Source organism: Armatimonadota bacterium (genome assembly GCA_036504095.1).
Classification (GTDB): Bacteria; Armatimonadota; DTGP01; order JAKQQT01; family JAKQQT01; genus DASXUL01.
Genome location: DASXVS010000068.1, coordinates 1 through 57,627, shown reverse-complemented (window position 1 = coordinate 57,627; position 57,627 = coordinate 1). Strand labels below are relative to the sequence as shown.

Annotated in this window: 43 protein-coding genes and 1 tRNA gene; 19 read left to right on the top strand and 25 right to left on the bottom strand. The window is 62.1% G+C overall.

Annotated features, from left to right (window positions below; genetic code table 11):
* The coding region (locus VGM51_15165; GenBank protein HEY3414376.1) for a tail fiber domain-containing protein at positions 1-373 on the top strand (373 nt) is incomplete at its 5' end.
* Between the two features lie 342 nt (positions 374-715).
* Here the strand turns inward: VGM51_15165 and VGM51_15160 are convergent.
* Entirely contained in the window at positions 716-2,596 is a 1,881-nt protein-coding gene (locus VGM51_15160; protein HEY3414375.1) for a hypothetical protein, read from the bottom strand.
* Positions 2,597-2,983: 387 nt separating this feature from the next.
* On the opposite strand from VGM51_15160, the gene VGM51_15155 reads away from it, so the two are divergent.
* The 4 genes from VGM51_15155 (at position 2,984) to VGM51_15140 (ending at position 11,996) form a co-directional block, all read left to right on the top strand.
* Positions 2,984-4,087, top strand: coding sequence for a glycoside hydrolase family 76 protein (locus VGM51_15155; protein HEY3414374.1), 1,104 nt, complete (start codon positions 2,984-2,986; stop codon positions 4,085-4,087).
* Between the two features lie 14 nt (positions 4,088-4,101).
* Positions 4,102-7,407, top strand: a complete 3,306-nt coding sequence (locus VGM51_15150) for a glycoside hydrolase family 2 TIM barrel-domain containing protein (protein HEY3414373.1) — start codon at positions 4,102-4,104, stop codon at positions 7,405-7,407.
* 116 nt (positions 7,408-7,523) lie between these two features.
* The gene (locus VGM51_15145) at positions 7,524-9,731 is read left to right on the top strand and encodes a GH92 family glycosyl hydrolase (GenBank protein ID HEY3414372.1); all 2,208 of its coding nucleotides are present in this window, start codon (positions 7,524-7,526) and stop codon (positions 9,729-9,731) included.
* A 120-nt stretch (positions 9,732-9,851) separates the two neighbouring features.
* Positions 9,852-11,996 (top strand): GH92 family glycosyl hydrolase, encoded by a 2,145-nt coding sequence (locus tag VGM51_15140; GenBank protein HEY3414371.1) that lies wholly within the window; start codon positions 9,852-9,854, stop codon positions 11,994-11,996.
* Positions 11,997-12,035: 39 nt separating this feature from the next.
* On the opposite strand, the gene VGM51_15135 is transcribed toward VGM51_15140, so the two are convergent.
* The 9 genes from VGM51_15135 to VGM51_15095 all read right to left on the bottom strand — a co-directional run bounded on the left by VGM51_15135 (position 12,036) and on the right by VGM51_15095 (position 24,746).
* Positions 12,036-13,130 carry a hypothetical protein gene (locus tag VGM51_15135; protein ID HEY3414370.1) on the bottom strand — a complete coding sequence of 365 codons (1,095 nt, stop codon included), beginning with the start codon at positions 13,128-13,130 and terminating at the stop codon, positions 12,036-12,038.
* A 136-nt stretch (positions 13,131-13,266) separates the two neighbouring features.
* Entirely contained in the window at positions 13,267-14,139 is an 873-nt protein-coding gene (gene ccsB, locus VGM51_15130; GenBank protein ID HEY3414369.1) for a c-type cytochrome biogenesis protein CcsB, read from the bottom strand.
* 125 nt (positions 14,140-14,264) lie between these two features.
* Complete coding sequence (locus tag VGM51_15125) at positions 14,265-15,683, bottom strand: cytochrome c biogenesis protein ResB (GenBank protein ID HEY3414368.1); 1,419 nt, start codon at positions 15,681-15,683, stop codon at positions 14,265-14,267.
* A 34-nt stretch (positions 15,684-15,717) separates the two neighbouring features.
* Positions 15,718-16,887, bottom strand: coding sequence for a GNA1162 family protein (locus VGM51_15120; GenBank protein HEY3414367.1), 1,170 nt, complete (start codon positions 16,885-16,887; stop codon positions 15,718-15,720).
* Positions 16,888-17,086: 199 nt separating this feature from the next.
* Entirely contained in the window at positions 17,087-18,784 is a 1,698-nt protein-coding gene (locus tag VGM51_15115) for a hypothetical protein (GenBank protein HEY3414366.1), read from the bottom strand.
* Positions 18,785-18,801: 17 nt separating this feature from the next.
* Complete coding sequence (locus tag VGM51_15110; protein HEY3414365.1) at positions 18,802-20,346, bottom strand: cytochrome c3 family protein; 1,545 nt, start codon at positions 20,344-20,346, stop codon at positions 18,802-18,804.
* Positions 20,331-21,353: a cytochrome c3 family protein gene (locus VGM51_15105; protein HEY3414364.1), complete on the bottom strand. Its 1,023-nt coding sequence runs from the start codon at positions 21,351-21,353 to the stop codon at positions 20,331-20,333. The genes VGM51_15110 and VGM51_15105 overlap by 16 nt, the downstream gene beginning before the upstream one ends.
* 52 nt (positions 21,354-21,405) lie before the next feature.
* Positions 21,406-22,359, bottom strand: a complete 954-nt coding sequence (locus VGM51_15100; protein ID HEY3414363.1) for an NHL repeat-containing protein — start codon at positions 22,357-22,359, stop codon at positions 21,406-21,408.
* Positions 22,360-22,664: 305 nt separating this feature from the next.
* Entirely contained in the window at positions 22,665-24,746 is a 2,082-nt protein-coding gene (locus VGM51_15095; protein ID HEY3414362.1) for a hypothetical protein, read from the bottom strand.
* Between VGM51_15095 and VGM51_15090 the strand changes: the two genes are divergently transcribed.
* The 5 genes from VGM51_15090 (at position 24,745) to VGM51_15070 (ending at position 30,922) form a co-directional block, all read left to right on the top strand.
* On the top strand, positions 24,745-26,124 hold the full coding sequence (locus VGM51_15090; GenBank protein ID HEY3414361.1) for a redox-sensing transcriptional repressor Rex: 1,380 nt from the start codon (positions 24,745-24,747) through the stop codon (positions 26,122-26,124). The two genes, VGM51_15095 and VGM51_15090, sit on opposite strands and share 2 nt — an antisense overlap.
* Before the next feature lie 168 nt (positions 26,125-26,292).
* A complete protein-coding gene (locus tag VGM51_15085) occupies positions 26,293-26,703 on the top strand; it encodes a cytochrome c family protein (protein ID HEY3414360.1) in 411 nt (136 codons plus the stop codon).
* Positions 26,704-26,984: 281 nt separating this feature from the next.
* A complete protein-coding gene (locus VGM51_15080; protein ID HEY3414359.1) occupies positions 26,985-28,418 on the top strand; it encodes a cytochrome c3 family protein in 1,434 nt (477 codons plus the stop codon).
* A gap of 3 nt (positions 28,419-28,421) precedes the next feature.
* Complete coding sequence (locus VGM51_15075) at positions 28,422-29,495, top strand: NHL repeat-containing protein (protein HEY3414358.1); 1,074 nt, start codon at positions 28,422-28,424, stop codon at positions 29,493-29,495.
* Positions 29,496-29,893: 398 nt separating this feature from the next.
* A complete protein-coding gene (locus VGM51_15070) occupies positions 29,894-30,922 on the top strand; it encodes a hypothetical protein (protein ID HEY3414357.1) in 1,029 nt (342 codons plus the stop codon).
* 277 nt (positions 30,923-31,199) lie between these two features.
* Here VGM51_15070 and VGM51_15065 read toward each other — a convergent pair whose 3' ends face one another.
* The 3 genes from VGM51_15065 to VGM51_15055 all read right to left on the bottom strand — a co-directional run bounded on the left by VGM51_15065 (position 31,200) and on the right by VGM51_15055 (position 35,650).
* Positions 31,200-32,186 (bottom strand): PEP-CTERM sorting domain-containing protein, encoded by a 987-nt coding sequence (locus tag VGM51_15065; GenBank protein ID HEY3414356.1) that lies wholly within the window; start codon positions 32,184-32,186, stop codon positions 31,200-31,202.
* 510 nt (positions 32,187-32,696) lie between these two features.
* Positions 32,697-34,520, bottom strand: a complete 1,824-nt coding sequence (locus VGM51_15060; protein HEY3414355.1) for a tetratricopeptide repeat protein — start codon at positions 34,518-34,520, stop codon at positions 32,697-32,699.
* An 815-nt stretch (positions 34,521-35,335) separates the two neighbouring features.
* Positions 35,336-35,650 (bottom strand): hypothetical protein, encoded by a 315-nt coding sequence (locus VGM51_15055; GenBank protein ID HEY3414354.1) that lies wholly within the window; start codon positions 35,648-35,650, stop codon positions 35,336-35,338.
* A 34-nt stretch (positions 35,651-35,684) separates the two neighbouring features.
* Between VGM51_15055 and VGM51_15050 the strand changes: the two genes are divergently transcribed.
* The 3 genes from VGM51_15050 to VGM51_15040 all read left to right on the top strand — a co-directional run bounded on the left by VGM51_15050 (position 35,685) and on the right by VGM51_15040 (position 37,029).
* Positions 35,685-36,407 (top strand): hypothetical protein, encoded by a 723-nt coding sequence (locus VGM51_15050; GenBank protein ID HEY3414353.1) that lies wholly within the window; start codon positions 35,685-35,687, stop codon positions 36,405-36,407.
* A 91-nt stretch (positions 36,408-36,498) separates the two neighbouring features.
* Positions 36,499-36,825 (top strand): tail fiber domain-containing protein, encoded by a 327-nt coding sequence (locus VGM51_15045; protein ID HEY3414352.1) that lies wholly within the window; start codon positions 36,499-36,501, stop codon positions 36,823-36,825.
* Positions 36,826-36,953: 128 nt separating this feature from the next.
* A tRNA-Cys gene (locus tag VGM51_15040) sits at positions 36,954-37,029 on the top strand.
* Positions 37,030-37,048: 19 nt separating this feature from the next.
* Here VGM51_15040 and VGM51_15035 read toward each other — a convergent pair.
* The 11 genes from VGM51_15035 to VGM51_14985 form a co-directional block, all read right to left on the bottom strand.
* Positions 37,049-38,323: an ABC transporter ATP-binding protein gene (locus VGM51_15035; GenBank protein HEY3414351.1), complete on the bottom strand. Its 1,275-nt coding sequence runs from the start codon at positions 38,321-38,323 to the stop codon at positions 37,049-37,051.
* Between the two features lie 2 nt (positions 38,324-38,325).
* Positions 38,326-39,336: an iron ABC transporter permease gene (locus VGM51_15030; GenBank protein HEY3414350.1), complete on the bottom strand. Its 1,011-nt coding sequence runs from the start codon at positions 39,334-39,336 to the stop codon at positions 38,326-38,328.
* Positions 39,333-40,166, bottom strand: a complete 834-nt coding sequence (locus VGM51_15025) for a helical backbone metal receptor (protein HEY3414349.1) — start codon at positions 40,164-40,166, stop codon at positions 39,333-39,335. Before VGM51_15025 ends, VGM51_15030 begins: the two co-directional genes overlap by 4 nt.
* A complete protein-coding gene (locus VGM51_15020; GenBank protein HEY3414348.1) occupies positions 40,163-40,867 on the bottom strand; it encodes a pseudouridine synthase in 705 nt (234 codons plus the stop codon). The genes VGM51_15025 and VGM51_15020 overlap by 4 nt, the downstream gene beginning before the upstream one ends.
* Entirely contained in the window at positions 40,770-42,014 is a 1,245-nt protein-coding gene (locus VGM51_15015; GenBank protein ID HEY3414347.1) for a D-alanyl-D-alanine carboxypeptidase family protein, read from the bottom strand. Before VGM51_15015 ends, VGM51_15020 begins: the two co-directional genes overlap by 98 nt.
* Positions 42,011-42,598, bottom strand: a complete 588-nt coding sequence (scpB, locus tag VGM51_15010) for an SMC-Scp complex subunit ScpB (GenBank protein ID HEY3414346.1) — start codon at positions 42,596-42,598, stop codon at positions 42,011-42,013. Before scpB ends, VGM51_15015 begins: the two co-directional genes overlap by 4 nt.
* The gene (locus VGM51_15005) at positions 42,595-43,386 is read right to left on the bottom strand and encodes a segregation/condensation protein A (GenBank protein HEY3414345.1); all 792 of its coding nucleotides are present in this window, start codon (positions 43,384-43,386) and stop codon (positions 42,595-42,597) included. Before VGM51_15005 ends, scpB begins: the two co-directional genes overlap by 4 nt.
* A 2-nt stretch (positions 43,387-43,388) precedes the next feature.
* Positions 43,389-44,066 carry a site-2 protease family protein gene (locus tag VGM51_15000; protein ID HEY3414344.1) on the bottom strand — a complete coding sequence of 226 codons (678 nt, stop codon included), beginning with the start codon at positions 44,064-44,066 and terminating at the stop codon, positions 43,389-43,391.
* Positions 44,066-45,310 (bottom strand): hypothetical protein, encoded by a 1,245-nt coding sequence (locus VGM51_14995; protein ID HEY3414343.1) that lies wholly within the window; start codon positions 45,308-45,310, stop codon positions 44,066-44,068. Before VGM51_14995 ends, VGM51_15000 begins: the two co-directional genes overlap by 1 nt.
* A 61-nt stretch (positions 45,311-45,371) precedes the next feature.
* A complete protein-coding gene (gene lysA / locus VGM51_14990; protein HEY3414342.1) occupies positions 45,372-46,703 on the bottom strand; it encodes a diaminopimelate decarboxylase in 1,332 nt (443 codons plus the stop codon).
* Between the two features lie 219 nt (positions 46,704-46,922).
* Positions 46,923-47,174, bottom strand: a complete 252-nt coding sequence (locus VGM51_14985) for a hypothetical protein (GenBank protein ID HEY3414341.1) — start codon at positions 47,172-47,174, stop codon at positions 46,923-46,925.
* Positions 47,175-47,403: 229 nt separating this feature from the next.
* Between VGM51_14985 and VGM51_14980 the strand changes: the two genes are divergently transcribed.
* Both VGM51_14980 and VGM51_14975 read left to right on the top strand, forming a co-directional pair.
* Complete coding sequence (locus VGM51_14980; protein HEY3414340.1) at positions 47,404-50,229, top strand: hypothetical protein; 2,826 nt, start codon at positions 47,404-47,406, stop codon at positions 50,227-50,229.
* 2 nt (positions 50,230-50,231) lie between these two features.
* On the top strand, positions 50,232-51,743 hold the full coding sequence (locus tag VGM51_14975) for an FAD-dependent thymidylate synthase (protein HEY3414339.1): 1,512 nt from the start codon (positions 50,232-50,234) through the stop codon (positions 51,741-51,743).
* 37 nt (positions 51,744-51,780) lie between these two features.
* Here VGM51_14975 and VGM51_14970 read toward each other — a convergent pair whose 3' ends face one another.
* Positions 51,781-53,208 (bottom strand): multiheme c-type cytochrome, encoded by a 1,428-nt coding sequence (locus tag VGM51_14970; GenBank protein ID HEY3414338.1) that lies wholly within the window; start codon positions 53,206-53,208, stop codon positions 51,781-51,783.
* A 240-nt stretch (positions 53,209-53,448) separates the two neighbouring features.
* Between VGM51_14970 and VGM51_14965 the strand changes: the two genes are divergently transcribed.
* The 4 genes from VGM51_14965 to VGM51_14950 form a co-directional block, all read left to right on the top strand.
* Complete coding sequence (locus tag VGM51_14965; protein ID HEY3414337.1) at positions 53,449-54,717, top strand: MFS transporter; 1,269 nt, start codon at positions 53,449-53,451, stop codon at positions 54,715-54,717.
* Positions 54,718-54,727: 10 nt separating this feature from the next.
* Positions 54,728-55,582, top strand: a complete 855-nt coding sequence (locus tag VGM51_14960; GenBank protein ID HEY3414336.1) for an MqnA/MqnD/SBP family protein — start codon at positions 54,728-54,730, stop codon at positions 55,580-55,582.
* A gap of 334 nt (positions 55,583-55,916) precedes the next feature.
* On the top strand, positions 55,917-57,053 hold the full coding sequence (locus tag VGM51_14955) for a hypothetical protein (protein ID HEY3414335.1): 1,137 nt from the start codon (positions 55,917-55,919) through the stop codon (positions 57,051-57,053).
* A 60-nt stretch (positions 57,054-57,113) separates the two neighbouring features.
* Positions 57,114-57,627 (top strand): hypothetical protein (locus VGM51_14950; protein ID HEY3414334.1); only part of this gene is annotated, 514 nt, incomplete at its 3' end.

Here is a 57,627-nt window from a genome sequence, read left to right as displayed (position 1 = left end):
TCTCTCGGACGCCCGCTACAAACAACGCATTCAGACGGTGCAGAACGCGTTATCCAAGGTCGAATCCCTTCGTGGCGTTTCCTTCGAGTGGAACCCCGATACCGGGCGGTCGTTTCCCAAGGGCCCTCAGATCGGGTTCGTTGCCCAGGAAGTGCGTAAAGTGCTGCCTCAACTCGTGAGTGCGGACGAGAAGGGCTACCTGTCGGTGCAGTATTCCAACGTGGTGCCTGTGCTGGTGGAAGCCATCAAGCAGCAACAGACCCAGATCGCCGCCGCGGGTCGTGCGAACGCCCGCCTGCAGGCTCGGCTGCGAAACCTGGAACTGCAGGTGCAGTCCCTGGCGGCAGGCAGATCTCACCAGTCAACCCGCTGAAGTCTCTCTGCATAACGTGACTTCTGAACGTCACCCGAGTTTCCGGCCTGGATGCGTCACCAGTCCAAGGCGGGTGCGCTGCCGGCCTGTGGTTCCCCGGGGTAGGCACACTCGCCGGTTCGAGTGCGGTCTCTCGCTCTAAATGTGAATCCGAGCGGCGAAACAGGCCCGCGAGGGCCTCTTACGCTGCTCGGATTCTCCCTGCGCAGAGATGGCAGCCTCCTGCCACTTGCGCCGAATCGACCGGTGGGTGCCGACTCATACGGCGAGATCACATTCCAGATCCGCCCCGATCGAGCATCATACCTCGCTATACGACTCGCCGCAGCTATCGGACGCCCCCTATGAGCGGGGCGGAGGGGCCGCACGGTAGCCTATCCTCATGGACTCCGGCTTGCCAAAGAGCTCCGGCCTCAGATAATGCCCTCGGTCCGCTCCCTTGTCCTGCTCCACCTCTTCCGGATGGGCCTGTATATACGCATCATTGCGCACGCCCATTACCTGCCAGGATACCTGTACGTTGGGTACGTCCGTCCGAATCTCGAACCGGTTGCCCTTCACTTTGCGGCTGACCTTCGCCTGCGCAAAGCCGACGCTGTCACCGTCTTCGACAATGGTCAACTGGTACCGGTAATCCTTGTTTTCGGCTTCGAAGTATGCAGGGAGTCTCACGACCGCCTTCCCGTCCGCGTCCGTGATAATGTTGCCGCTGTAGATGTTGAGAGCGTCCGGACCTTCGGCACACGAGTGAACCAGGTATTTGTTCGCCGGGTCAAGCGGGTCGTCTATCTTGAAGTGCTTGTACCCGCTCACAACCAGATCGTCGGAGCGTACCGCGCCGTATACGAGGACGTCGCCATCGAATCGTCCTGCGGCGTTCGCCAGCCGGTTCTCCGCAATGCCCCATATGCCATAGGCGCTGCCGCCGGCCGCACTTGGCGTGAAACCGAGAATGCCGGCGCTTGCGCCATTCAGGTACGTCCCCAATTCCCCATAGGCGCGGACGCTGTTCTGTCCATGAATTCCGATAGCCCCCGTACTGTCGCCGGTGCCCCAGACGCCAACGCCTCCCAGCGTGCTGCCGTACACGCCCTTTGAAGAGGAGTCCCCGCTGGCCGTACCCACCACACCGATGCTGGCGGCCCCTTGCGCCGAGCCGTAGATACCGTATGCGCCGGGAGCGTCATTCTGCCCGAAAAGGCCCGCCCTACCCGAAACGTGCGCCACACCTGAAACGCCATTGTTACCGGTGCCGAGGCCATTGCTCAAGCTCTCGCCGTAGACTCCCGCCCCCACATTACTCACCCCTACCACGCCGGTACCATTGGCGCTGATACCATAGGCGCCGGCCCCGCCGTTATCGCTGCGTCCGTAGATGCCATTTCCTGCTCCCGCGCCATTGCTGACTCCGGCCACACCCGCCTGGCCGGCGGCCTGGCTGTAACCGATCACTCCGTTCCATCCTGTGCTGTAACCGGCCAGTCCGGCGTTCGCGGCGCTGGTCCCCATCACGCCCACATTGGCGCTGGAATCGCCCCAGATCCCCGCAACGTAGGGCGGGCTGTACCCGCTCGAGGATCCCTGCTGGCCGTAGATGCCCCAGCCGCTGTAGCTCTGGCCCACCACGCCAAAACCGTTTGCGGAATCCCCTTTCACCCCGAAACCGAGACCAATGGCGGGCGTGAGACCGGCGGATGTGCCGCTCAATCCGTACACTCCGTTCCCAAGCTTGCCCACGCCCGAGATGGCGGTGCCGCTGTCGGTATCGGTGACGGAGAGGGCCGCGCCCGGAGCGGCCACCGACGCGGAGCCGGTGAACGGAAGCGTAAGGTTGGCGGCCCCGGCACTGAGGGCGTATGGCACGGCCTGCAGCGATACGCGCGGGGCCATCGGAGCCGCCTCGCCGGAAACCTGAATTTCCACGAAGTAAGGGACATTGAACGCCAGCGCGCCGAATGCAGTGGGCGCGCCTAGCGACGTGGTGAACAGCCCGCGTGCGCCGGATACGCTGACGGGCTTGTTCGTCTCGGTCCAGAGCAGGCTGCCGCCGGACAGCGCATCGTAGAGCCGAAAGGTGACGTTGTAGGACCCGTCCGGTTTCGGAACACCGGTGGCGTTTGTGAGTATTCCCTGCATGGCGATGGTTCGCGGAATCTCTGCGTGAGACGCCCCCGGCAAGGCGGCGATGATAAGCATCAGTGCGATTGTGAATCCAGTTTTCATAATTGACCCCACGTCGAAACACGGGGCCAAGCGCGTGCGTTTCACACCTCGCTTATCTGTTTAATAAGACTCGGTAATCCTCGCCACCACAAGGGACCCAATCGCATGCCGGGGGTGGCATAAAATGCAGGCTCCGCTCCCGGAATTGCGCGGCCGTTCGGCGACTATTGGTTCGTCCAACACGTCAAGCTCTGTGGGAAGCTGGAATTCTGATAGGCCACAAAGCGCCGAAACTCGCGCATATCCTGTAGGGTGGAAGCGCGTCCTCGCGCGCGCGTTCGCCTGAGTTCCGCCAACAACATATGCGCCGACCTCTATGCCGCTCACAATGCGCCCAGATGGTTTCCCGATCCCCTCGGTCCAAACGCAGATTATGGAGGATAACGTATGCTTCGTACCCTGATGAGTGGTCGCCGCGCCGCCGTGCTGATCGTTGCCGCCGGATTAGGCTCAATGCTTCCGGCCCGCCCCGCCCGCGCGGTCACTCCCGCGGATGCGGATCTCGCGTTCCGTTCACTGAACAAGGTGTACTGGGATACCGGCACCAAGTTCTTCCGCAAGGAGGAGCAGGGCCCGCGGAAAGCCGATTTCTGGTTGTCGGCGCAGCTCTGGGACACGGTTATGGACGAGTACGACCGCACGCACAGCGCGGAGGTCAAACGCCAGATCCGTGACGTCTACGATGGTTTCATCAAGGAATACCCGGACTGGACCACCAACAAATACAACGATGACATCATGTGGTGGACCATCGCCTGCACCCGTGCCTATAAGATCACCGGGGATAGTCGCTACCTCAAAAAGGCAAAGGCCAGTTTCGACTTCGTGTACGACAACTTCCGGGATGAAAAGATGGGCGGCGGGGTCTACTGGCTCAACGAGCGGACATCCAAGAACAGTTGCATCAACAGCCCGACTGTCATCGCGGCGGTGAGGTTGTCTGTGCTCCTCAAGGACGCCGCCTACCTGGCCAAAGCCAGAAGCCTGTACGAATGGCAGAAGAAAACGCTCACCGACGGCGCCGGCAAGGTCTTCGACGCGATCAATTTCAACAAAATCCGCCAGACCACCCGGGTCAGCACGTTCTCACTGACATACAACCAGGGGACTTTCATCGGAGCCGCCGTCCTTCTGTATCAACAGACTAAAGACAAGACGTACCTGGAAGATGCGATCAAGACGGCGGAATGGACCAAGGCCAACCTCTGCGTCACGGACCAGAGGATACTGAAAGACGAAGGCCAGGGTGACGGAGGCGCCTTCAAAGGCATCCTCATTCGCTACATGAAACTGCTCATCAATGAATGCGGTCGCAAAGAGTTTCTTCCGTGGATGAAGGCCAATGCCGACACCGCGTGGCGCAACAGACGGCCGGCCGATAATATCATGGGCAATGACTGGTCCGTTCCCACGGGACCCGGTATCCAGAGCCAGACGGCCGGCAGCGCCGCGACAGTCGTCATCGATTTTGCGGACGACAAGCAGAAATAAGGAAAACGAAGACGATGCGAGAGCAGTTGATCACAAGCATTACCCCCCATTCGCCCTGGCGCGCGATGCTGCTGACGGCGTTGATCGGCTTGATGGCCGGCTTCCTGGCGAGCGCAGCCCGCGCGCAGGACGCCCCCATCCCGCCGGGACTTGAAGACCTGCAGGTGACGGACGTCAACAAGGAGGCCGCACACGCCATCCTGATGCCCTACACAACCCAGCGGCAGGCGCTGGCCGGCGTACGCCGCGAGTCGCCGTGGGCGCGCGACCTGAACGGCCCCTGGAAGTTCAACTGGGTCAAGACGCCCCAGGAGCGCCCTGTGGATTTCTACCGGCCGGATTTCGACGTCAGCGCGTGGAAGACCATCCCGGTGCCCTCTTGCTGGCAGACCGAAGGCTACGGCACGCCCTATTATCGTAACCTCGGCTACATCTTCAAGGTAGACCCGCCCCATGTGATGAGCGAGCCGCCCCGAAACTACACAGCCTACGTCGAGCGCAACCCGGTGGGCAGCTACCGGCGCGACTTCGAAGTCCCCGCGAACTGGGCCGGCCGCCGCATTTTCGTGACCTTCGACGGCGTCGACTCCGGCTTCTTCCTCTGGATCAACGGCGAGAAGGTCGGCTATTCGACGAACAGCCGCAACCCGGCCGAGTTCGACATCACGAAATACGTCAAGCCCGGCCGGAACATGGTGGCCGTCGAGGTGTACCGTTTCTGTTCGGGCAGTTACCTGGAAGACCAGGACATGTACCGCCTTTCGGGCATCTTCCGCAACGTGACCCTCTGGAGTTCGCCGCAGGTCCACGTCCGCGATTTCTACGCAAAGGTTGACCTCGACGGACAGTACAAAGACGGCACGCTCGACGTTACGGCGAAGGTGAAGAACTATGGCGACGAGCCTGCGCCCGAACGGGCGTTGAACGTAACGCTCTATGGTACGGACGGCAAGCCGGTGGCGGGCGCCGGCGGGCAAATCACCGTTCCGGCGCTCAAGGCCGGCGAAGAAACCACGCTAGCCATGAGCCTCAGGGTGGCGAATCCCCTCAAATGGACGACCGAGACCCCCAACCTGTACACGACGGTCCTCAGCCTGGAAGACGGTGGCAAGGGCGGCGAATACCTGTCGACCAGAACCGGCTTCCGCAAGGTGGAGATCAAGGGACCAATCTTCATGATCAATGGCGTGCCGGTGAAGCTCAAGGGCACCAACCGCCACGAAAACTGGCCCGATACGGGGCACTATGTCACCGAGGAGCGGATGGTCACCGACCTCAAGTTGATCAAGGCGATGAACGGCAACCACGTGCGCACAAGCCACTACTCGGACGACCCGCGCTGGTACGAGTTGTGCGACGAGTACGGCATTTACCTGGTCGCCGAGTCCAACTTGGAATCCCACGGTTACGGCCGCACTTCCAGCGAGGAGCGTTTCCTGAAGGCCTACACCGACCGCCAGGTGCGCTCGGTCCAGTCCCTGAAGAACTACGCGTCCATCGTGATGTGGTCGCTGGGCAATGAATCCTCCAACGGCGACAATTTCCGCAAGGTGATGCCCCTGATGCGGGACATCGATCCGACCCGGCCGATCCACTACGAAGGATTCGGGACCGGGCCGAACAACCCCGCGGACGTAGACAGCCGGATGTACCCGGATCCGGGGGATGTCGAACGCGCCGGCCAGGACCCGGAGCGCACCAAACCGTTCTACATGTGCGAATATGTCCACACGATGAACAACTCGCTGGGAGCGATCGGCGACTACAACGACTTGATTGACAAGTACCCCGCGCTCATGGGCGGAGCCATCTGGGAATGGCAGGATCAAGCGCTCTGGAACGACCGCGATAAGTCGAGACCCCCGTTCCTCGCCTACGGAGGCGACTGGGGCGACTATCCCAACGACGGCCTGTTTATCATGAAAGGCGTCGTCTTCGCCGACCGCACCCCCAAACCCTGCTACGCCGAGGTCAAGCGCGCCTACCAGTGGGTGGGCTTCACAGCAACGGACCCTGCCTCGGGTAAGATCGGTATCTTCAATAAATACCAGTTCACCAACCTGCGCAAGTTCAACATCACCTGGAATGTCATCGAGGATGGCGTCGTGATACAGCGTGGAAAGGCCGCTCCGCTGGACGTGGCACCGCTGAGCGCGGGCACCCTGGAACTGGACATCAAGCCCATCGTGCCCACGCCGGGCGCAGAGTACCTGCTGAACGTTGCCTTCACGCTTTCGAAGGATGAGATGTGGGCAAAGAAGGGCTATGTGGTGGCCGAGGACCAGTTCAGGCTGCCGGCGGCAGCCAGGCCGGAGCCGACCGCACCACGCGGCCCGGCGATTCAGGTCGCCAGGAACGACAACGCCATCACGCTCACCGGCCGGGACTTCAGCGTCAGTTTCGCAACGGCCACCGGCGCCATCAGCGACCTGGCATACAGCGGAACGGAGATCGTCGCCGGTAAGGCCGGCCCGAAACTGAACGTCTTCCGCGCTCCCCACAACAAAGACGACATGTGGGCGGCAATGCCGAGCCGCGGTCGTGGTGGCGCCACCGGCAGCCCCGGCTGGTTCGGCTACGGGCTCGACGCGCTGACCATCGACGTGCCGCCAACGATCGAGGTCACCCCGCTTACGGAAGGCAGCGCCGTGAGAGTAGCCGTAACCGGTCTCACCTCCTCCGGAAAGGCCTCCATGGCTTTCGACCAGCAGGTGGTCTATACCGTTCTCGGCGACGGCACGATCGTCGTCAATGAAAAGGTAACGCCGAAGGGACCGGCGAACCTGGATCAAATCGTTCTGCCGCGCATCGGCGTGAAGCTGGCCGTCAACAAGGAACTGAACCGCGTCACATACTACGGCCGCGGGCCGGACGAGAATTACAACGACCGCGACCGCGGCTCCTACGTCGGCCGCTACACGAGCACGGTGAAGGAACAACTGCCGCCGTATGTGAAGCCGATGGAATGCGGTAATCACGAGGACGTCCGGTGGTGGGCTCTCACCGCCGCGGACGGCGCCGGCCTCATGGCCATCGCCCCCGAAGCCCCGTTGCAGGTCTCATCGCTGCCGTATGACGACGACACGCTGTACCAGGCGAAGCACACGATTGACCTGGGAGAGAGTTCGGCCACGACGCTGTGCCTGAGCGCCGCGACATTGGGCGTCGGCACGGCGGCCTGCGGGCCGGCCACCCTGCCCAAGTACCGCGTTTACGCAACGCCGGTGAGCTTCACCTACGTGCTGCGCCCGGTGCCCGGCGGTACGAAAGACCTGGGCGAAATCGCCCGCCGCGCGCTGCCGGTGCTGTCCGGCGAGTGACCAGGGGGGGCGGCCCGCTAGGGGTTGGTGAGGCTATGAACGACAAATTGAAATACCTGACGATCGTTGCAGCGTTCTGCGCAGCGGTTCAAACGGCTCAAGGCAGGAGCGCTGAAATGAAAGATACTCCGGTAGATACCATCTATCCGTACATCGGCACGATCAATCCCAAGACCCGGGGTACAACACCGGTCATCAAGGTGCCCGGGGGTACCGTGGGGCTATTTCCATCGTTTTCGCCCGAGATGGAAGATATGTACCTGGCCGACAAGATCTACGGCTTTCCACTCGGCGCCGCCAGCCTGATGGTGACCACCGGCGATGTCAGGACGGACGCCGGGGCCAACGCTTCATCGTTCGACCACGATCTGGAAACGGCCACTCCGTACTACTACCAGGTCCTTCTCGAAGACTCTGATATCAACGCCGAGTTTACGCTCACCGACCACGTCGTTGTGTTCAGATTCACGCTGCCGGCGAACCAAACGTCGCAGGTGTTGCTGAGTATGCCGGGCACCGCCGGCGTCGAAATCAAGAACAACAGGGTCATCGAGGGGTCGGCCGCAGGCGGACGGTCGGGCCGTCGGGGAGGTCCCGCAAGCGAGAGCTTCTACCACGCGGAACTGAGCAAACCCGCGGCGGTCTGCGGAACCTGGCAGGGCAGCGAAATCAGCCCGGGATCCACATCGACGACAGGCAGGGGTATCGGTCTGTATGCCGGCTATCCCGCCGCCGCCGGAAACACGACAGTGGAGGTGAAGATCGGAATCTCCTCCAGGAGCATCGATGAAGCCCGCGCGTTCGTCGGGGCCGAAATCGGGTCCATGTCCTTCGATCAGGTGAAAGAGAAAGCCAGGGAGCGGTGGAACGATGAACTGGGCCTGATCAAGGTCGAGGGCGGTACGGAGAAGCAGCGTTCGCTCTTCTACACCACGCTGTACCGCACCCGCTCGCTCCGGATGGGCAACGTTTGGGACACCTACCGCTGCGCCTACCCGCTTCAATCGCTGATCCACCCCGATGACACCCTGAAAGCGATTCGAGGCTTTGTCCAGGCGTACGAGAATACGGGCTGGCTGCCGGATTCGGGAGCGATGATCGGCCACCATTCTACCGCGGTGATCGTGGACGCCTATATGAGGGGCCTTAGCGATTTCGACGTGGCGAAGGCATATGAAGGCATGCGGAAGAACGCCATGGAAGCCACGATGATCCCCTGGAAGGATGCGGGGCAGATCACCGAGCTGGAGCAGTGCTATTTTGACAAGGGGTTCTACCCGGCGCTTCCGGCGGATCCCGCCAGGGTGAAGGCGAGCCAGGAGCGGAGCGACGATCCGCTGACACGATTGCCTTACCAGGTGAAATGGCTGCCGGAGATCGGGGTCGATGAATGGGTCAAGGAAGTCGATCCATGGCACCGGCGGCAATCGGTATCCGTGACCCTCGAGCATTCCTACGATGACTGGTGCCTGGCCCAGATGGCGAAAGCGCTGGGAAAGGAAGACGATTACCGGCTCTTCATGAAGCGCGCCCACAACTACCAGAACCTGTTCAATCCGGCCATCGGCCTGATGGCGCCGAAATCCGCGGATGGCAGGTGGGTCGAGCCTTTCGATCCGAAGTACTCCGGCGGGTTCGCCGGCGAAGGCTACTTCGCCGAAGGCAATTCGTGGGTCTACACGTGGCACGTTCAGCACGACGTGCAGGGGCTGATCAACCTGATGGGCGGCCGCGATAAGTTCATCGCCAAACTGGACACTCTTTTCCTTACGGGGCGAACGATGGACAAACTCGCGTTTCTGGGGCAGTTCCCCGACATGACCGGCCTCATGGGGATGTACTGCCAGGGCAACGAACCCGCCTTCCACATTCCGTACCTGTTCAATTACGGCGGCCAGCCATGGAAGACCCAGCGTAAGGTCAGGGAGATCATGGACCTTTGGTATGACACGACGCCGGCGGGCCTGAGCGGCGATGAAGACGGCGGCGCCATGTCAAGCTGGTACGTGTTCTCCGCAATGGGCCTCTATCCCCAGTGCCCCGGCCGGCCGATCTTCGACATCGGGAGCCCCGTATTCGCGAAAACAACGATAAACGTCGGCAAGGGAAAGACGTTCGTCATCGAGGCCAAGGATGTCTCGGCGCAAAACAAGTACATCCAGTCGGCTTTGCTCAACGGAGCCGCCCTCAACAAACCATGGATCAACAATGACGATGTGGTGCGCGGAGGTAAACTGGTGTTCCAGATGGGCCCGCGCCCGAACAAACAATGGGGCAGTTCGCCCGATGCCGCGGCGCCGTCAATGTCGCTACCAACAACGTAAACTGGTAGTGTCGGCGTCCCGCCGACATCGCAATTGCCCGGTCCTACGCACCATTCGCCGGCGGGGAAGCCGGAGCTACTGCGGTGGCACTGGAATGTCAGTGTAAAGGATTTTTGGTTTATGAGCGGAATGCTAACACACGCGCTTCTGGTGTCCATCGGCCTGCTGCTGCTCGCGGCAACCGCATCAGATGCCAGAACGCAGCTTACGGATTGGGTGAACCCGTTCCTGGGGACCGCCACGTTGTGGGACAAGGAAGATCTGGGCTTCACGCCAACCCACAGGACGTGGGGCGCGGAGGTCTTCCCCGGATCATCGGTCCCGAATGCCATGGTTCAGTTGAGCCCGGTCACCAAGTTCCACAGCGGCTCCGGCTACCAGTACGAAGACACTTCCATCCAGGCTTTCACCCATACCAGCAAGGGCCACTGGAATCTGTGCAATATCCCGCTGATGCCTGCGACCGGCGCCTTTACCCCCGATGACTACAGTTCTCCGTTCAGCCACAAGAATGAGTCCGCCCACCCCGGCTACTACCAGGTCTACCTCGAACGTTACGCCGTCAATGCCGAACTGACCTCCACGCTTCGTTGCGCCTTCCACAAGTACACGTTCAAGGAAGGGGAGAGCAAGAAGCTGATTGCCGACCTCTCCATCTCCAACGAACGGGTGAGGAATCACGAAATCCGGCAGGAAGGTGATAACGCCTTCAGCGGCTTTCAGCAGACCGGCGAGACGATGTACTTCTACGCCACATCGAATCTCAAGATTACCGCCTTTGAATCGCTGAAGGAGGGTGCGAAGGAGATTTCGGTCGTCAGTTTCGCGGATTCCCCGGAGCCCGTCGAACTGCGGATCGGTCTCTCATTTGTGAGCGTCAAGAACGCGAAGGAAAACCTCGAGAAGGAGATGCTGGGCAAAACGTTCTCGCAGGTTCGAAACGAGGCGACGAAGACGTGGGAAGCGCTGCTCTCGAAGATCAAGGTGTCCGGCGGCACCGACCGCCAGCGGGGGATCTTCTATTCCTGCCTGTACCGCTCCTTCCTCTGGCCTGCACTGCGAAGCGACGCGAACGGTGATTTCATGGACAAGAGCGGGAAAGTCGTCAACAAGGGCTTCCGCTACTACACGGATCCGTCGCTGTGGGACGACTACCGGAACAAACTCGTCCTGCTGGGGATGCTGTCCCCATCGGTGAGCGTCGATGTGATCAAATCCCTGATCGATAAGGGCGAGAAGACCGGATTTATCCCCACGTTCTTTCACGGCGACCACGCCGCTCCCTATATCGCTGGAACGTACCTGAGGGGCATACGCGGATTCGACATCAAGAGCGCCTACCACCTGCTCCTGAGAAACGCCACCATCGAAGGCGGGACGCGACCGCATATCGCCGAATACATGGAGAAAGGCTACATATCGGAGCCCGACCTGGCAAAGCCCGTCCTTCAGACCGTCGCCAACGCCGGAGTCACAAAGACCCTCGAATACGCGTACGATGACTACGCCGTGGCGCTGCTCGCCAAGGAGCTGAACGATACCCCGAACTACGAGATGTTGATGAAGCGGACGGGCAACTACAAGAACGTCTTCGACCCGTCAACCGGGTTCATGCGCGGACGCCTCGCGAATGGCGACTGGATCAAAAACTTCGACCCCGAGTACCCCTACTACGAATATATGTACCGCGAGGCGAACGCCTGGCAGTCGTCGTTCTTCGTCCCGCACGACGTAAAGGGTCTGATCGGCCTGTACAATGGTCCCGAGGCGTTTGAGAAGAAACTGGACGACCTGTTCTCGATTCCCTGGAAGGGCATGGAGGCCGACAACCTGTCGTGCTTCATCGGGCAGTACTGCCACGGGAACCAGCCCGATCACAACTACGCGTTCCTGTACTACTTCGTCGGCAAACAGGAGAAATACCAGGCCGTGCTCGACACGATCCTGGACCGTTTCTATGACATGGGCAAGGAGAAGCTGGCGTATTGCGGGATGGACGATGCGGGCGAAATGTCCTCGTGGTACGTGTTCAACGCCATCGGAATGTATCCGTTCTCGCCGGCCGATGAGGACTACATCCTCTCGGTGCCGTTGTTTGACAAGGTCGAACTCAGCCTCGGAGACAAGGCGAAGTGCACGATTCTCAGGAAGGGATCGGGCCGAAAAATCAGCGGGATAACCTACGACGACCGCAAAATCGACGGCTATTTCATTCCCCACCACGAACTGATCCGGGGCAAGGAGCTCGTGATCAACACCAGGTAGCGGCGCCATCGATGGCCGGAGCGGGCAGGGCCTGTCGTCTTAGGGTGATGCTTTTGACGCGCCTGAGGCGCGTTTCGCCGTCGTGTCAGGCGATTCGCCTGTCTTCAGGGCCAGCGTCTCATACGGTGCGAGTGACAGCCGGAACGTACCGCCGTTGACCTTCACCACGCGGCGCGAAAACATGGAGCTCAGGCTCGTGGCGGCCAAGCCTCGCACCGTCACCGTTGCGCCGGCCACTGCCGCGCTTGTGTTGACCAGGGTCACGAGCGTTCCGTTTCGGGTTTGCCGCGCGCGAACCTGTGCCGTCGGTGGCGAAACGGTGACGGTCAGCTCACGGCCGTCCGCAGTAAGCCACGGAGCCAGCGCCCCGATCTCGCGGTTGATGGGACCCAGGCTTTCCCACGTCTGCGGCGCCTTCGGCCAGTACGGGAAGTACATGATGCCGTTCGCACGGTGAATGAGCTCGATGTAGACCATGCAGCGGACCTCAGCCGGCGTCGGCTGCGCCCACTTGCCGCCCTCCGTCGCCGGCCCGCCGAACACCTGCACGTAGGGCCACAACGGCCAAGTCTCGCCGTGTACGCGCCGCGCTTCGTCCATGAACTTGCCCACATGCGTGATCGGCACATCGCGCGCCGCCGTAATCGGGTACACGTCTGTCATCGTCAAATCGCAGGCGTCACGGTACTTCTCGATGGCCTCCCATAGATAATGGCAGAGGCCGATAGGGTGATCCGGATCGGCCGTCTTCACGGCGAGGTAGCGCTCCCGCTCCGACACCGGCGACTGCCCATGTCCCTCGGGTTCATCGTCGAGATACCACGCCAGCAACGCCGGGTGGCCTTTAACCGCGGGGAACCACCGGTCGGTCGTCGGGCAGATCGCCATGAGGCCATGGGCCGCCACTTCGTCCAGTTGGGCCGGTGAATGGTGCTCCGTGAGCAGGATGGCCGTATTGAACCCAAGGCGTTTCATGTCTGCGAAGACCGTGGGATCGAGGGAATAGGTATATAAACCGATCGGGAAGAAGGGCCGCCCGTTCACGAGCGTGTTGCCCGACGGATCGAACCTCACCGCTCCGCGCGTTTCGGCGCCAAGGAGCAGTACCATGGCAAGCAGCGCAGCGTATCTCATATCGCCTCCTTACGCAGAAGCAAGCCGGGCAGCAGGTTGCTGCTCGGCTTGCACTGCGATCCAGTCCGTATGTTCCGGCGGTCGCGGCCCGGTCCCGCGCTCCAGCACCCGACCGAACAGCCTCCGGATCCGACCGCTATTTCCCGGCGTAGCTGTGCAGCCCGCCAAGCAGGAAACTCACACCGATCAGCGTAAACGCCGTCGCGGCGAACCCGATGATCGCCAACCACGCCGACCTCTGGCCGCGCCACCCCATGGCGGTCCGCGTGTGAAGGTATGTGGCGTAAATCAGCCATGTGATGAACGACCACGTTTCCTTCGGATCCCAGCCCCAGAATCTGCCCCAGGCCACCTGGGCCCACACGGCGCCGATGATCACCAGGAGGGTCTGCATGAGGAATCCGAAAGCGATGGTGCGGTAGATCGTCTGATCAAGCACTGCGGCCGACGGCAGTCTGGCATCCCAGAAGGATTTCTGCGCGGGCTTCCCCCCCGGCGCAGCGGCGTTTCGGTCGATCTGGGTTCGAACCAGGTACATGATGGCCAGCACGAACGCTATCAGGAACGCCCCGTACGCAAGGATCGCGCTCCCCACGTGAGGGACGCGCCACGCGCTGTGGAGGGCCGGCATGATGCTCTCGTCGATCCCCTGGTGTATCTCTTTGCCCAAGAGCTGGGTGAAAAGGGCGAAGGCCGCGATCAGAGGCACACAGAACGCCCCGAACGACGTGCTTTTGGTGAGGGCTTCCATCGCCGCATACACCGCCGCCGCCGCCCAGGTGAACGAAAGCATGTACTCATACAGGTTCAGGAATGGCGGCCTGCCGATGGCGATGGTGATGACCACGAGCGAACCCGTGTGCACAAGCAGCGCGGCCAGAAAAAAGCCCCGGCCCAGTTTCGCCAGATTCGTCTGGTTCTTGAACATGCCGGCGATATATATCGCCGCCGCCGCTAGGTAGATCCAGAATGCCGTCTCAAACAGTCTCAGCCCCAGTTGTTCTGTCATATATCCCTATCCTCCACTTCCGCTGTCCGCGAAAATGGCTCAACCGATATTATCTCATACAGACTAACACACAGTTCGCCCGAATCTCCCCTTTAGCTCGGAGTGCCGGAGTACCGGCTGCCGAATCATGCCAGCGAGTCAGACAGGCGTTTCAGGTCCTTGTCCATCACCGCCGGATCGGGTTTCGACGTTCCGCCAACAACCACGTTCACTGCCTCGCCGGACCCCGTGATGCTTACCCTGATGGACTTATGCGTCACGTAAAAGCACAGCAGCACGCCAAGCACGGCAAGCACGAAGCCGAGATAGACCACCGGCAGGGCGGGATTGCTGGAAACCTGCAAGCCGGTGTATTTGACCACTCGGTCCAGCGTCACTGTATAGCCCTTGTACTCAGCCGACTTCGACACCGTCAACCAGCCCAGCTTTCCCCACGCATCCATCCCCTTATACTGCGGAAACCGGTCGTTGATCATCACGTTGACCGCGGGGTTCAATGGCAGCGTGCTTCGGCCGCCTTCCATCCCTTCTACGTAGTCCGGGACAAGGTTGTGCACGAACAGGGTAAGGTTCTTCCCTGCCAGCGGAAACTGCTTGAACGGCTGGCCGGCCACGCTGTATTTCCTGCCCTGGTTGGTGTCATCGGTGCTGATGTCGTACCCGATCTCCTGCACCTGGCCATCCGGCGCGGTCACCTTCATCACAAGCCCAACCAGTCCGTAGTCCGACTGGTAAAACGAGAGACCGTTGTACGTGAGCGGGTGATTCACGTCGATGGTTCTTCGGGTCGTCGCCTTGCCGCCGTCGTAGACCTGAAGGTCGCTCTTGTATCCAACCGGGCTGTGGTTCTTGTCGTAAGTGATTGTGAAACTGTTCAGGCCTACCTCGAAGCCCATCGGAGTCTTCACTTTGCTCTTCATGTCCCTCGGGTAGTACCCGGCGGCGCGCTGGCCTTCAACGATGTTCGTGAATCCTTCTTTTCCGAAGTAGTTTCCGAAAATCGCTCCGATGAAGATGATGAGCAGGCTCAGATGAGTGACGTGCGGGCCCCACACGCTGGCGCGCCCCTTGTCGGCATAGATTGAAACGGCGCCGTCGGAGGCCTCGGTATCGACACGGTAATGCATCGATCGAAGCGAACGGATCACCTTGTCCGCAACGGAATCTACAGCGCCGGCGCAGGTCACCTTCTGCGACCTTGACATCATCGAAACCAACGCCGGCGATGCGGCCGCACTCGGCCTGAACCCGGTCCGCCAGACAAGCCCGAACCGGTTGATGCTGCACACGGCCAGGTTGATGCCGATAAGCAGGACCAGCATGGAAAACCCGGTGCTGCCATAGATGGTTTTCCCTGTTCTGTCCTCGATGATCGTGCCCGCGATCGAGGTCGCAGCCAGAAGTAGGAGAAGCACGATGGCCGTCTTCATCGAGCTGAAAAACGCCCACAATGCCTCCAGGGCGCCGATCTCTTTCTCTTCGACCGGCTGCGCTGCCCCTGCCCCTGCCTGATGCGGATCTTCCTGGTAGTTTCCGTTGATCACTAGTCAAACCTCACCCGTCCCGAAGCGTGCACTGCTATTTTAGCAGTGCGATAATCCCCTTGCCGACAGCGTCCACGTCCGCCTTCCTGTCTTTCGGGCCACGGAGGTAGATGCCGAAGCGGCCAACCGCCACGTCCAGATGAACGTAGCCGAAACCGGATTCGCCGGTAAACGCCGGCAGAGTCTCAAACGTAGTCTGTTGCGCGCCCGGATTGTATCCCTGGACGAATTTCTCCGCGGTCGCGACTTTCAAGTAGTCAACAAGCTTCACATCCACGGATTGCCCGCGGTCCCCGACGACGTACTTCGTTTCGATCGTCCCGTGGAAATGCTTCGAATAGTTCACTTTGCCGAGTTTCGCCGTGCCAATGTCCTTCAGCAATGCCGTAAGCGCTTTTTCGCTGTAGGCTGCGGACTCGTCACGATATTTCGCGTTTGACGGCGGCGTCACGTCCGGTGTAGGCGTCGGGGTGGGCGTCGGCGTGGGGGTGGGAGTCGGCTCAACAACCGGCGGCGCAACCGGCTCCGGAACCGGCGTTGTCACCGGCGGGGTCGGTGCGACGGTCGGCGGTGTCACATCAACGGGAGGCGAAGACATCGCCGCCGTAATAGCCGCTCTGGACTTCGCCAGGGAGGCTGAAAACGCCGCCACTGCCCGCTTGGAGAGCTTTCCGATCGACGAGACGCGGCCGATGTCGAACACCTTGACGTTATCGGCTCCCGTCTTGCTGATCGTTCCCGCCCACAGGATGTCGGCGTTTCGCGGGTCAATGAGCCGGGCGCTGAACGAGACGGATGGGTACGAGTCGGCCCCGATCCGGACCTCCCCATACTCTTCGACCATCCCCATGATGAACGCGTCCGCGTTGAGTTTGGGCTGGAGTTTCTGGCACGACTCCAAGGTTATGCCGTCGACGAGGCGGATCCCTTCGGAGCTCATCGCCGAACTGACCACGCCCGGTTCCACTACGTCGTAGTCGCCGGTGGACAGCAGGTAGGTGACGATGGTGTTGGTGACGGTTCGGCCCGCGTCCTGATCCCTGCTGACGTTGTCAAACGGCAGGACGGCCACTCGGAGGCGCTTTCCATTCCGGGCCTTCACAAACAACTTGGTGGACGGTCCTCCATCATTGCACCCTGAAACGATGGGCATCGTCACGATTAATGCGGCAAGCATCATTCCGACTGGAGTTTTGATTTTCATGTGATTCCACTCTCGAAGTGCCCTGTTGCGGACAATCGAACCAACCCGGGCCGGCGCCATGAAGTCTCCCCTCACGAACGCCGCGTCGCTTATCGAACTGTTTTCCGAACGCTTACATTCGGCCCCGTTTTGATTTGTCCTTCATTTGGGCGATGTATGTCAACAATCCCTGTTAGGGTTTGTGCGTGAACGCACAAACTCAGTATGAAGACGGACTGAGTACGAAACCCATCCTGAGCTGCCTATGCCACTCGATGTCCGTGATATTGCTGGCCTGGAAATCGTAGGCAATATCCAGGGTGGCGCCCCTCGCAATCCTGTGGGTCAGGCGCATGGAAAGCCCTCTCGTATCCTGGCCCAGGAGCCCCACGTTCGTGGGGTCGAACGGCCGGTACCTTTGCAGCGAATAGTTCGCCGTGAAATTCGTGGCGGATGTGATCTGCCACCTCAGATTGCCGGAGGGCGCAAACGATTTGTACGCCCCGCTTCCCGTGTTGTTCTGGTGGCTCATTCGCAGGTCGAGGCCAACGTCGTATCGAGGCTGCCACGAGACGTCCACATCCGCCGTGTCGCCGTATTGGAGAAGCGGCTCTCCCCCGGACACCTCGGAGCGGAGCCTGTTGCGCCGGAACGAAGCGCCCACCGAGAGTAACCTCGAAGTCCTGTCCCTGATCAGGAGCCCCTCGACGGAGCTGTCGAACAGGTCGCCGCCCCCGGCCGAGGACTTGCTCCTCCCGTAATTCAGATTCAAATCGGTGGTCGGAGAAAGGCTCGCCTGCAGCGTTGATTGCAGCGACTCCTGAGTCGCATGGTAGATCGTGGTGGATACATCGAAATCGGAGCGTGTGTTTGATACGCTGAACAGAGCCGCGTCACTGAATCGTGCGGTGAGCGCGACACTCCGATTCCTGGAAACACTGCTGGGGTAGCCGAAATACGCCCTGCCCGACTGCGTCTGACGGTCATCACTGGCATCCAGGGACAGACCGGGCAGGATTTCCGACCGTACGCTCCAGGATACCAGAGCATTGTCGTTCGTTCCCGATACCAGCCCCACCTTCTGACGATCCGCCTGTGATTCCAGCGAAATATCCGCGACAAGGGATCGCAGCGGCGTCACGGTTAGCCGCAGCACCCTCCGGTTGGTATCGGTCGATGAGGAGGATGCGGAATACTTGACATCTGTCGCCGTATGGCTCAGTTCGCCGTACACAGTGAGGCCGGTCATCAGAGAACGGTTGAGCGTTATCGCGGACGACTGGCTGCCCATTTGGATACTGTTTGCCCCGGAGTAATCAAACCTCTGCCGGGAGCGGTCGACGGTGAAGCGCAACGGCGCCATGTCATAGTAACTGCTCATCAGCCACGTGCTGGTTGTGTAGTTGCCCGATGCTCCGCCGTAATTCGTCCCCGATGTCTGGCGTTGAAATTGCAGGCTTACGGCCGGATAAGCAGGCTGCCTCAATAAGAGATCCGCATGGTAGTTCGTTGTATAGCCGGTCGATTTCGTGGATAAACCCGAGGACGTGGTGTATGAGTTGTGGTCAATCCGACTGCTCAGCATGTACTTCGGGTCGGTGCTGTACAGGTTCAGCGTCCAGCCCCTGGAGTTCTGGCGGAAATTGCTGTCGCTGCTGTCAATGCCTTTGAACGTCAGGTCGCTCATAAGGGATGAAGCGGGCAGAAACGGCCTTCGCAGTGTCAGGGTATAGTCCGTCGAAAAATGGCCGATCCCTGTAGCCGACGTTCCTTTCCTCTTTACCTGCGCGAAATCGTACTCCGTCTGCGCCTGGAAATCCAGAACGCCCGCACGAACGGGTTCCGCCTGTGCGGCGATAGCCAGTGTCAGGAGTAAGAGCAGGGCCCGTCCGGGCGTTATGATTTCGCGATCGCTCAAAATCGTTGATTTCCGCGTCAGGGTAACGGGTTTACCGGCGTTGCCGTCTGGTGGGCGTCATGGCAGCCCGCCTTGCAGCTGTTGACTGTGTATGCGCCGCCATCCTGGTGAGAGTACGCCTGGATGCCGCCCTTCTGAAGGGTGTAGTTAATCGGATCTGACTGGTAATAGGGAGCCCCGTCGGTCACGTAGACGATCATATGCTTGCGCTTGAATCCGTGCGGGACCGCGGAATGGCACTGGAAACACCCCGCCTGGGCGTGGCCCGCCAGGCTGTGCAGATTGCCGGTATCCTTGCGGAAATTCGTTGCCGTTCCTGTGCCGCCCTGTCCGTACGTGTTCCAATCGTGGCAATCAAAACAGGCGTCCGACTGCGTGCCGGTGGCGCCCGTGTTGTCAATAGCCCCTGCCTGCGCCTTGAAGCGCTTCTTCAGCAGGAAGCTGAACATCGATCCGTGCGAACCCTGAACGTCCCCGGTACTGGGATCGCCCGCGTGGCAGTCGCTGCAAGCCATGGCCGAGTTGGGGCCCCACTGGTTGATATAGGCAGGCGGGCTCGCGGTGCCGAAAACGAAGTCCTCCGACGGAACACTCAGTTCCGGCTGGCCGGTGACATTGTGGTACGCTGGGTTGTTTGGATTGAACTCGAGCGCGTTGTTTGATTCGAGCATTCCATCCGCGGTATACGGCGCCTGGTTGCCCCACGCGTAATCGGAATGGCATTTGAAGCAGAGGTAGGACTCAAGTTCGGTGGATGTGCTCTGGAACCTCTCCGTGACGTAACTCGACGGCGCAATCCATGCGGTTCCGGAAAAGACCGGCCGCACTCCCCAGGTGCCCAGCATCAATTCCCCGATGTTGGAACTGCGGGCCAAACGGGGCGCGGTCTTCCCGGTATGCGTGTTGTGACAGTCCGCACATTCAACGTGACGCGATGCTCCGCTGAGAAACTGATTGGGCCGGCCGCCGATAGAGCCGAACTCGGCGGCATCGTTGTGCAGGCGCTCGAAATTCGCCACCGCGTGGCCATACCTCTGCCGGGAGGGTGTTTCGATGTCCTGCGCTCCTTGCGGCCGCAGGCTCGATCCATGGCACGTGTAGCAATTCTTCTCTTCCAGTTGAGCGGTCAATTTGGGGAACATTCCGCGAGAGTCGCCGGCCCCGTGAGGGTTGTGGCACTGCACGCACAGGCCGACCGGGCGCTGATTGAAGGTGACCGTTGAAACGGAGTGGCCGCTTTGCGAGTATGCCGTCTGCCCCGAATAGGTTCCCGCCTCGGTGGCATGGCAGGTGAAGCACAGATTGTCGTCATTCGCCACCCACAGCCCGAAATCCTGCGGGTTCGTCCCATGGCTCGTGTGGCACTGCGTGCAGTCTCCCTGTGGCTGCGCCAGATCTCTCTGAACGCCGAGCGTGGGGCTGCCGTGCTTGGTCTGGGTGTAGAATCCGCCGTCTGCAAACAAACTGACCGGCAGCGCGATCGCCGCCAGCAGCAGGCAGGCGCGTCCGGCAAGCCGGGCCCATTTCGTCGCGGTTTTCGACATACCTATTTGAAATGGCACTGCTGGCATCCTGAAATCATGTCGGCTCCGGCCTGCTGAAGCGGCCAGACCGTGGCTTGTTTGTACTTGCTGCCGTGGGCCTTGTGACAGCTCAGGCACGAGACGGTGTCGGTGCTACCGGCGATGGTGTTGCTGCCTGTGGGAGATCCGTACCGTACTCGCGGGATGCCGGGAATGGAGTCATTCACATCGCTTCCGAAGCCCGTGTTCGGCCCGCTGCCGGGTGAAATCCAGTTGGCGGAGTCCGTATGCTTGCCGATGCCCCCGATCTGAACGTCGGTCGGATGGCCCCGGAAATGCGCGGGCGCGCTGCCGGCGCTGTTGGCCGCAAGCAGGTCGTGACAATCAGTGCACCACGCATTGATGTTGTTGTTCACGTAGAGCGAAACGTTCGCCGTATCATACGCCACCGCGGGGTTCGGGTTTTGCGCGTTTACAGGCGTCGTCTCTTTCACTTGCGTGCCGATGACGATGCTGTATGACCCCGGATGCGCGGGATTCGGGTCGGGCAGCAGGTTCCTGTAATTGTCGTTTCCGTGCACGTCGTGACAATCCGCACAGGTGAGCCCGCCGCTTTTCGTGTAGCCGGAGGACAACGGAGCGCTGACCGAAAACGCCGGCGCCAGGTCGTGACCGTACGGGGAACTGGCCGTAAGGTAGTCGCTCTGGAAGAACCCCGCGCTTGACCCAAATTTGCTGGTGTACAACGTGGTCACCGTGTCCGTAGGGTTGCTCGCGGTGCCGGAAGCCACAATATCGGGAGCCTGCGGGTCGGTTCCGTCGTGGCAGCTCATGCAGAGCGAAACCTCTCCATTGGAGTTCTTGAGAAGATGCGGTGTGGGCGTCCACGTTTGCCCGCGCACGCTGGCATGGGCGGTGTGGCAGTCGGAACACGTATTCTGCAGCGGCCCGTGATACTCGCCAGCCCGGACGGCGCCCGTGGCCAGCAGGCAAGCTGCCAGTACCGCCAACGTGATCAGGGAGAGGCTGTTATTCCGTCGCAACACGATATTGATCCTGCTTAGATTCGATGACGACACCCGGTGACACCCGGATGAGCTAACTAAACGGTTCAAAGGGCCGGTTGAGGGTGAAGACCTGAAGCCTTCGCGCCCCAAACTCCAGCACGTACACTCGCCCCAATGCGTCTTGCGCCGCGGCGACGGGGTAAAACAAACTGCCTTCGCCCTGGCCATAGGCGCCAAACGATCTCAGAAACAAGCCCGACCGGTTGAACACCTTCAGGCTATGCCGCGGCTTATCCACAACCCACACCTGGTCATGCCGGTCCACGAATACGCCCGCCGGGAAGGAAACGGCATCGTCCGCCTCGCCGTGAGCGCCGAAGCCGTAGATATAGGCGCCATTTCGATCGAATACCTGAACGGCCGTTCCAACGGCATCCGTAACGTAAATCCTGCCCTGTTTGTCAAAGGCGACATCCTGGATCAGCTTGAATTGCCCGCGCTTGTCCCCCACTCCACCGAATTTCAGCTTGAACTTTCGATCTTTGTCGAACACAAACACCTGGCAATTTGCGCGGTCAACCACGCAAAGGTTGTCATCGCGGTCTATCGCTATCCGTCCTGTTTTCGGCGGGTCTTTCCCATATCCCTTGTCGTCCGGCAATTCCAGGGTGCTGACCTCGCCCTTAGAATCGATGATCTTGATAGGGCCGCCGTCGTTCTCCGAGACGAAAACATCGCCGGCGCGGTCCACCGCCAATCCGATGGGCGCCTTCAACCCATTTGCCGCTCCATACTGGAACTTCGCAACACCCTGGAGGCTGAAGGCGCTCACGACGCCCGCCTTCTGGTCGGCAATGTAAATGAGGCGGTTGCGTTCGTCCAGCGCCAGAGCCGATGGCTCGGTGAACCGCGTATTGGCGCCGTAACCGGTAATGCTGAAATACTCGCGGAAATCCGGTTGCGCTCCAGCATCAAACGGTGCGGCGAACGTCTTTACGGTGCTGAGGGTGCAAAGCAGGGCGAACGCGCCCAGCCGAAGCTTCACGGCACTACCGCCCCGAAAACGGAGTCCGGAGCCAACCGGATTCAGCCTCATTCGGCTCCGTCCGCCTTATCCGAATCGCCAGAAAATCGAGCCATCGCCCGCCTCTCCTCGCTGCGAACCCCGCAGCATTCATTTGGCCGGGTAACCACCTTCAGAGACAGCGTGGTCATCACGTACGGGCGGAATGTCCAAGAGTGATGGTATATTGTTGCGGCCACGCGGGCGTTTTGCATATCGGGTATTTGGGAACCAGACGCAGTACTAAGGTACTGCATCGGCTGTGAGATTTGCCGTCGCAGGGCACGCTACTTCTTGAACAACGGTCCCTGAACCTTCCCGGTCTTCATGTCCCGGACACATATCCTCTCGTGGAAATTCGAGAGGTCAACGAAGGCCATCCTGCTGCCGGTCGCGTCCAACGCAGGGAAACTCGAGGGCGCCTGGACAACCTCACGGAGGTCACTCCCGTCCGCTGCGATGGAGACGATCCGAGGCTCCCCGTTCGCGACCGAGGTGAACAGTATCCTTTTCCCGTCCGGCGTGAAGGCCGGCGGATTCGTGCAGTCCGCGTAGTACACGCCAAATTCGGTGTTGACGGCTTCGGAATACACCGACCGCTCCGAGCCGGGGACCAATCCACAAAGCCATATGTCGAGGCTGACTTTGCCGGGCACATTGTTGTACGCCCAGAACAGTATCGTCTTGCCGTCGGGCGACCATGTGGGATTCGCAACCGTCCGAGCGCCGGCGGCGTCGGACGCTGCGGATGTAAGCTGCCTCAGTTTCGATCCATCGCTGTTCACGAGCCAGATCTGATTGTCCCTCACAAAGGCCACGGACTTGCCGTCCGGTGACGCGGCCGGCCAGAGGTCAACGGTGGTGGGGACGGGCGGTTTGGCAACGTTCACCTGCGGCCCCATCAAACCAAGATCGGCGTGCGGGTTGCCTGCTTCGGCGTTGGTTTCAGTTGCCGCACCCGCGACCACGTGCGGCGGGGCGGGGGCTTTGCCGGAATCGGCTTTAGGCGGAGCGACGGCCTTCGTAGTCACGGTCCGTTTCTTGGAGCCATCCGGATGGAGCGCCGATACCAGCGCGTCACGTCCCACCCATTCGGTGACGATCATCTCGTTGCCGTTCCATCGGACGCCCTGCACGGGGTTGGTCACCTTGGCCAACGGCGTAACCGGGACCTTTCCGCCGGACGGGTCAACCTTCAGCAAGCGGCCGCCGTCGCTCAACATCAGGGCCTTGCCGTCGGCGGACCACGAAGCATCCGGGATATCACGGCCCTCGATCTTGGTAAGCGCTTTGCTTGTGCGCCCCGCGGGAGAACCCGTGTACAGGCTCACGGAATGAAGAACGTCGGACGTGAAAGCGAACTCCTTGCCGTTCGGCGACCAGATGGGAGACCAATACGACGGGCTGCTGCTGTCGGTGAGTTTGGTCAACGACTGCCCCGTGTTGCTGCACGTGTACATCTCGGGGCTGTACGAAGTGGGCGTGGTCACCTCGAAGGCGATGCTCTTCCCGTTGGGCGAGAGCGCCGGCTCCGAAGCGGGTGTCGCCTTCGTCGTCAGCCGGGTGAGCCCCTTGCCATCGGCGCCCACGGACCACACCGCAGGCTCACTCTTACGGTTCGATGCAAAGAACAGGTGGCTCGCGTCCGGCGACCACATCACCTTGCCGCCGTCGAAGGTCGTCACGGCGATGGACTTCTCAGCCTTTGCCTTGAGGTCCACGACCACGATCTTGAACCCGCTGCGGATGTCGGGAACCGCGATGGCCAGGGATTTGCCGTCCGGTGAATACACCGGCGAGCCGCAAAAGCCTTTATAGAGAAGCTTCACGTCTTTTGTCGCGATATCGGCGGTCCAGACGCTGGTGCCGGCGGATTTGCCTACCACGAAGGCTATCGTGCCGCCGTCGGGCGACCAGGTCCAGTCGCGGCACCAGAATTTCGAGGTCAATCCGGTCGCCCCGCCGCCGTTCGTCCGGGCGTAGCCCACGTCGATAGAAGACCCGTCCTTCGCCACGACCCCGTACGTAACCAACGAGCCGTCCGGCGACCACACCGGACCGACGGCGCCTCTTGGCAATGCTTCAACGGGTTTCTCGCTCCCTGGCGCGCCGGCGGCATCGATCCGCATGAAGGCAGACTCGCCCGAGCGGAGCGTCCCGAAAACGATGGTTTTCCCATCGGGCAGCCATTGGGGCTCGTGCGCGCCCCTGGTCGTCATCTGCCGGAGCCCTTTCTTGTCGGAGCCGATCACCCAGAGATTGGGTATGCTGTGAGGCGAACCCGACAGGAACGCGATTCGGGTGCTGTCCGGAGACCATGCCGCGCCCCAACCGCCGTTCGGCAGCGCCGCAACAGCGCGTCCGGGCATGGTAAGGCTCACCGGCGCAAGCAAACAAAGAGACAGAATAGGCCTGAAATTGCGCAAAACTTCGCTCCTGCATACGATAGACCGGGCCTTATCGGGAACCGGTCAGTGGTCGCTGGGTACGCCTGATTCCGCGTGGCGCAATGGCGATCAACGCGAGGCCTTCACGGCGCGGCGGCCCCGGAAAACATTGTACCCTCTTGAACTATACAACGTCTTCGGAGTCCGCGCAATAGCAGGGCGCCTGCCGCCACGGGGGAATTCGGCGATTACTTACGTATGTTCAGGCCGAAAAGTACTCCTTGCTGGACTTTGTGAAATAGGGTATAATGTTTTCGTCAGTGAATCGGGGCTCAATTATTCGTACAGGCGGGTCATCGAGGTTTTGTCGTTGGAAGAGCGTTCACGATGTGGCTTGTTCGATTGCAGCAACTGCAAGTATCGCCGGCAGGCTACTTGCCCGGGATGCGATCGGGGCAATCTTTACTTGGAGCAGTGGGGTCGCACCCCGTGCCAGATCTACGCCTGCGCGAGCGCCAGGGGTATTCAGGATTGCAGCGTCTGTACCACCATCGTTTGCTCTCTTCGGGTGAATCTCCATAACATATGCCCGTTGCGCAGTGGATCGGAAGATAAGTCACATTGGATCTGGCGGATCGCCCGCTATCTCGAAGACAAGGGGACACCGTGCCACGATCGTCCCAGCGTTCCGCTCAAGACACTGATGCGCCTTCGCTGGTATGCTGCGACGTTGGATTCATTCTCCGACCAGGGGATAGAGATAATCTCTTCGCGCGAACTGGGGGATCAGGTGGGAGTTGGCGCCGCGATGGTGCGGAAGGACCTTTCCTGCTTCGGAGAAACCGGTAGGCCGGGGATCGGCTACAACGTTGCGTTTCTGCGGGAGAGAATTCACAAACTTTTTGACCAGCACACCTGTCTGGTTGCTTGGATTGGGGCCGAATGGCTGACCAATGTGTATGCGATGTTCGACTCCACCCTGGATCTGAATTTCCGCGTGGTGGCAGCGTTCGATCCCAGACCTGAATGGATCGGAAAGAAGATCGGCGATTGGGATATTCGTCCGTTAAGTGATCTGAAGACGCTGTTAGGCGAAGGAAGCATCGACGGAGTTGTGCTGGCGATTCCGGAAAACGCCAGGGGCATCGCGGATTTTCTGATCGAGGCCGGCGTGAAAGGTATTTTGAACCTCACCTCGGTGACGTTGACGCCGCCACCCCACGTGAATGTGCGACAGGTTGACATGATCGGCGAGATGATGGCGCTCGCTATGAAGGTCAGAAGTGACGACACCGTGGTCTCTGCGCCTATCCGCAGGCATCACTTGAGAAGACACGTTGAACTTCGGCAGAGTTCATAACCCGTTTATGCGCAATCTTGAGCCGGAATGCGCCATTTCAACGAGCGACCGGAATTGCCAGCCCGGCCGACCATTAAGAGTTAGGTGGCCGGGTGTTTTGAGCCTTCGCGGACCGGCTGTCCCGCAAGGTGTGGAAAGACTCTCTCCTGCCCGGGAAAGGAACCGCTTGTGAAGAAACTGCTGTGTGGGTTCGTTCTATTTCTGGTATCCGCGAATGGCGTCGTCATTGGCGCGCAGAGCACCAGCAAGTACGCCGGCGTAGACAACTGCAAAATGTGCCACCCCGACATTTACAACGACTGGGCTAAATCTCGCCACGCGGAAAGCTTCGACCTCCTGGTCAACGTCGGAAAAGAGAAGAGCGCGGAGTGCTTGCCGTGCCATTCCACCGGTTACGGCAAGGGCGGTTTTATAGACGAGGCGACCACTCCGTTGCTGAAGGGCACAACGTGTGAAAGCTGCCACGGCCCCGGCGCCGCCCATATGGGTGACAAAACGAAGATTCAGCGCGTGCCGTCAGGCAGCACCTGCGCCGCCTGCCATCAGAAGACGAATATCCATATGATCCCGCCGAAATAACTTCATTCGCCCGCAGCGTGCGGCGTATGCCGCCGATCAGGCTGTGGTCCATTTACGAGGGTTATGGCGCCTGCCATATCCGCTGAGCCTATCCGCAAACCGCAGGCAAACAGTTACTAGATGCGCGTTGATCTCCCGATGTGCCCATACGCCGTGTGAGGTCTGTGCACAATATCAACCGAGGCGCCTCACACGGCTCCGAGGGAGCGGGCGCGTGAGTCTGTGCGCACGCGCACAATGTCTGCTTACTTTACGCGCGGGCGGATCAGGCAATGATTATCATGACGACATCAGGTAAGACATCTCGGGCGGTCCGAAGTGCGATTCTCGGCGTTGGGCTATTCCTGGCGTCCGTGACGCCTATCAGGGCTCAGGCGGCGCCCCGCGGCGCCGGCGCTCCGGCGGTGGCCAAGCCCCCCACGCCTCCCGCACCCGCGGCGCCGGCTTACGTCGGCAGCGGGGCGTGCAAGAACTGCCATGCGGCCGCCGTCGATGCCTGGTCCAAATCCGCCCACGGCAAGTCTCTGACGAAGGATGGCCTGCCGGCGGAATTGAACGCCTGTGAGGCGTGTCACGGTCCCGCCGGCGCTCACGTCGCTTCGCCCGGAACCAGGAAACTCCGCGTCATCAATGCGGATGACCCCAAGGCCGCCAACGCGGTTTGCGGGACGTGCCACTTCAAGAACGAAGCGTCGAAAGCTCCCGCGGAATGGCAGAATATCCCCGGCCGGTATTTCGCCGGCAGCCAGCACGGAAGAAAGAACCTGGCGTGCGTCTCGTGTCACACCGGGCATCCGAACGGGAATGACAAGCAGCTGATCAAGCCGGCGCCGCAACTTTGTCTGGGCTGCCACGCCAAGGTCCTGGAAAGCTCACCGGGCAAAACCGCCGCCTATACCCATTCGCCGGTGGCCAAGGGGCAGTGCCTGACCTGCCACGACCCGCACGGAACCCCGGACCACAACATGGTCATCCCGGACGTCCAGCAGAAATGCATCCAGTGCCACGATCCGAAGACCCCGGCGATCCTCACCGCTCATCAGGGCTATCCGATTGCCGAATCCAAATGCGCCCAGTGCCACGATCCGCACTCGCACAACCAGAAGGCCAGCCTGGTCAAGACCAAAGCGCACATGCCTTTCAAGCAGGGGAAGTGCGAAATCTGCCACACCAAGCCCGTAACGGGACAGCCAATCGGACTCGTCAAGCCCGCGAATGAGCTTTGCATGACCTGCCACCCCGCATCGGTTATCACTCCGGCCGGTGAGCACGCTCATGTTCCGGCCAAGGAAGGGCTCTGTACGACGTGTCACGACCCCCATGTGTCCAACCAGAAGGCTCTGATGAAGGCTCGTCCGGCGTACACGTGCTTCACGTGTCATAGCAAGATCGAGACAGACACGGTAGCGGAGCATCGGCACAAGGTGCTGGATACCGATCTGGATTGCATGATGTGCCACAAGCCGCACAGTTCGCCGCAGCCGAAGCTGCTGGTCGATGATGAGATATCCATGTGCGGAAAGTGCCATAAGCACTCGTTCTCGCACCCGATCGGCAAGAAGGCCGACGGTACCATCGTTCTCAACCCGATAAACGGCGACCCGATGACTTGCTCATCGTGCCACGATATTCACGGCTCCAAGTTTGAAGCCATGACCATAGCCGACAAATCCAGGGACCTGTGTATCCTCTGCCACACGGGGGTCGCGAGCTAACCCATGAGCACACACCGAACTATCGTCGCGGCGGTGGGGATCGCCCTGATGGCCATGGCCGCCGGTTCCCGCCGCGCGTTCGCGGACGGCGAGATCCCGATGAGGTATCTCTACGCTTCCTACGGCTTTTCGTCCGTGCAGCGGTTTTCCAGGCCCAGCGGCCTGTTTTACGACTCGAAGCGGAGCGAATTGTACGTGGCGGATTCGGGCCACGGCCAGATTGTGATTCTCGACAAAAAGGGCATGCCGATCATCAAGATCCCCCATTACGTCGTCGATCCGGTGACGGGAAATCGCAACCCCGGCGAGCCAAAGGGCGTGGTCGTCCAGAAGAACGGCGATATTCTGATCATCGACAATCAGTGCACCTATCTGGACGTGCTCGATTTCCAGGGCCGTTCCGTCCGAAAGGTCTGGCCGGCGGAGTTGCTGGGCCAGCCGAAAGGGAAGATTCAACCACGCTGCCTGGCGCTTGATCCGGCCGGCAACGTGTATTTGGGACTGACCGGCGGCGACAAGGAAATCATGGTGCTCACCCCGGACCTCAAATTGAAGACCACGATGGGCGTCGAGTCCAAAGCAGACTGGATTCCGGACTCCAAAGGCGTGCCGACCTCCGATGCCAACGCAACGGCGACCGACGTATCCAAAGGCGTCACGGGTTTATGGGCCGACAAGGATGGCATCGTGTACGCCTCTTACGCGTTGGGGGTTTGCGTCCGGGCCTACGCGCCGGACGGGAAGCAGCTCATGGCCTTCGGCACGCATGATGCAGGCCCGCAGAACTTCTCGCTGCCCGCGGGGCTGATCACAGACTCGACGGGCCGCCTCTGGGTTGTGGATACGTTGAGACACGTGGTCTCGGTATTCACAATCGCCAAATCGGGCCAGACCCTCACGCCCAAATTCCTCTCCCTGGCGATCGGCGGACTGGGCCAGGGGGCGGGCGATCTGTCATTCCCGAGCGCCATCACGGGTGACGGGGGGGCAAAGATATACGTCGCGGAGTCCGCGGGCGCCCGGGTGCAGGGGTTTCAGATTGAGCCCCCGGTAAGCGCCGCGCCACCAAGCCAATAACGTGCTGTTCACCGCGTTTACTCTGTCGCCTGAGCACCTGACATACCCAAATGCATACTTGATCACTGATCGCTGAAGCCACACCGCGGAGGCCGTCTTCCGGGCCGGGGTACCACCGGGGTAAGCCCGCAAGCCGGCGCGTATATCGAATCCGTGTTCACGTTGATAACTGGGATTACTCGAACAATCAAGAACTAGAAAGGGGGGCGAAAGAACCTGGTAGTGGACTCGGAGGGCACGCCTACAAGCCCCTGCCTGATCCGCCAAACGCGTTGACAGCACTGCGGAAAGACACCTGCGCGTTGCACTCGTTGTACCCCAAACCTGTTACGGCGCTGGTTATTACCGGCTGTGAAAACGGTTGATTCTTTTTCCAACACAAATGGAGATGACACTTAATGTCTAAACACCTGAAACTCCTGGGCGCGGCACTTGTGCTGGCGCTCAGCGCCGGCACATTGATGGCCGGAGACTACCATACAGATTCATCACTGATCTGTTCTGACTGTCACACGATGCACTACAGCATCTCACACACCTACACCGGTGGACCAACTACACCTCTCACCGGTGGGCCGTATGTGGGCTTGCTGAAGGCCGACGCAAACACGATGTGCCTGCAGTGCCACGATGGTCAGACCTTCGCCCCGGACGTGATCGGCTTGAACACCGGCACCAACGTTCGCGAGGCCGGCGCCCTGACAACGGGCGTGGCGCCCTACGAGGACTGGAAAGGCCATACCCTGGGGGTACCGAACGTGGTTGCCCCTGGTGGAACGTTCAACACGGGCACGACTGGCCTGGAGTGCCTCAATTGCCACGTCCAGCACGGCCAGAGCCACGCAACCTACCCCGCCGGATACACGAACAAGCAGTACCGCAACCTGCAGAGTAAGCCTGGCACGGCGCCGACGGACATTGCCCTGGCGTATGCCATCGGCACCAATGACACCACGCTGCCCATCTTCGAGCGCGACGCCACGCTTGGGCAGGTCGGTATCCACTACTCCGTGAACAACGTTGACTTCAACGAACCGGACACCACCAAATCAGCCTTCGGCGAATGGTGCCAGGGCTGCCACACCGTCTTCCACGGCGCGGCGAACGAAGGCACCGCGAAGAACTGGTTCAGGCACCCAACGGCCGGCATCAAAATCGGAACGCCGGGCGCGGCCTACTTCTCAAGCCTCACGCAGTTCACGGGCCACACCAACAGAGTCAAGGTTATGAATCCGACGGGGAATTGGGACGCGGGACAGACGGATTTCACCCCGTCCTGCTTCTCCTGCCACAAATCCCACGGCAACCAGAACGCTTTCGGCCTCATCTACATGAAGGGGACGGGAGTCGTCACTGAAGAAGGCGACGACGGTACTCAGGCGAAGAACCTCTGCCGCCAGTGCCACATTCAGGGCACGGACGCTTAGTCAACTCAACGCCTTAATCGGCGTAACGCGGGGGGCGCCCAATCGGGCGCCCCCTGCGTAGTTTTTGGCTCTTCCAGGGAAACGAGCGCGACGTGAGTTGAGGCTGGGTCCTGAGTTCGCGGGAGCGGCGTTTGGTGCGTTCGGCGGGCCGGAATCCCGCCGCGGCCAAGTACGGTCTCGATCCCCGAGGCGGGCCGGTGACCCGCCCATGAAAAAGCCCCATCGCGATGGATATCGCGATGGGGCGGCCGTCGCGCGACGGCTGGATGAGGAGGGCTTAGCGCGCCGACTGGCGGCGGCGAAGCAGCGGCAATGCGCCCACGAGGAGCAGCGCCAATGAGCCGGGTTCCGGGACGGAGGTGAACTGGTCCCGAGTCAGTGCGGTATCCGACAGGCGAACTTCATCAATGAAACCGTATGCGCGGTCACCGTGCCCGCCGGCGTACAGTCCGCGGCCCACGGAGAAGTCTCCCGCGGTCCAGTCGCCTGCACTGCCCAAACCCGCGGTAAACGCCGTGTTTGTGCTGCCGGACAGCGTCATGTCCGTCTGGGCGACCAACTGGTAACCGGTCCCCGCCGAGACGTCTTTCAGGTAGAGCGACAACATGGCGCCGTCACTGACGCCGGCCATGCTGTACCACGTCCCTTTGAGGCCGTCATGATCCGAGGGCCAATCGAACCCGTGTATCAATCCGGCGACCGAGCCGGCCGAATGACGGAATCCCATGACGTCCTCGAATGTCATGGCAACGCTGTTGTCCGGGCGGATCTGGAAATACAGCGCCGACTCGTCCGGGTTGGCGCCCGGCTGTGTTCCGGCGCCCCGGCTGTCGCGGCCGACGAGGGTGCGCCAGCCACCGTTTTCGGGTTTGAAGGAGGCTTCAATCGTGAACGCGGAGGGAGTCCAGCCGCGCAGGGTGTTGTTCCACATGGCCGGGCCGCCGCCCGTGTTTTTCACGCTGAAGTTATTGGGAGCGCCTGTCTGGGGAACGGTGGAAAACGGCACATCGCTCTTGTACGCATAACCGCCGCCGCCACCCGTGCTCCAGACCGACAGGGCGTTGCCGTTGCCGGAGCTGTCCGCTACATCGGCAGACCATTGGCCGTTAACGCCCGAAAGATGGGCCACCGGCGCATCCGCCGGACCGTTCTCAAACCGCCAGAGGGCCACCGTGCCTGCCTTCGCCGGCATCGCCCCAAGAAGAAGCGAACCCGAGACAGATGCCGCGATGACCGCAGACCAAACCAACCGATTGCATTTCATGACTTTGCCTTTCCTAAATGAGGGCTTGTCGGTGACGCAAAGCCGTTGGGGCTCCGTCGCCAACGCGATGGCGATGGCCAGTCAAGACCCTTTGAGACGAGATATACTCGTATGTGATTCTCCGTTGTCCACCGAATTGGCCAGGGGTACCAATTCGTGTCAGCCTGCGACGCCAAAGTGAATGCCGCGTGACATTCTGCAGCGTCGGTGCGACGGAGAAAGCGCTCCCCAAACCCCGCAACGATTGTGCGTGCACATTTCGAGCCAATTCGCGGTGGATTGAGAGCGCAAATCACGCGTGGGCCGTGCTTGCGTCCGGAGGGGTCGCCGGCGACAAAAGGCCCCGGGGGCTGAGCACCCGGGGCCGTATTCGTTATGGCGGAACGATGCTCCGTTTCAGGCTAAATGAACTAGTAGAACGGGCGTCCCGCCCGTTGACCACAGAATTGGGGCGTCCCGCCCGTTGACCACAGATTCGGGCGTCCCGCCCGTTCTACTGTGCTCGCTTGCCTAGCCCGTGTGCGCTTTGACGCCCGGCGGATAGATAAGGTCGAACAGCGCCTTCGATTTCTCCGCGTCGAGATTCTTCAGAATGCCGTATTCCTTCAAGGCGGAAGAATGATCGCCCTTCGCCAGATACGCCATGCCCAACCCCAGGTGTGCGTTCGCATACTCCGGCTTGATCCGAATAGCCGTCGTAAGCTCCGTGATCGCCTCATCGGTGCGCCCCAGTCGGCTCAGGGCGCTTCCGAGGTAATACTGGGCTTCCGCGAAGTCATATTTGACCTCGATCGTCGCCCGGTACAGTTCGATTTCGTCATCCGTACAGCCAACGTCGTCGAGATCGACGCCGCGGCGGAAGCACGGCGCCGAATACTCAGGGCAGATCCGGATCGCCTCGGCGTACTCGGTAACCGCATCGTCCGTCCGACTCTTGAGGTAAAGGGCGTTGCCCAGGCCGAAATAAGCCTGCACGTAATCCGGATTTGCGCTGAGAGCCTCTTTGTACTCGGCGATCGCCTCATCGGTGCGCCCGGCTTCACTGTGCGCCACGCCCAGGCTGAAGTGGGCTGCGTCGAATCCGGGTTTGAAGCGGATGGCGGTACGATATTCGGCGACGGCTTCGTCCGCCCGTCCGGCTTTGCGCAGCGCCAGGCCGAGGTTGAAATGCGCTTCCGCGAGGTCGGACTGGTTGCGGATTGCTGTCCGGTATTCCTGCATTGCTTCGTCATTGCGCGAGAGTCGCCGGAGCATCACGCCCAGGTTATTGTGAGCCATCGCGTAATCCGGCTTGAGGCGTATGGCCGTGCGATACTCCACGATCGCCTCGCCGGTGCGGCCGGCGTTAGCCAATACGACACCCAGGTTGAAATGCGGTATCGGGTCGAGCGGCTGCAATCGGATAACCGTTCGAAAGCCCGCAATCGCCTTCGCCGTCTCTCCAAGAGCGCCGTAGCAGTAAGCCACCTGGAACCTGATATCCACGTCATTGGGCCACAAGCGGTCGTCCTTTTCGAAGAACGTCAGCGCGCTCCTGTAAGCGGTTTCCTTCTCGCTCAGCGTGGCGCCGTCGCCCGGAAGCGCCGCGAGCCCGTCCGCGAACAGCCTTGGCGCCTCCGTGGGGTCATCCGGCGGTGAAGGGACGGGTACATTTCCTCTGATCTCCGCCGACGCGGCGGCGAATGGGCGAGCCCGCTCTGTCCCCTTCCAATGAGACTCCACGTTTCCGATCCCGATCGCGAACACCAGGTTGTCTCCCTGGGGCATCCGGAAGGCGGCGATGCCGACCACCTCGCCGTTCGCATTGACAACCGGGCCGCCGCTGCTTCCAGTGGCGACGGGTGCGGTGGTCCAAAGGTACAGCCCGGCGCCCTGCGTATCCCGGATCCGGGACACAGCCCCTTCCGCGATTTCAGGGTCCGGACCACCGGCGGGCGCTCCAACGGCATAAACGCGATCGCCCTGGCGAAGCAGGGCAGGCTTTCCGCGCGGAGCAGGAACGGCGTTGCGGACGTCGGATTGCAGAACGGCCCAGTCCTGCGCGCGGCTGGATGAAAGAACGCCCGTCACGCGCGCCGACGTCCCATCCGGCAGCAACGCGGAAACGGTCTTGGCGTTCGAGATCAGGTGAAAACACGTCAGTATCTGCCCCGAGGCGGTGAGGAACACTCCGCTGCCGGAGGATTTCTGCTTATCCGGGTCCAGAATACTGAGTGTCACGATGCTGGGACGCATGCGAGTGACGATATCGGTGGCGGACAGCGGTTCGGCTGCGGAAGCGAGGGCAGGCGCGAGAACACAGATCAGCGCGGTGCAGGCAAGATACCTTTTCACGGTGGCATAACCCTTTCTCGGGCGCGGAGCCGGGGAAACCGGACGGCTCCTGACCCCATGTTAGCAAGCGGCAGTCGGTTCCGCCAAAGCGCCGACTATGCTCCCGCTTGCCTCGGCCAACATTCGTACCGACAGGCGGTTTCCGCGGGATTACGCGGGATGTACGGCTGGCAGACATACGTGATAGAATGGAAGCCATAGGCACGAGCGACGCCAATGCGCCCGACCCAACATTGGATCAGATTCGTCCCGGAAGAGGTCTGTATGAGAACGCGCGTTAGTTTGCCCCTTACTGTGGTTTTCTGCTGGCTCTTGCCAACGTGCAGCGCCGATGTGCCGCGCACCATTCCATTCCAGGCCATAGTCATGAAGCCCGCTGGAATCCCCCTCGAAGGACCGCTCAACGCGACGTTCAGCTTGTATGGTGCAGCCTCGGGCGGCTCCCCCATTTGGTCCGAAACCCTGACGGTCAACGTCACCAAAGGACTCGTCTCCACGACGCTCGGAGCCACGAACCCGCTGTCGCTGCCGTTTGATAGCCCACGCTACGTCGGGGTCTCTGTCAATGGGGACCCGGAAATGTCGCCGCGGGTCCCACTGGCCGCTGTGCCATTTGCTCTCGCGTTGCCGAACGTGAATGTGGATTCGGCAGGGAACGTCGGGATCGGCGTGGCAAGGCCGTTCGGTGCGTTCGATCTGGCAGTCCAGGTTCCAACCTCATCCACTGATGCTGTGCTTGACCAAACCGATTCGAGTTATTCGACCGGAATCCTGGGTCCTCCGGGTTACGTAATTGCCCAATCCTTCAGGCCGGCTTATACCGGTCTGCTCTCATCTGTGAATTGGCGGATGTCTTTGGCGGCCGCGGGCTCATTCACCGCCACTATTTCCTTGTACGCTGGAAACGCTCCAGTTGGAACACCGATCCAAGCTTCGTCCGTGAGCAACTCTGCAAGCGATTCGAAAATGTACCTTTGGGGGTTAAGCGGAACGAGCTGGCCGGTCACGGCGGGGCAGGAATACACTGTTGCCTTTTCCACCGACACCACCGCTGTGTACGCAGTTGATGTTAACGAATATCCGTACGGAATGATGTACGCTGGCGGAACTCCGGTGCCTGTCTCGGACATGTATTTTCAAACGTGGGTAAGGCCGAGCGGCGGGATGATAACGGAGCACGCGATTGTTGTGACAAACCCCACGGCTCCCGACGCGGGAAGTATGGTAGGCATCGGGACGCTGAAGCCCACCTTTCCATTGTCGGTGCGGTCCAATGGTGTGGGAAGTTGGATCTCACTGAAGAACCTGGCTGATGACACCTCGTGGATGCTCTACGGTGACAGCACAGCTCTCAACATTGCCCCGGGAAGCGGTTTGGGAGCGGTTTTGACAGCGGACGACAAACTGGGCATCGGAGTCTATCCGTCGTACCAGTTGGACGTCTTGTCACGGGAGACAAAGGCGAGGCTGGTCAGCACAAACGCTTCGAACGGCTCGGTTCTGGAATTGAAGAACCTGGCGCCCGGCAGCGTAACGCTCGGTGCCATCAACTTCGCTGATGCCGGGGGGTTTTACCCAGGCCAGATAGCCTACAACGAGGTTACGCCAGCCGCTAACCTCGCGTTTCGGGTGGGCTCAAGTGAGCGACTTAGGATCACCGACGTGGGAAATGTCGGCATCAACCAGACGAACCCCGGCTTTCCTCTTACGTTCGCAAGTTCCGTGGGTGATAAGATCGCTTTGTATACCGCCGCAGATGGCGTTTCAACCGTGGGATTGGGCGTCCAGGCCAATCTCCTACAGGTGCTCGGATACAAGTGCCTCCGATATTGCATTCGGATACGGCTCCAGCGCCGCCCTGCACGAAAACATCAGGTTTACGCATGATGGTCGGGTAGGCATAGGCCTCCCCAACCCTCATTACCCACTGGAAGTCAATGGCGACATCAACGCTATTGGGTTCGTCCGCGCCAATGGCATGGCGCTGGCTTCCGATGCGCGTTTCAAAAACAACATTCACACCATCGCGAACGGGCTCGAGTCCGTCCTTTCACTGCGTGGAGTCACATTCGACTGGAATAACGTTGCATTTCCGGAGAAGGGCTTCGCGAAAGGGAGCCAGATCGGCTTCGTGGCACAGGAAGTAGAGAAGGTCCTACCGGGCGTCGTGGAAAACGGCCCCGACGGCTACAAGTCGGTTGCCTATCAGAACATCGTCCCGGTGCTGGTCGAGGCGATCAAGGCCCAGCAGACCAGGATTGATCGGCTCGAGCAGGAGATTCGGGAATTGCAGACGCGCAAGTAGCGTGCCACTCTCACGCTTATGCCCGCCTCTGGTGCCCCGGCCGGCAGACGTGTCGGTTGACGCCAACCGACGACCCGAGGTATACTGACTGCACGGCGGTACGCTCGCGTGCCGCCTCATATCGTTGTGGCGTGGTACCCAAGTGGCTAAGGGAACGGTCTGCAAAACCGTGATCCATCGGTTCGATTCCGATCCACGCCTCCATCGAATCGGGCCCCCTTCTTCAAGAGCGGGGCCCTTTCTGCATCCCGGCGCCGGTGTCGGCAAGGATGCTCGTGGCCCGGGCCGAATCCGGCACCTCTTCCGCGCCAACCCGGACGGCTGCGTCCCAAAGGCTCACGGCCTTCCCGCCGGTGAAATCGCGGCTGACGTCCAACTGGCCCACCAGCAGAACCCGCTGGCCGCGCTCCGCGGCCTCTTTGGCGAGGCGAAGGTTGTCAAGGTTTCCGGGCCCGATCGGCATCGGCGCAACCAACACGGCGTCGGCCTCCCGGATGAGCGCCTCCGCGCGATCCAGCGATGTCCGGGATAGCGGAGAGAACGGCGCCTCTTCAGCCGTCTCAACGCCCAGCGCCCGCGCCGCCTCCCAATCGGTATCGCCGACGTTCAATGCGCCCGCGGTGACCGTGTGGCCGTCCGCCACCAGGCGGCGGATGAGGGCTGCTCCGGAACCTCCCCCGCTGACCACGTGGACCCGCGAATGCCGGATCGGGGTGTGCTCACTGGGCCACGAGATCACAATCGGCCGTCCGGTTGCCGGGTGGCGGCTGATCGACACCCGTCGATTGTAACCCCGGCGGATGGTGTCTTCGGTCAGCACCGCTTCCGGCGTCCCCATGGACAGGATGCGGCCGCCCTTCAACAGGGCGATGCGGCCCGCAAACGCCGCCGCCAGATTGAGGTCGTGCAGAACGGATACCACCGTGATCCCGCGCTCCAGGCGCACCCGCTGGACCAGTTCCAGCATCTCCCACTGGTACTGGAGATCGAGAAACGCGGTCGGCTCGTCCAGGAGGAGGATCACCGGCATCTGCGCCAGCGCGCGGGCCAAATACACCCTCTGCCGCTCCCCCCCGGACAGCGTGTCCACCTCTCGCTCCGCCAGCGCCGCGGTATCCGTATCGCGAAGCGCCTGCGCGATCGCTTCCAGGTCCGCGTGCCCCTCCGACCGCCAGGCGCCCAGGTGTGGCGCCCTGCCCTGAGCGACGATTTGCTCGACGGTCCAACCCCTAACGCTCGTATGCTCTTGCGGCACAACGGCCATGCGACGGGCCCGCGCGCGCGGTTTCAAGAGCGCCACATCGTCATCACCCAGCATCACCACCCCGGAATCCAGCGGTATGGCGGCCGCGATGGCGCGGAGAAGGGTCGTCTTGCCGGCGCCATTCGGACCGATCAGCGCCAGCCACTCCCCTCGCTCGACCTCCAGCGTGACGTCATCAAGCGCGGGGACCGAGGCGAATGTAACGGCCGCCTGCCGGATGCGAAGGGTTGCCATTGCTACTTGCCGCCCCGCGCACTGCGCATCAGAGCCAGGAAGAACGGGCCCCCGATAAGGCCGGTCAGAAGCCCGACCGGTAGTTCGGTCGGCGCGTAAAATGTGCGCGCCACAAGATCGGCCAGGGCAAGAAACGCGCCGCCCGCGAGGAACGACGCCGGAAGCAGGACGCGATGATTCGGCCCCACGATCTTGCGGCAGGCGTGCGGCACGATCAGGCCGACGAATCCGATCACGCCCCCAAGCGCCACGGCGCCGCCCGTCAGCACCGCGCAAACGATGAGAATCCCCCGCTTCAGATTCTCCACATTGGCGCCAAGATACCGCGCGGGATCTTCCCCGAACGAAAGCAGGTTGATGTCCCGCCCCAGCGCCCAGAGCAGCAGGGAGCCCGCGAGCGTGATGGGCAGGACGGCCAGAACGCGCGGCCAATCCGCCTCGCCGAAGCCTCCCATCGTCCACAGCACGATCTGCTGCATCCGGTCGCTTCCGGCGGAAGCGAACAGCACGATGGACACCAGCGAACCGAGTACCGACGCCGTTACAACACCGGCAAGAAGCAGCACCGTGCCGGGCAGTGCCCCGCGGGACTGGGCGGCCCCGAACACGAGCGCCGTTGCCAGCACCGCTCCCAGGATGGCCGCGCCCGGCACGGCCAGTCCGGAGAGCGCCATGGTCACCCCCGCGGCGATGACGATGGCCGCACCCAGGGATGCGCCCGCGGACACGCCGAGGACGTACGGGTCGGCGAGCGGGTTGCGCAGGAGCGCCTGGAGGCCGCACCCCGAAACGCTGAGACTGGCGCCCGCCAATATGGCCGCCAGCACCCTCGGCAAGCGCAGTTCGAGGAGTATCTGGGCGCCGGCCGGGTCCGCGGCGCGCGCGTGAGAGGACAGCAGCAAATCTAAAACGTGGGATATGGGGATCGGAGCGGCGCCAATGGATGTGCCGGCGACAACGGCGACGAGGACGGCCGGAACAAGTCCGCAAAAAACCAGGTAGACCCGCCTCATCGCGACGCCACCGGCTCACGCACCGCCTTCGAAAGCCAGGCCAGGCCATCCGCGAGGCGCGGCCCCGGGCGCACGAACGAGTCCTGCGGAGCGGTCACGACGGGCGTCTTCAGATGCGCGCGCGAAAGGAGCCCGGAAACGGTGGCGGTATCCGCCGCGGTGGTGGTGACCACCAGGTCCGGCTTCAACGCGATGAGCCCCTCCAGCGAGATCATCTGGAATCCTGCCGTCTCGGCGGCGTTCGCCACCCCGACGCTCTCCAGCATCCCGTCGAAGAACGTCCCTTTCCCAGCCACGAAGAGCTTGGGAGACGCCTCGACCACCACCAGGATGCGGTGGAATCTCCTGATGCCTGGGCGCCGGGCCGCGCGTAGCGCGTCCTCCATCCGTCCGGCCACTCGCTCGGCGCCGATTGCGTAGCCGGTGGCGCCGCCCACTGTGCGGATCGCGCTGACCGTCTTCGCGTAGGATGTGGTGTCCAGCCGAAGGGTGCGGATGCCGAGTTTGCCGAGCCGGTCGAGCGATGCGCCCTGGAGGTCGGACACACCGATCACGAGGTCCGGCTTCAGCGCAACGATCCGTTCATAATTGAGGGCCATCCCGCCTACGCGCGGCAGCGCCGCGGCTTCCGCGGGGTAGTTCGAGTAATCATCGGTGGCGACGACCCTGGACCCCGCGCCGACGGCGAAGAGCATCTCGGTGACGCTCGGAGCGATGGAAACGATCCGCCCCGGAACCGCGGTCGATTGGACGGCCGGTCGCGGACCGGGTTTCGGCGCGCAGCCCGCTGCGCAGGCGCACGCGAGCGCCACCGCGAGCAGACGGGTCATCCGTTAGCCTCCGCCTTCAGACTCAGCACTTCCCTCTCATCCAGGTAGCGCCATCGGCCAACCGGCAGGTCATCAAGGTGAAGCGACCCGACGGCCACCCGCTCCAGCCACGCCACCCGCAGTCCGACATAATCGAGCATCCGACGCACCTGCCGTTTGCGGCCCTCCGAGATGACGATCTGCAACCGGGAGCGCCCTTCGGACGGCCGGTGCCATACCTCCCGCACGAGGGCCGGCAGGGTCACCCCCTCTTCCAGCGGGATGCCCCACCGCAACGCGTCGAGGCTTTGCGGCGTGACTTCGCCGTACACGTCCGCCAGGTAGGTCTTGGGAACGTGCGTCCGCGGGTGGGCGATATTATTGGCCCACTCGCCATCGTTCGTCAGGAGCAGCAGGCCCTCGGTATCGACATCGAGGCGTCCAACGGTGAAAAGCGTTTCCATTTCTATCGGCAGAAGATCGTAGACGGTCCGCGAAATATGGGGATCGTAGCGCGTGCAGGCGTAGCCTGCCGGTTTGTTGAGAATCACGTAGACATGCGCCCGGGGCGGCGGGATGGGCCGCCCATCCACGGTAATGACATCGCTCTCCGCGTCGGCTCTGTCACCGAGGGTAGACGTCGTCCCATTCACGGACACGCGCCCGGCGCGGATCAGGTCTTCGGCGGCGCGCCGAGAGGCGACGCCGGCGGCGGCGAGCAACTTTTGAAGCCGTTCCAACGATGGCGCCCCCTAATCCAAGTGAAAGCACGACAACCGCAACCCGCCCGGCCTTGCGCCACGGCGACAGGTCAACCTCGTTGAGCGCAATGAGGTCCACGTGCCCGACGGCGCGCCCGTCCGCCACCAGCACAGCGCGTCCCACAACCTGGCCCGCTGTGACTGGAGCCCGCACGGGCTTGAACTCCGGCTGAACCAGCACTGCTCCCGCGTCCTTCGGCACAACCGCATATGCCGGCGACGCCACGCCCACCGGCACGCTCGCGGCGCTGCCCGACGTCACAGTCGCCTCGGCCAACGGGCGCCCTGGCTTGGCGGCAACGCCGCCCCTATAATTGGCGAAACCCCAGTCAAGGAGCGCGCGCGTCTCCTTCTTGATGTTCGGACTGTGCATCAGCACCGAGATCAGCTGGAATCCCCCACGGGTTGCGGACGCCACGAAACAGTGCCCTGCCTGCCGCGTGTAGCCGGTCTTCACGCCGTCCGCGCCCTCGTAATGCGTCAGGAACCAGTGGTCGCGCGCCTTCAGTCCCCGGTCGTACTTGTTGATGTCCCGCTCGATAGTATAGTCCGGTGTGCTGACGATGTCCCGAAACACGGGATAGGCCATCGCCGCTCTCGCCATGGTCGCCAGGTCCCGCGGCGTGCTGTAATGGCCCGTAGCCTGCAGGCCGTTGGGATTTGCGAAATGCGTATGCTTGCACCCGAGTTGCGCCGCCCGGGCGTTCATCTGCGCCACGAATGCGCCAACGCTCCCGTCGAGGTGCTCTGCGGCCACCACGCACGCGTCGTTCGCCGACCGCATGATGATGCCGTGAAGAAGGTCATCCATCGTCAGATGCTCACCCATCTTGAGATTGAGCGACGATTCCGCAACCTTGGCCGCTTTCGCGGACACCTGCACGGTCTCGTTCAGCCGGCCGGACTCGAGCACCAGGAGGGCCGTCATGATCTTGGTCGTGGACGCCATCGGGCGCTGCTGGTCTGGGTTGTGCGCCCAAAGCACCTTCCCGGTCTTCGCCTCCACGAGGATGCCGGCCGGCGACAGGATATCCGGCGGAGCGGGCTGAGGACGCGCCGACGTGACCGCCGACAGCAGGACAGCGAGGGCGCTCACCCATTTCGTCATTCGTCACGTTCTCCCATCGCCGCATCGGGCAGCGCCAATTGCGGATCGTCCTCGGGCTCGTCCTCCTCCAGCGAGTCCGGCATATCCGGGAGGTCGCTCAGGTCGTTGAGCCCGAAATGCCGCAGGAAGGCCGGCGTTGTGGCATAGAGCGTCGGGCGGCCGACAGTTTCCTTCCTGCCGACGTCCTGAAGCATCCCGCGTTCGGTGAGCGTTTTCACCACCCCGCTCGCATCCACCCCCCGGATGGCCTCGATCTCGGGCAGCGTGACCGGCTGACGATACGCCACGATGGCCAGCGTCTCCATCGCCGCGCGGCTGAGTCGCGGCGGAGGCGGCGCGAGCAAACGGCCAACGTAGGGCGCAAAATCGGGATTTGTGCACATCTGATAACCGCCCGCGACGGCGAGGACGGTCAAACCGCGCGACTCGTACGCCCCGTTGAGCAGTGAACCGAGGGCTTCCACGATGTCATCGGGGCCAACCTCGAGAATCTCTCCAAGGCGCTCCACCGTAAGGGGGTCCGATGACGCGAAGAGAAGGCTCTCGATGGCGGCGGCGATTCGGCTGAGAGGCGCTCCGTTCACGCCGCAACCTCCACCAGGGCGATTTGAACCGGCTGGGCCGGCGCCGTATCGAGCGGCTGGGCCGCCGGAATCTGGAGCAGGCGGATGTCGCCCCACACGTTTCGTTGCTTCATGCGGATGCGACCGCGCTTCAGCATCTCCAGCAGGGCCAGAAACGTCACGATGATCTCCATGCGGTCCGCGTGCGGCGGGATCGTCTCCCGGAACCAGACCCCGTCCGGGTGATGGTGCAGCAGAATCGCCAGTTCGCGCATCTTCAGCGGTATGGTCCACCGGTCCCGCGGAAGCGGCGCGGGCATGCTCAGGTCCGACGCGGCCTCTTCCAGCATCCGCTGGAGCGCGGCCATCAGGCCATCCACGGTTCCATTCCTGTAGATGGGGCCGTCGAACGGGTAATCCGAAAGCACCTCCGTGCCTGCGCGTCCATAGAACCGGGCGCTGTACGCCTCCACCTCGCGCAGCGATTCGGCCGCCGCCTTGAACGCCTGGTACTCGAGCAGGCGCCTCGTGAGCTCCGCGCGCGGGTCCTCCGGTTCCCCGGTCTCAGGGTCGGGCGGCGGAAGCGGCAGGAGCATCCGCGATTTGATCTCCAGAAGGGTGGAGGCCATCACCAGGAACTCGCCCGCCACGTTGAGATCCAGGTCCTCCATCGCCCCCAGCGTCGCCATGTACTGGTCCGCGAGGGCGGCGATCGGGATATCGTAGATATCCATCTCGTTGCGCCGCACGAGGTGCAGCAGAAGGTCGAGGGGCCCCTGGAAAACCGGTAAGTCTACAACGTAACTCATCTCTATCTGAAGAACGCTATGAGGGCCATGAAATCGGAAGGCGGCATCCCTGTAACGGCCCAGGATCCCATGAAGACCGGGATGCCCACGATGGTACTGAGGACACCCGGAAACATGAACGAGAGGCCCAGCAGGATGAGAAATCCGTACCGCTGCGCGAACCGTTCCCAGCGCATGGCGGTCTCATCGGGCAGGAGATTGGTCACGATGCGCGATCCATCGAGGGGCGGAAACGGGATGAGGTTAAAGAACGCCAGCCACAGGTTCAAATACACGACGGTCGCCAGCACCGCCGCCGCCGCGGCAGGCATACTGGGGACAAACCGTAGGAGCAGGCCGGCAGCTGTCGCCATCAGGATATTACTGAACGGTCCCCACAGGGCGCAGCGAATCCCGTCCAGCCGGGGATTGCGCATCCGATGCGTGTTGATCGGCACCGGCCTCGCCCAACCCCACCCGAACAGCAGAAACAAGGTGCTGCCGACCGGATCGTAGTGGCTGAGTGGGTTCAGCGACAGGCGGCCGTGCGCCGTTGCGGTGTCATCACCGTATGAGCGCGCGGACAGCGCGTGCGCGAACTCGTGCACCGTAATGGCGATCACAACGACCGCGAAGGACACCAGAATCCCGAGCAGCCAGACCCACGAGAAGTGGGGCTCCCTAAGGAGGTCCCACACCATCAGGATTGTCCCCCGGCGCCGGCATTCTCCCGCCACGCGTTCATAGCATACTTCAATTCAGCCTCCGCTCCGTTCAGCCGGCCCGTTCTGAGGCCGTCCAGTGTGAGACTCAGCGCGAGTCCCAGCGCCGGGCCCGGCCGTGCGCCGTGCGCGAGAAGGTCGTCACCGGTAATGGTCAATCGTTTATTCCTCACCGACGCGATGTAGCCCGTCAACCGCGCTTTCTCCGAATCGCTTCCGCACAACGCCGTCGCCGCCAGCAATGCGATCATCGGCATGTCGTCCATTTGGCGCCACCACGCGGGACCGTCCACGTCTGAAAGGGACTCAATGGCCTTCCACACGCTGTGAACAAGGCGCAACTCGGCCGGTTTTACCGCCATAACCTCGGCGACCGGCGTCATCGTTGCAGCCAGGAGCACCAGCCAACGCAAATCGGCGGCTTCCGACGTACCTTCCCCCACGCTGCGAAGCGCCCAGGCCCGCACCACGTCCGCCCGCCGGAGCATGGGCGCGCACGGCATCCAGCAAGGCGCGATGCCCTCCCACACGCCCCAACGGTTGAGCCATGCGATCGCATCCGCCCAACGCGGCTCACCCAGCATCAATTCGACTTCGCGCCGGCGGCGATCCGCCGAGATCGTCCCCAAAGCGCCGTCGCGAACCGCCAGCGCCGCCGCCTCGTCCGTCGCCGCATCCGGCTCCAGCCCGAGCCGCACCGCGTACCGTCCCGCGCGGAACAGGCGCGTCGGATCGTCTGCGAAAGACCCCGCGTGGAGAATCCGGAGCGTGTGACGCTCCAGATCGCCCTTCCCATTCATCGGATCGAGCATTTCGCCGAAACAGTCCGCTCTGAGATCGGCGGCCATGGCGTTGACCGAGAAGTCCCGCCTCTCCAGGTCTTCGGCGATGCCGGCGGGAACGACGTCCGGCAGCGCGCCCGGATGCGCGTACGTCTCTCTTCGCGCGCGGACCACATCTACTCTCGGAGTTCCCGGCGCTGTCAGAGTTGCCGTCGAGAACGCGTCGTGTTGCTCGAACTCCGCATTCCATTCCACGCCCAGCCGGCGGACCACACCCTCCGCATCGCCGGCGATGGTGACGTCTATATCCGTGATCGGCGCCCCGATCAACGCGTCCCGTACGACGCCTCCGACCACCCATGCGCGCGCGCCGGCGTCATCGGCCGCCCGGCCGATGGCCCGCAGGCTAGCTTCCAGATTGGGGTCGAACAGGACGCGCATAGTCACCGGAAAACGCCCGGCGCCGAGACCCGGGCTGCAATAGGTGCGAGCCGCCGCAGCTCTAGGACGCCGACTTCAGCCGGTCGGGAATCAAGTCGTTCCGTACCAGGTCGTCCAGCGACTCCCGTCGAACGATGACGTCGGCCCTTCCATCTTTCACCAGTACCACCGCGGGCCGCGTGAGTCGGTTGTAGTTGCTCGCCATCGCATAGTTGTACGCGCCGGTCGTTTGCACGGCAAGCAGATCGCCCGGTTTCGGCCTGGGCATCACAACGTTCCAGATCAGGATGTCCGTCTCGCAATGCTTCCCGGCAATCGTCACCGTGGTATCGGCAGGCGACCCGGCGGCGTCCGCGAGAAAGGCGTGGTACCGCGCTTCATACAACTGCGGCCGCGGGTTATCGCTCATGCCGCCGTCGATGTCAACGTAGATGCGCTTGCCGGGCGCTTCCGGGATGCTGACTTCCTTAACCGCGCCAACGGTGTAGAGCGTTGTCCCCGCCTCCGCGACGATGCTGCGCCCGGGCTCCAGTTCGAGATGCGGCCGTCCGGCGCCATAGCGATCGAGCGATTCGACCAGCGCTCCGACGACCTTCGCGGCAAACTCCTTCACGGAGATCGGCGCGTGTTCCGGTAGATAGCGGACGCCCAGGCCGCCCCCCAGGTCCAGCCGGCCTACTTCAACGCCGAGTTCGCGCTGCGTCTCGGCGACAAAGCGCGCCATCACGTCCAGCGCCTCTACATGCGAGGAAGCATCCATCAGGTTGGAACCCAGGTGGCAGTGAAACCCTTCAAGGGTCAGCGAAGGCGCGCCACAGATGCGTCTGGCCGCTTCGAGGGCCGCGCCGTCCTTCACGCTCAACCCGAATTTCGTGTCTTCCTGGCCCGTGCGGATGAGGCGGTGCGTATGCGGATCGATGCCGGGGGTACAGCGGATCATCACGCGCGCCACGGCGCCGCGCTGGGCCGCGAGGTCCGCCAGCCGTTCCAGTTCGTGGAAATTGTCCAGCACAAAGCACCCGACGTTCGCGTCCAGGCCCATCGCCAGTTCCGCGTCGGATTTGTTGTTCCCGTGGAAAACCAGGCGCTCCGCCGGGAAACCGGCCTTCAGCGCCGTGTAGAGTTCCCCGCCGCTGGCGACATCCAGGTTCAGGCCTTCCTGCTCAACGATTCGCGCCATCGCGGTGGTGAGGAACGCCTTGCCGGCATAGGCCACGGTCGTGGGATAGAGCTCGTTGAAGGACCGTACGTAATCTCGCATCTGGCCGCGAACGGCGTCTTCGTCCAGCACATACAGGGGAGTGCCGAACTCCGCCGCGAGCGCCACCGCATCGCAGCCGCCGATTTCAAGATGCCCGTTGGGCAGGACCTTCTGACCGCCGAAAAGGAACATGGTTTGTCACAACTCCGAAACGCCGGCCCCGAACGGCCGCCCACATACAAAGAAGGAACCGGCGGGAGCGCGGTTCCTACGACATTCTATCGTTTGCGCCGTGAGGGGGTCAAAGCCCGCCGGCACATGATCGTGAGTGAGGCCGCCGTACCCACCGCCGCCCGCTTTTCATGGGAAAGGGGCGGCCCGAATGGACCGCCCCTTTTCGAATTTGCCGCCTCAGAAACCGCCTCGAAGATCGTGAGCGATGCGGTATTTCCTTCGGAAGGCTCCGTCCAGCATTTGAGAGATGTCGGAATGAAGGCGGCTGCACTCCGCATCCGCCTCTTCAACCGTCTTGCACATGGCGTGATGGACCGTGATCTCCCAGTCCACCAATTGAAAATCCAGACGGATCATCAGTCTGCCCTGGATGTCAACCGGTTTGCGCCTGACAGTCCAGACATTTGCAGCAGGGCGCGATGGGTCCATATCGGGCTCCTCTGTATGTATGAGAGCGCGGCCGGACGACGGATAAGCGCGCCGGCCGCTATATCGGGTTGCTGGTGGACGTCCACCCGGCTCCCCTTGTCCAAACTAGTCTAGAATGGATGCACCATTGTGTCATCCATCGGTTGCCTCACAGCAAGGTTGGAGCACCTGAATTGTGATGTTTTGCCGGCGCCTGGATATCGCGCCCCGCAAGGGAGAGTCCCGTTTGATGAAACTCCGTCTCCTCGGTCTGACGCTTACGGCCGCCATCTTAGCCGCCGTCTCCACTCACGCAGCTTCCCCCACGCCTCAGCGCTTCGCGTTGACGCGATATTTCTACGGATACCAGGCGGATACGCGCAAACCGCTCCCCGCCGGACTCCCCACACGCGGGCCCCAGGGCGAATCCGTATTTGCCGTCCGCCCGATGGTCGGAATCGGCCCGTGGTTCGGCTACGGACACTCTATGTGGCACCGGGACAACCTCACAACGATGCGCCACGCCGGGATCGACGTCGCTCTGCCGGTCTTCCGGGCAGACACCGCCGCGCTGAACGGATACGCCACCGCGGGCCTGGACAGCATGACGCAGGCCCTGGTGGAACTGAAAAGGGATCACGAGGACTACCCGCTCATCGGGATGTTCTTCGACACGGCCTCTCTGGGCTCCGCCGCGGACCCGCTGGACGTTTCCACCGCCGCCGGCAAGGCCGCCTTCTACAACGGCATCAAGCGGTTCTTCCGGCATGTCCCCGAGGAATTCCGGGCTCTCGTCCAGACACCCGGCGGCCCCGCCTGCATCCTGAGCGTTGGCTCCGCGGGTGGCCTGAAGGGCGTCTCTCCCGCGCTGCATGACTACTGCAACACTCAGTTCCGCGCGGATTTTGGCCGGTCGCTGCTCTGGATCGCCGAGGCCGACTGGAAACCGCTCATCGGCTCGCTTGACGCCTACACCACGTTCAACGAAAGCCACGGCCTCAACGTCAACCGCGATGGCGCGATTTCCATTGCGTCCATCGGACCCGGCTACAACGACTCCGGCCTTGACGGCCCCGCTCCAATCGTGCGGTCTCGCAATGCCGGCACCACGATGATCGATGACTGGCGCACGTTGTTCAAGGGGTCCACGGACTGGATCATCATCGAATCATGGAATGACTTCGGGCATGGCACCGCCGTTGCCCCCACGCGGGACTACGGCGTTCGCGACCAGGATGAGACGATGGCCGGACTGCTCCAGTTTCGCGGCGAATCCGGCCTGGTCACCCAGGCGCTTCGCGTGAACGCGCCCGAGATCATGCTTCCCAAATCCGTCATTCCCATCGAAATCGTGGTTCAGAACGGCTCGCTGGAACAGTGGGGCCGCGGTAATATCAGCTTCAGCGCTTCCTGGTATCAGGACGGCAAGCTGATCGAGGAAGGCCCCAAACTGCCGGTGATGCAGAAGGTCCCCGTCATGGGCCTGTTGACGGTCCCCGTCGCGGCCGTGACCGCCAGGCAGGATGGGACGCCGCTGCCGGACGGCAAGTACGAACTCCGGATTGAGTTCTTCAAATCTTCATTCCAGCCCAACACGCCCGCCTTCACACCGTTCGCCGCGCCAGCCGCCGTGATACCGGTTACCGTCGGCACACCCCCGGCGCCCGAAGCGCGCCTGATCACTTGCGACGCGTCGCCCTACCTGATGGCGGGCGCCGGGTCGACCTGCCGGATCGTCGTCCGCAATGACGGCCCGGCAACGTGGCCAAAGGGTACGGCCATCTCCTGGAAACTCGTTTCGGAGAACGGTGACACCGGGCTGGGGACCGGCGTCAGCGCTCCCATGGCCGCTGAGGTAACTCCGGGCGGGATGAGCGAGGCGGTCTCGCTGACCATCTCACCGGCTAAGTCAACGGCAGACGCGCCTGTACCGGTGTCGCTGATGTTCGATGTGGTTCTCGCCGGACAGCCTCTGCCCGTCCTGGAAGGCCCCGGCGCTCCCGTGCGTCGCGCCGCCAATATCCTCCCGCTGCTGGAAGTGGCGCACTTCCCGTTTGGAAGCAGCGTGCCTCCATCGTGGCCGGCGGGGACGGATCTGGACGTTCGCGCGGCCGTTCGCAACATCGGGCCGACTACCTGGAAAGCGTCCGAATTCAAGGTCGGCTACCATTGGTTCTACTGGGACGGCACCGAAGCGCTGTGGGACAGCCAGAAAACCGCCATTCCGAACGACTTGAAACCGGGCGAGGAAACGCTGGTCCATATGAACGCCACCGCGCCCACCTCCGCCGGCGCATACGTCTTCACCGTGGACGTCTGGGATGGCAAGCAGTGGATCTCTACCCTGCCGGGAACCGCCGGGTTCGACACCAGTCTCACTTACGTGAATATCGTGGGGGGAAACCTGCGTCCCGTGGATCTCACGGGCCTGTTTGACGTGGACGGTGTGGCCTCGGAAGGCGAGCCGGGGGATGGCGATTTCGCCGATGGCTTCACATACCCGGGCGAGCAGTTCCCGCCGGACGTTCAGCCTCCGCTCAAGATGTCGTCGGCTCCGCAGGGCCCCTACCCGCCCGGGGTTGCGCCGGTGCTCTACCCCGCCGGGTATTTCGGTCCCGTTGACACAATTGGAGCCCGCAGCACCCGCCGGATTCCGTTCCGATTCTCACCCAAACGCGACGGCGACCGCAACTTCATCCTGTCCCGGGGCCAGACGCTCCCCGTTGGAGTGGGCGCTTACAACCGCCTGTTCATCCTCGGCGCCGCCACCCAGGATTCCTCGGGGACGTTCCGCCTCAATTACGCGGACGGTTCCTCCGCCGATGTCCCGCTCCAGTTCAGCGCCTGGACCGATGGGCCGAAGCACGGCGAGACCGTTGGCCTCGCCTGCACCTACCGACGCTCCGTGAAGGGCGACGACGCCGGGTCACACGCCTACCTCTACATATACGAACTCCCCGTTGACGCCGGGAAATCGCTCAAATCGATCACGTTCCCCGAAGGCCGCCGATTCCGCGTGTGCGCGATCACGGCCGACCATAAAACCGCACTTGAACTGCCGAAGCCGGTGATGTAGACATGATGGACACGTCCACACTTACGCCCTATGTGACCAACCTGGACCGGCCGGTGTTTGCGCTGCGGAACCTGCCGGAGGAAGTGGTTGCCGTTCTCTTCGCGTATTACAGCCGCAGCACCGGCGGCCTGCGGGAGAACCTGGCGAAACTCGCGGAAGACGGCGATATCGCGGTCGGGGCCGGCGAGACCGAAGACGTCGATCTGGCTCGGGCGAGGGAGAAAGCCCGCGAGTTCCACGAGAAATGGGTCGTCGGCTATGGGCACTCGTCGGTGGCGGAACACGCGGTTGTCCACCTCGCGGTGGAGGACGTGAGCATTCTGGCCAGCAAGGTCATTGAGGACGCGCGGCTCGCCAGTTTCACGGAAAAATCCACCCGCTACGTCGTCTTTGACGAAGACCGCTACTATGCGCCTCCATGCTTCGCCGACTCGACCGTGTACCGGGAAGCCTGTCGCTTCCTCCTGGGAACCTACGCGTCCCTGATGCCGGGCGTCATCGAAGAGGTCCGAAAACGCCGCCCGCGCACCGAGAAACAGTCGCAACGAGGGTGGGATACGGCGTGCAAGGCAGCCGCATGCGACGTCCTGAGGTACATCCTTCCCACTTCCACGCGAACCAACATCGGCATCACGGCCAACGCCCGCACGCTGGAGCACCTTCTCGCAAAGTTGATGTCGCACCCCTTGCAGGAGTGCCGCGACCTCGGCGAATCGATGAAGCGCGAGGCCCAGATCGTTGTGCCGACCCTCATCAAATATGCTGCCCGAAGCCCCTATCTTGTGGAATCGGGCGAGGCGCTGGATTCCCTTGCGGAAGCCGTTGGCCCGTCGGCGGGCGGCGCGGTGTCGTGTCAGGGCGACCACGTATCACTGGTGTCCGGCCCGGCAAACCCGGAGCTCGACCTGGCGGCCGCGCTTGTCTATGAACACAGCGAACGGCCGTGGGCGGAGGTCCGCCAGGCAGTCGAAGCGCTCGGCCCCGAAAAGCGACGGGAGATCATCGAGGTCGCCGTTCGCGGCGAGGAGAGCGGCGGCTTTCGGGCGCGGTTCGACCAGCCGATCCGCGCGCTCGAGCACCTCTACTACACGTTTGAAATCACCCTGGATTTCGGCGCGTTCCGGGACATCCAGCGCCACCGTATGGCCACCCAGAGCCGCCAGCGCCTAACGGACGCCTGGGGATACTCGACGCCGCCGGAAATCGCCGAGTTCGGCCTCTCAGACATCTTTGCAGAGTGCATGGAACGCGCGTCGAATGCCTACCAGACACTGGTCCCGGTGGACCGTGACGCGGCGTCCTATGTGCTCCCCCTCGCCAGCAGGGTCCGCGTCCTGTTCACCTGGAACCTGCGTGAGCTGCACCACTTCATCAGCCTCCGCTCAGGAAAACAGGGACACGCCAGTTACCGCCGTATCGCCCAGGACCTCTGGAAGGCCTTGCACGAGCGCGACCCGCTGATGGCGGAATTCATCCGCGTGGACATGTGCGATTACGGGCTCTCGCGGGCGTGACGCGCATCCCGGCTGATGCGGAAGCCTGTGCCGCCGATCACGCAGCGGGCGCGGCCAACGTGTGGGTGATGCGCTTCATGTACGTCCTGAAGTCGAAGTTCGGGCTGTTATCCCGGTTGTGACACGTCACGCAATCGGCCTTAACGGGAACGCGGATGAGCTTCGATGTATCCGTTACACCCTTCTGGCGGGCGTTGACGTGCTCCGCGGCGGCGCCGTGACAGTCCTCGCACCCGACACCCCGCAGAGCCGCGCGCGGCAGATCGATCACGTAGCCGCCCGGTTTGCCATAGCCAACCACGTGGCACGGAACGCAGTCGATGCGCCGCGAGGGCTGCCCGCCATCTTTCTTCTCAAGCGCCACCATCGCCACGGAGTGTTTGGTCAGCTTCCACTGCGCGAATTCCTTCTCATGGCACGACGCGCACACGAAGGAGCCGGCCCATTGCGAGTTGGCGAACGATTCGAGTAGCGGCGTCGAGTCGGGCGCCGGAACCGTCAGCCGGCTTCGGTAGGCCTGGACGATTTGGGCCATTTCGGGGTCGTCCGGAAGCCGGGAGTCCATGGGAACAACCTTCAACGTGTACCCGGCCGGGCGCTTAGCCTTGTCCAATGTGATGCCCAGGTGGCCCGCGAAACGCCCGCGGTCGGGATTCTGCACGAGCGCGGTCGGGCCAACATACTCCACGACCTGATCCACGTTCCCCTCGAGCCCGGCGATCATGATGTCGATTCCCGGAATATCCTTCGCCAACTGCCGCGCCGGCGCGCGCGTGCCGGACAGCATAACGACCACGATGTCGGCCTTCTTGCGGACCTCCGGCACCAGCGCCTTGAGCGCCGCGGCGGGGCTGGAGACCTTCCACGGCAGTTCCGCCGGCGAATTGTCGGGGTTCGGCGGAGTGCCATAGGGCGACACACCCAGCAACCCGATCACGGCCACGACCACCTTCGCGCCGGAGCGCAGGGTCACGGTTTTGTACTGGACGGGCGACGCGATGGCCGTTCCGTTCATCTTCGTGACGTTGGCCAGCGACAGGAGCGCTTGCGTGGCGGCGGGCATCGCCTCCACGTCCGGCAGGTCCTCGGAGGATACAGTCGCCACGTTGAAGCCCATCGCCGTGTAGCCCTTCCAGAGCGCGATGGTCTGCTGGTCGTTGACGTCTCCCTTCCCGACGCGGACGCCGCCCGCGAAAAGGGCCAGCTCGGCGGGGTTCTCCTTCCGGGACTGATTCAAAAACGTGGCCCAGCGCGCGATGCCGCCATACTGGCCGGTAACGCAACCGCAAGGCTCGACGAATCCTCTGGACGCGCCGAGAAAATCGATAACCAGGTCCGGGGGAGGTGAGGTTGGCGCCAACGCGTCCGCGGCGGCCAGCGCGCGGCCCGCGACCCCGCATTGGTCGCAAAATGCCAACGCTCCCAGGGCCGCTGCCGCAATGACGATGTAAATCAGGTGTTTCAAGTTGGCGATTCCCTATCCGGTTCGACCAGGCATTGCAGCGGAGCCCCGCAGCTTTGCGTTCAATTTCATGATACCGCTTGCCGCGCGGCCGGGGCGAACCTGCCGCGCGCGAATCCACGCCGCGTCGCCCCGCGACGAAACCATCGGGCCGTTCGAGGCGTTGCTATGTCGGATACGCAGCGTTTAGAATGGTGAGACGTGCGCCGACTTCCGCGCGCCTCCCTTTGGCCTGAGGACTTCATGAGCGAACACAAATCCACGATGAACCCCGCCATTCACCTGCTGGTGCTGACGGTGTTCATCGACCTGATCGGCTTCGGGATCATCATCCCGTTGCTGCCCCTGTATGCGGACACGTTCCACGCCTCGCCGGCCATCATCGGCGGGTTGATGGCCACATTCTCGTTCTGGCAGTTTATCTTCGCGCCCATTCTGGGCCGCTGGAGTGACCGCATCGGGCGCCGCCCCGTCCTTCTCGTCAGCCTCGGCGGCACGATTCTGGGCTATGTTGTCCTTGCCATAGCGGACCGGCCCATCTTCACCGAACACCATCTGCCGTGGCTGTGGGGATTGCCCGTTGGCCTGGTCCTGTTATTCCTCTCCAGAACCATAGACGGAGTCTCGGGCGGAAATATCTCAACGGCGCAGGCCTATATCGCGGATATTACCACTCCCGAAGACCGCATCAAGGGAATGGGCATGATCGGCGCGGCGTTCGGCCTGGGCTTCATCTTCGGCCCCGTCATCGGCAGTGTGCTCGCACGCTACGGCTTCCACTGGCCGGCGATCGCCGCCGGAACGCTGGCGATTGGCAACTGGATCTGGGCGTACAAGGCGCTGCCGGAGAGCCGCAAACCCGATTCCGCGCCCGTGGGCCGAACGTTCAGCGTGTCGGCCATCACGCGAACGCTCACGAATCCGCTGCTGGGCAAACTTATCGTGCTGGTCTTCGTGGCGACTTTCGCGTTCGCCATCCTCGAAACAACCCTTACGATGTATCTGAAGGACCGAATGGGCGTGGACGCAGCGGTCGCGGCGCGCCGCACCGGGCCGTATTTCGCCTACATCGGGTTCTTGATGGCGTTCATCCAGGGTTGGGCGATCCGCCGGTTGAAGGGCAAGAACCTCGAGACGATCCTCGTCGCCGGCGGAACCCTTTCACTGGCGGCCGGCATGTTTGGCATGGCGCTCATATCCAACACATTCGTCCTCCTGTTTCCGCTCGCTCTTGTGGCGTTTGGAAGCGGCTTCGTGAATCCATCGCTCACCAGTCTGATCAGCCGGCGGGCCGATCCGAACGAGATGGGGCTCACACTCGGCGCTAGCCAGGGGATGAGCGGCCTGGCGCGCATCGCCGGTCCGCTGGCGGGCGGCCTGCTGTATGGGAAGGTCACCGGCGGGTTGAGCCTGGACCCCGGTCGTCCCTACTTGGCGGCGGCTGTTATCATGGGATTGGCCTTCCTGATGGCCCTCACAGTCCATGGCGAGCGCAACGCGACTCCTGCCTAACGAAAGCGATATGGAAACCACAACACGTAAGATAACCCTCGGACACAGCCCCGATAGCGATGACGCCTTCATGTTCTACGGTATGGCGGAGCATAAGATCGATCTCGCCGGCCTCGAGTTCGAACACATTCTCAAGGACATCGAAACCCTCAACCAGTGGGCAACCGAAGGCCGGCTCGACATCACCGCCATCTCGGTCCACGCCTACGCCTATGTGGCGGATAAGTACGACCTGCTGTCACACGGCGCCAGCATGGGCGATAACTACGGCCCGATGATCGTAACGCCCCAGCCGGCCGGCATCCAGTCCCTCAATGGCAAGACGATCGCCATTCCGGGCAAAATGACCAGCGCTGCGCTCGCGCTTGACCTCTACCTGGCCGACAACGGCGTTACCGCCAATAAGACCATCGTGCCGTTCGACCGGATTATGGACGAGGTTAAGGCCGGACGTGTGGACGCCGGGCTTCTTATCCACGAGGGACAGCTCACGCACGAGCGCGAAGGGCTGCACAAGGTCGTCGATCTGGGCGAGTGGTGGCACGCGCAGTACGCGCTTCCCCTGCCCCTGGGGGTCAATACCGTCCGGCGCGATCTGCCGGCCGACCTGCAGCACACCCTCAACCGCGTACTGCACGACAGCATCGCGTACGGCCTCGACCACCGCGCGGAAGGGGTGCGGCACGCGATGCAGTTCGCGCGCGACATGGACCCCGAGACCGCGGACACCTTCGTCGGCATGTACGTCAACGACTGGACGCTGGACATGGGCGACAAGGGCCGGAAGACCATAGAGCTGTTCCTGGGACGCGCGGCGGACGCCGGCCTGATCCCGAACGTACTCCCCCTCCGATTCGTGGTGTAACCACATGGGAGTGAAATGGGGAGACGAGGAAATGGAGACTGGGTAATTGAGGAGACTGGGAAATTACCAGACCGAAGCAGTTTCCTAATTCCCTCATTTCCCATCGCCTCGTTTCCCCGTTTCCTCATTGCCTCATTTCCCTGGCAGCATTCCCATCTTCTCCATCACGGGTTTCAGGGCGGAGGCCCATTTCGCGCGGCTGGCTTCGTCATGACGGACCGTTCAAAATAAACTTGCCGGATTTAACACGACGTGCTATATATCGATTCACAACGCGGACAATGGCGTCCTCGCCACTAGCAACTTCCTTGCACAACACGAAAGGGCTCGATCTATGCACGCACTGTACCCCCCCCGCGCGGCGTCGGCTCGCGGCCTGACCCTCCTCCTCGTCTGTTGCGCTCCGCTTCCGTGCGCGCTGGCGGACGAATCGCGGATTGATGTCACAAGAGTTAGTCCCGCCGCCGGGAACGTGCTGATTGCTGACGGTGGATGCCGGTACTACGTGGAATTCACCGCCTATGACGAGAACGGAAATGAAGCCAGCCAAGTACAGATCAACTTCCAGATGACCTGCTCGCCATCCGGAAACGCGTCGCTTTCCGCCACCAGCGGCATAACCAACATCGAAGGCAAAGCCGGGGTCTTTATCACCGGCTCCGGACACTGCACTGGACAGGTGCGAGCCTATATTGGCGGATACGAAGTCTGCTCTGGTTGGACCTCATTCACCTTCGTTACAGGGCACTGGAACCCCGTGACAGTTAATGGCGTAACGTCTGACGGCGACCCAACCATTACGCACGCGACCGGCACCGGCAGTGGATCCTTTGCAGTGACTGGACCCTATTCCGCCGACCTTGGCCCGGTCGCTTGGTATGAGTTCAACTTCGATTCGCGAGTGTCAAGCTCGGGATCCCCGAGCAGCGGAGGAGCCGGTGGAGACATCGATATAGCAGGCAAGGGTGTAAACGACGCCTACGCCGAATGCGAAACGCGAATGACTCAGGTGTATGGAACGACCAAGACCGCAATTGCCGACGCGACGAGCCACCTTGGGGACACCTTCAGTATCTCGTGGGTTAAAGATGATTTGTCTTATTCGGGCGCGCCTCTGGGAAACACCCTTAACGTAGACATCTGCCGCTACTCATATGCTTCGCACAACAATACTTCAGGAGGCGCGCAGGCAATAGCAGGCATCACCCCCCTCTCCACGCTCACGGCGGCTGCATCTGGCACCGGCGAAGTCACAGTTAACTACTACGACGGTACGCTTCCCACTGGATATACCAACCCAGTGACGAGAACCGGCACACTCGGTGGTAGTACCATTTCATACATCGCAGACCTCTATACGACGATCACCTCCTCATCATACCCCGATCCGTCGGTCACCTCGAACAGCGGATACGCCAAGGGCAACAATACTGCCGACGCTCGATTTGTCCACTCGCACGTCAACCCGTAGTTGCATCCCGCACCGCGTGAGTGCGGCTTCGGGCCGCGCTCACGCTCAAGGAGAGATTAGATGAAACCATGCGCGTTATTCGCGGGGGTTGCCATTGCAGGGTTCGCCGCCGGCGCCGTCACCCAGTTGGCCCATTCAGACACGAAGCCGCCCCCGCCCGTTCGCCCCAACCCCAATGTCGTAATCCTTCACGCCGAGAAAACGGTCACCATCGAAGAGTCCAGCCTGACGCTCAGCAGCCTGGCATCGGAACTTGGGAAGCAAACCGGTTACACGTTCAATCTGGACAAGCGTTACGCGGCAAGTAAGACGCCTTACGCGGTGCTTTGCCGCAATACCCCGTTCAGCCGCGTGCTGGCGGCATCTGGATACCTCAATGGGGCAAAATGGCAGCGCAAGGGCATGGCGTACACCCTCCGCCCCCTCACATCGGCGGAACGCGTTATCGATGCGGAGCGCTACGAGGGAATGATCAACCGAATCGAGGCATACCTCGGAGCCATAGACCCCAACGATCCCAGCCTGACGCTCCACGTTCGGCAGGACATAAACGGCATAGCAGACTGGCACCTCC

Coding starts and splice junctions, on each gene's coding strand:
- VGM51_15160 (HEY3414375.1), bottom strand. CDS start 2,596: ATGAAAACTGGATTCACAATCGCACTGATGCTTATCATCGCCGCCTTG.
- VGM51_15155 (HEY3414374.1), top strand. CDS start 2,984: ATGCTTCGTACCCTGATGAGTGGTCGCCGCGCCGCCGTGCTGATCGTT.
- VGM51_15150 (HEY3414373.1), top strand. CDS start 4,102: ATGCGAGAGCAGTTGATCACAAGCATTACCCCCCATTCGCCCTGGCGC.
- VGM51_15145 (HEY3414372.1), top strand. CDS start 7,524: ATGAAAGATACTCCGGTAGATACCATCTATCCGTACATCGGCACGATC.
- VGM51_15140 (HEY3414371.1), top strand. CDS start 9,852: ATGAGCGGAATGCTAACACACGCGCTTCTGGTGTCCATCGGCCTGCTG.
- VGM51_15135 (HEY3414370.1), bottom strand. CDS start 13,130: ATGAGATACGCTGCGCTGCTTGCCATGGTACTGCTCCTTGGCGCCGAA.
- ccsB (HEY3414369.1), bottom strand. CDS start 14,139: ATGACAGAACAACTGGGGCTGAGACTGTTTGAGACGGCATTCTGGATC.
- VGM51_15120 (HEY3414367.1), bottom strand. CDS start 16,887: ATGAAAATCAAAACTCCAGTCGGAATGATGCTTGCCGCATTAATCGTG.
- VGM51_15090 (HEY3414361.1), top strand. CDS start 24,745: ATGGTAAGGCTCACCGGCGCAAGCAAACAAAGAGACAGAATAGGCCTG.
- VGM51_15095 (HEY3414362.1), bottom strand. CDS start 24,746: ATGCCCGGACGCGCTGTTGCGGCGCTGCCGAACGGCGGTTGGGGCGCG.
- VGM51_15080 (HEY3414359.1), top strand. CDS start 26,985: ATGACGACATCAGGTAAGACATCTCGGGCGGTCCGAAGTGCGATTCTC.
- VGM51_15075 (HEY3414358.1), top strand. CDS start 28,422: ATGAGCACACACCGAACTATCGTCGCGGCGGTGGGGATCGCCCTGATG.
- VGM51_15070 (HEY3414357.1), top strand. CDS start 29,894: ATGTCTAAACACCTGAAACTCCTGGGCGCGGCACTTGTGCTGGCGCTC.
- VGM51_15065 (HEY3414356.1), bottom strand. CDS start 32,186: ATGAAATGCAATCGGTTGGTTTGGTCTGCGGTCATCGCGGCATCTGTC.
- VGM51_15055 (HEY3414354.1), bottom strand. CDS start 35,650: ATGTCCGAGACAGGCACCGGAGTTCCGCCAGCGTACATCATTCCGTAC.
- VGM51_15050 (HEY3414353.1), top strand. CDS start 35,685: ATGATAACGGAGCACGCGATTGTTGTGACAAACCCCACGGCTCCCGAC.
- VGM51_15045 (HEY3414352.1), top strand. CDS start 36,499: ATGGCGCTGGCTTCCGATGCGCGTTTCAAAAACAACATTCACACCATC.
- VGM51_15035 (HEY3414351.1), bottom strand. CDS start 38,323: ATGGCAACCCTTCGCATCCGGCAGGCGGCCGTTACATTCGCCTCGGTC.
- VGM51_15030 (HEY3414350.1), bottom strand. CDS start 39,336: ATGAGGCGGGTCTACCTGGTTTTTTGCGGACTTGTTCCGGCCGTCCTC.
- VGM51_15025 (HEY3414349.1), bottom strand. CDS start 40,166: ATGACCCGTCTGCTCGCGGTGGCGCTCGCGTGCGCCTGCGCAGCGGGC.
- VGM51_15015 (HEY3414347.1), bottom strand. CDS start 42,014: ATGACGAAATGGGTGAGCGCCCTCGCTGTCCTGCTGTCGGCGGTCACG.
- VGM51_15005 (HEY3414345.1), bottom strand. CDS start 43,386: ATGAGTTACGTTGTAGACTTACCGGTTTTCCAGGGGCCCCTCGACCTT.
- VGM51_15000 (HEY3414344.1), bottom strand. CDS start 44,066: ATGGTGTGGGACCTCCTTAGGGAGCCCCACTTCTCGTGGGTCTGGCTG.
- VGM51_14995 (HEY3414343.1), bottom strand. CDS start 45,310: ATGCGCGTCCTGTTCGACCCCAATCTGGAAGCTAGCCTGCGGGCCATC.
- lysA (HEY3414342.1), bottom strand. CDS start 46,703: ATGTTCCTTTTCGGCGGTCAGAAGGTCCTGCCCAACGGGCATCTTGAA.
- VGM51_14985 (HEY3414341.1), bottom strand. CDS start 47,174: ATGGACCCATCGCGCCCTGCTGCAAATGTCTGGACTGTCAGGCGCAAA.
- VGM51_14980 (HEY3414340.1), top strand. CDS start 47,404: ATGAAACTCCGTCTCCTCGGTCTGACGCTTACGGCCGCCATCTTAGCC.
- VGM51_14975 (HEY3414339.1), top strand. CDS start 50,232: ATGATGGACACGTCCACACTTACGCCCTATGTGACCAACCTGGACCGG.
- VGM51_14965 (HEY3414337.1), top strand. CDS start 53,449: ATGAGCGAACACAAATCCACGATGAACCCCGCCATTCACCTGCTGGTG.
- VGM51_14960 (HEY3414336.1), top strand. CDS start 54,728: ATGGAAACCACAACACGTAAGATAACCCTCGGACACAGCCCCGATAGC.
- VGM51_14955 (HEY3414335.1), top strand. CDS start 55,917: ATGCACGCACTGTACCCCCCCCGCGCGGCGTCGGCTCGCGGCCTGACC.